This is a genomic window from Ulvibacter litoralis (assembly GCF_900102055.1).
In the GTDB taxonomy this organism is placed as follows: domain Bacteria; phylum Bacteroidota; class Bacteroidia; order Flavobacteriales; family Flavobacteriaceae; genus Ulvibacter; species Ulvibacter litoralis.
In genome coordinates this window covers 1-57,671 of sequence record NZ_FNBA01000006.1, presented here as the reverse complement: position 1 = coordinate 57,671, position 57,671 = coordinate 1, and the positions used below count along the sequence as shown (strand labels likewise).

At 30.7% G+C, this 57,671-nt stretch carries 61 protein-coding genes (1 of these 61 running past the window's edge); 9 read left to right on the top strand and 52 right to left on the bottom strand.

The annotated features are described in order from the left end of the window. The 10 genes from BLQ00_RS15035 to BLQ00_RS14990 form a co-directional block, all read right to left on the bottom strand. Window positions 1-248 carry the 5' portion of a helix-turn-helix domain-containing protein gene (locus BLQ00_RS15035; protein WP_189342880.1) on the bottom strand. Its footprint begins 529 nt before the window's first position, so only the first 248 of its 777 coding nucleotides appear in the window; it begins with the start codon at window positions 246-248; its stop codon lies off the left edge, out of view. A gap of 238 nt (window positions 249-486) precedes the next feature. Next, entirely contained in the window at window positions 487-1,356 is an 870-nt protein-coding gene (locus tag BLQ00_RS15030; RefSeq protein ID WP_093145144.1) for a hypothetical protein, read from the bottom strand. A gap of 11 nt (window positions 1,357-1,367) precedes the next feature. Then, window positions 1,368-2,072, bottom strand: a complete 705-nt coding sequence (locus BLQ00_RS15025) for a hypothetical protein (protein WP_093145143.1) — start codon at window positions 2,070-2,072, stop codon at window positions 1,368-1,370. Window positions 2,073-2,675: 603 nt separating this feature from the next. Beyond that, window positions 2,676-4,100, bottom strand: a complete 1,425-nt coding sequence (locus BLQ00_RS15020; protein WP_093145142.1) for an amidohydrolase family protein — start codon at window positions 4,098-4,100, stop codon at window positions 2,676-2,678. 255 nt (window positions 4,101-4,355) lie between these two features. Continuing rightward, window positions 4,356-5,657 (bottom strand): Fic family protein, encoded by a 1,302-nt coding sequence (locus BLQ00_RS15015; RefSeq protein ID WP_093145141.1) that lies wholly within the window; start codon window positions 5,655-5,657, stop codon window positions 4,356-4,358. A gap of 322 nt (window positions 5,658-5,979) precedes the next feature. Further along, a complete protein-coding gene (locus BLQ00_RS15010) occupies window positions 5,980-6,474 on the bottom strand; it encodes a VOC family protein (protein WP_175445470.1) in 495 nt (164 codons plus the stop codon). 79 nt (window positions 6,475-6,553) lie between these two features. Then, the gene (locus BLQ00_RS15005) at window positions 6,554-7,369 is read right to left on the bottom strand and encodes an AraC family transcriptional regulator (protein WP_093145140.1); all 816 of its coding nucleotides are present in this window, start codon (window positions 7,367-7,369) and stop codon (window positions 6,554-6,556) included. 293 nt (window positions 7,370-7,662) lie between these two features. Next, on the bottom strand, window positions 7,663-8,058 hold the full coding sequence (locus tag BLQ00_RS15000) for a carboxymuconolactone decarboxylase family protein (RefSeq protein ID WP_093145213.1): 396 nt from the start codon (window positions 8,056-8,058) through the stop codon (window positions 7,663-7,665). Between the two features lie 139 nt (window positions 8,059-8,197). After that, the gene (locus BLQ00_RS14995; RefSeq protein ID WP_229792651.1) at window positions 8,198-9,031 is read right to left on the bottom strand and encodes an AraC family transcriptional regulator; all 834 of its coding nucleotides are present in this window, start codon (window positions 9,029-9,031) and stop codon (window positions 8,198-8,200) included. Between the two features lie 253 nt (window positions 9,032-9,284). Beyond that, complete coding sequence (locus BLQ00_RS14990; protein ID WP_093145139.1) at window positions 9,285-10,349, bottom strand: ligand-binding sensor domain-containing protein; 1,065 nt, start codon at window positions 10,347-10,349, stop codon at window positions 9,285-9,287. Between the two features lie 48 nt (window positions 10,350-10,397). Between BLQ00_RS14990 and BLQ00_RS17645 the strand changes: the two genes are divergently transcribed. The 3 genes from BLQ00_RS17645 to BLQ00_RS14980 all read left to right on the top strand — a co-directional run bounded on the left by BLQ00_RS17645 (window position 10,398) and on the right by BLQ00_RS14980 (window position 12,386). Further along, on the top strand, window positions 10,398-10,562 hold the full coding sequence (locus BLQ00_RS17645; protein ID WP_175445469.1) for a hypothetical protein: 165 nt from the start codon (window positions 10,398-10,400) through the stop codon (window positions 10,560-10,562). Window positions 10,563-10,701: 139 nt separating this feature from the next. Further along, the gene (locus BLQ00_RS14985; RefSeq protein ID WP_093145138.1) at window positions 10,702-11,529 is read left to right on the top strand and encodes a HipA family kinase; all 828 of its coding nucleotides are present in this window, start codon (window positions 10,702-10,704) and stop codon (window positions 11,527-11,529) included. Continuing rightward, window positions 11,526-12,386, top strand: coding sequence for a hypothetical protein (locus tag BLQ00_RS14980; RefSeq protein ID WP_093145137.1), 861 nt, complete (start codon window positions 11,526-11,528; stop codon window positions 12,384-12,386). Before BLQ00_RS14985 ends, BLQ00_RS14980 begins: the two co-directional genes overlap by 4 nt. Window positions 12,387-12,645: 259 nt before the next feature. Here BLQ00_RS14980 and BLQ00_RS14975 read toward each other — a convergent pair whose 3' ends face one another. The 3 genes from BLQ00_RS14975 to BLQ00_RS14965 all read right to left on the bottom strand — a co-directional run bounded on the left by BLQ00_RS14975 (window position 12,646) and on the right by BLQ00_RS14965 (window position 14,746). Beyond that, window positions 12,646-13,326, bottom strand: a complete 681-nt coding sequence (locus tag BLQ00_RS14975; RefSeq protein ID WP_093145136.1) for an ABC transporter ATP-binding protein — start codon at window positions 13,324-13,326, stop codon at window positions 12,646-12,648. Next, window positions 13,319-14,239, bottom strand: coding sequence for an ABC transporter permease (locus BLQ00_RS14970; protein ID WP_093145135.1), 921 nt, complete (start codon window positions 14,237-14,239; stop codon window positions 13,319-13,321). The genes BLQ00_RS14975 and BLQ00_RS14970 overlap by 8 nt, the downstream gene beginning before the upstream one ends. 150 nt (window positions 14,240-14,389) lie before the next feature. Next, window positions 14,390-14,746 (bottom strand): winged helix-turn-helix transcriptional regulator, encoded by a 357-nt coding sequence (locus tag BLQ00_RS14965; protein WP_093145134.1) that lies wholly within the window; start codon window positions 14,744-14,746, stop codon window positions 14,390-14,392. A 98-nt stretch (window positions 14,747-14,844) separates the two neighbouring features. Between BLQ00_RS14965 and BLQ00_RS14960 the strand changes: the two genes are divergently transcribed. From BLQ00_RS14960 to BLQ00_RS14950, 3 genes are all read left to right on the top strand, one after another. Then, the gene (locus BLQ00_RS14960; RefSeq protein ID WP_093145133.1) at window positions 14,845-15,375 is read left to right on the top strand and encodes an NAD(P)H-dependent oxidoreductase; all 531 of its coding nucleotides are present in this window, start codon (window positions 14,845-14,847) and stop codon (window positions 15,373-15,375) included. Between the two features lie 320 nt (window positions 15,376-15,695). Then, window positions 15,696-16,208 (top strand): Panacea domain-containing protein, encoded by a 513-nt coding sequence (locus tag BLQ00_RS14955; protein WP_093145132.1) that lies wholly within the window; start codon window positions 15,696-15,698, stop codon window positions 16,206-16,208. Further along, window positions 16,205-16,654 carry a hypothetical protein gene (locus BLQ00_RS14950; protein WP_093145131.1) on the top strand — a complete coding sequence of 150 codons (450 nt, stop codon included), beginning with the start codon at window positions 16,205-16,207 and terminating at the stop codon, window positions 16,652-16,654. The genes BLQ00_RS14955 and BLQ00_RS14950 overlap by 4 nt, the downstream gene beginning before the upstream one ends. Window positions 16,655-16,911: 257 nt before the next feature. Here the strand turns inward: BLQ00_RS14950 and BLQ00_RS14945 are convergent, their stop codons facing one another. From BLQ00_RS14945 to BLQ00_RS14895, 10 genes are all read right to left on the bottom strand, one after another. Continuing rightward, window positions 16,912-18,360 carry an ATP-binding protein gene (locus tag BLQ00_RS14945; protein ID WP_093145130.1) on the bottom strand — a complete coding sequence of 483 codons (1,449 nt, stop codon included), beginning with the start codon at window positions 18,358-18,360 and terminating at the stop codon, window positions 16,912-16,914. Between the two features lie 387 nt (window positions 18,361-18,747). Next, window positions 18,748-19,416, bottom strand: a complete 669-nt coding sequence (locus BLQ00_RS14940; protein ID WP_093145129.1) for a cupin domain-containing protein — start codon at window positions 19,414-19,416, stop codon at window positions 18,748-18,750. 617 nt (window positions 19,417-20,033) lie between these two features. Continuing rightward, window positions 20,034-20,516 (bottom strand): type II toxin-antitoxin system VapC family toxin, encoded by a 483-nt coding sequence (locus tag BLQ00_RS14935; protein ID WP_093145128.1) that lies wholly within the window; start codon window positions 20,514-20,516, stop codon window positions 20,034-20,036. Further along, the gene (locus BLQ00_RS14930) at window positions 20,506-21,285 is read right to left on the bottom strand and encodes a hypothetical protein (RefSeq protein WP_093145127.1); all 780 of its coding nucleotides are present in this window, start codon (window positions 21,283-21,285) and stop codon (window positions 20,506-20,508) included. Before BLQ00_RS14930 ends, BLQ00_RS14935 begins: the two co-directional genes overlap by 11 nt. A 295-nt stretch (window positions 21,286-21,580) precedes the next feature. Next, window positions 21,581-21,868: a type II toxin-antitoxin system RelE/ParE family toxin gene (locus BLQ00_RS14920; protein ID WP_093145125.1), complete on the bottom strand. Its 288-nt coding sequence runs from the start codon at window positions 21,866-21,868 to the stop codon at window positions 21,581-21,583. Continuing rightward, window positions 21,861-22,100 carry a ribbon-helix-helix domain-containing protein gene (locus tag BLQ00_RS14915; RefSeq protein ID WP_093145124.1) on the bottom strand — a complete coding sequence of 80 codons (240 nt, stop codon included), beginning with the start codon at window positions 22,098-22,100 and terminating at the stop codon, window positions 21,861-21,863. The genes BLQ00_RS14920 and BLQ00_RS14915 overlap by 8 nt, the downstream gene beginning before the upstream one ends. 356 nt (window positions 22,101-22,456) lie before the next feature. Continuing rightward, entirely contained in the window at window positions 22,457-26,110 is a 3,654-nt protein-coding gene (locus BLQ00_RS14910) for an RNA-binding domain-containing protein (protein ID WP_093145123.1), read from the bottom strand. A 300-nt stretch (window positions 26,111-26,410) separates the two neighbouring features. Beyond that, complete coding sequence (locus BLQ00_RS14905) at window positions 26,411-27,835, bottom strand: SNIPE associated domain-containing protein (protein ID WP_093145122.1); 1,425 nt, start codon at window positions 27,833-27,835, stop codon at window positions 26,411-26,413. A 286-nt stretch (window positions 27,836-28,121) separates the two neighbouring features. Beyond that, window positions 28,122-30,224 (bottom strand): MarR family transcriptional regulator, encoded by a 2,103-nt coding sequence (locus tag BLQ00_RS14900; RefSeq protein ID WP_093145121.1) that lies wholly within the window; start codon window positions 30,222-30,224, stop codon window positions 28,122-28,124. A gap of 233 nt (window positions 30,225-30,457) precedes the next feature. After that, window positions 30,458-30,667, bottom strand: a complete 210-nt coding sequence (locus BLQ00_RS14895; RefSeq protein WP_093145120.1) for a helix-turn-helix transcriptional regulator — start codon at window positions 30,665-30,667, stop codon at window positions 30,458-30,460. A 188-nt stretch (window positions 30,668-30,855) separates the two neighbouring features. On the opposite strand from BLQ00_RS14895, the gene BLQ00_RS14890 reads away from it, so the two are divergent. Together BLQ00_RS14890 and BLQ00_RS14885 are read left to right on the top strand one after the other, a co-directional pair. Continuing rightward, window positions 30,856-31,062, top strand: a complete 207-nt coding sequence (locus BLQ00_RS14890; RefSeq protein WP_093145119.1) for a hypothetical protein — start codon at window positions 30,856-30,858, stop codon at window positions 31,060-31,062. A gap of 185 nt (window positions 31,063-31,247) precedes the next feature. Then, window positions 31,248-32,417, top strand: a complete 1,170-nt coding sequence (locus BLQ00_RS14885) for a HEPN domain-containing protein (RefSeq protein ID WP_175445468.1) — start codon at window positions 31,248-31,250, stop codon at window positions 32,415-32,417. Window positions 32,418-32,648: 231 nt separating this feature from the next. On the opposite strand, the gene BLQ00_RS14880 is transcribed toward BLQ00_RS14885, so the two are convergent. From BLQ00_RS14880 to BLQ00_RS14750, 28 genes are all read right to left on the bottom strand, one after another. After that, window positions 32,649-33,692, bottom strand: coding sequence for a DUF4932 domain-containing protein (locus BLQ00_RS14880; protein WP_093145117.1), 1,044 nt, complete (start codon window positions 33,690-33,692; stop codon window positions 32,649-32,651). A gap of 171 nt (window positions 33,693-33,863) precedes the next feature. Continuing rightward, window positions 33,864-34,400: a GNAT family N-acetyltransferase gene (locus BLQ00_RS14875; RefSeq protein WP_093145116.1), complete on the bottom strand. Its 537-nt coding sequence runs from the start codon at window positions 34,398-34,400 to the stop codon at window positions 33,864-33,866. A gap of 245 nt (window positions 34,401-34,645) precedes the next feature. Then, entirely contained in the window at window positions 34,646-34,948 is a 303-nt protein-coding gene (locus tag BLQ00_RS14870; protein WP_093145115.1) for a HigA family addiction module antitoxin, read from the bottom strand. Between the two features lie 11 nt (window positions 34,949-34,959). Then, on the bottom strand, window positions 34,960-35,241 hold the full coding sequence (locus tag BLQ00_RS14865; protein ID WP_093145114.1) for a type II toxin-antitoxin system RelE/ParE family toxin: 282 nt from the start codon (window positions 35,239-35,241) through the stop codon (window positions 34,960-34,962). Between the two features lie 332 nt (window positions 35,242-35,573). Continuing rightward, window positions 35,574-36,125, bottom strand: coding sequence for a hypothetical protein (locus BLQ00_RS14860; protein WP_093145113.1), 552 nt, complete (start codon window positions 36,123-36,125; stop codon window positions 35,574-35,576). A 305-nt stretch (window positions 36,126-36,430) separates the two neighbouring features. Further along, window positions 36,431-36,958: a hypothetical protein gene (locus BLQ00_RS14855; protein ID WP_229792650.1), complete on the bottom strand. Its 528-nt coding sequence runs from the start codon at window positions 36,956-36,958 to the stop codon at window positions 36,431-36,433. A gap of 37 nt (window positions 36,959-36,995) precedes the next feature. Further along, on the bottom strand, window positions 36,996-37,790 hold the full coding sequence (locus BLQ00_RS14850) for an alpha/beta hydrolase (protein ID WP_093145111.1): 795 nt from the start codon (window positions 37,788-37,790) through the stop codon (window positions 36,996-36,998). Between the two features lie 57 nt (window positions 37,791-37,847). Continuing rightward, window positions 37,848-38,372, bottom strand: coding sequence for a Crp/Fnr family transcriptional regulator (locus tag BLQ00_RS14845; protein WP_229792649.1), 525 nt, complete (start codon window positions 38,370-38,372; stop codon window positions 37,848-37,850). Between the two features lie 321 nt (window positions 38,373-38,693). Then, the gene (locus tag BLQ00_RS14840) at window positions 38,694-39,164 is read right to left on the bottom strand and encodes an outer membrane beta-barrel protein (RefSeq protein WP_093145109.1); all 471 of its coding nucleotides are present in this window, start codon (window positions 39,162-39,164) and stop codon (window positions 38,694-38,696) included. Between the two features lie 369 nt (window positions 39,165-39,533). After that, window positions 39,534-40,049 (bottom strand): hypothetical protein, encoded by a 516-nt coding sequence (locus BLQ00_RS14835; protein WP_139149429.1) that lies wholly within the window; start codon window positions 40,047-40,049, stop codon window positions 39,534-39,536. Between the two features lie 159 nt (window positions 40,050-40,208). Then, window positions 40,209-41,162 (bottom strand): hypothetical protein, encoded by a 954-nt coding sequence (locus tag BLQ00_RS17475; RefSeq protein ID WP_139149428.1) that lies wholly within the window; start codon window positions 41,160-41,162, stop codon window positions 40,209-40,211. 165 nt (window positions 41,163-41,327) lie between these two features. Then, window positions 41,328-42,215: a T9SS type A sorting domain-containing protein gene (locus BLQ00_RS14825; RefSeq protein WP_175445466.1), complete on the bottom strand. Its 888-nt coding sequence runs from the start codon at window positions 42,213-42,215 to the stop codon at window positions 41,328-41,330. Window positions 42,216-42,485: 270 nt separating this feature from the next. Beyond that, window positions 42,486-43,118 (bottom strand): PIN domain-containing protein, encoded by a 633-nt coding sequence (locus tag BLQ00_RS14820; protein ID WP_093145105.1) that lies wholly within the window; start codon window positions 43,116-43,118, stop codon window positions 42,486-42,488. Between the two features lie 6 nt (window positions 43,119-43,124). After that, window positions 43,125-43,448, bottom strand: a complete 324-nt coding sequence (locus tag BLQ00_RS14815; protein WP_093145104.1) for an STAS-like domain-containing protein — start codon at window positions 43,446-43,448, stop codon at window positions 43,125-43,127. Window positions 43,449-43,496: 48 nt separating this feature from the next. Next, entirely contained in the window at window positions 43,497-44,336 is an 840-nt protein-coding gene (locus tag BLQ00_RS14810; RefSeq protein ID WP_093145103.1) for a hypothetical protein, read from the bottom strand. 108 nt (window positions 44,337-44,444) lie between these two features. Then, window positions 44,445-44,660: an integrase core domain-containing protein gene (locus BLQ00_RS14805; RefSeq protein WP_262891382.1), complete on the bottom strand. Its 216-nt coding sequence runs from the start codon at window positions 44,658-44,660 to the stop codon at window positions 44,445-44,447. Window positions 44,661-44,668: 8 nt separating this feature from the next. Next, complete coding sequence (locus BLQ00_RS14800) at window positions 44,669-45,103, bottom strand: DDE-type integrase/transposase/recombinase (RefSeq protein WP_093145101.1); 435 nt, start codon at window positions 45,101-45,103, stop codon at window positions 44,669-44,671. A 16-nt stretch (window positions 45,104-45,119) separates the two neighbouring features. Next, window positions 45,120-45,275 (bottom strand): hypothetical protein, encoded by a 156-nt coding sequence (locus BLQ00_RS17640; RefSeq protein ID WP_175445465.1) that lies wholly within the window; start codon window positions 45,273-45,275, stop codon window positions 45,120-45,122. 243 nt (window positions 45,276-45,518) lie between these two features. Next, window positions 45,519-45,683, bottom strand: a complete 165-nt coding sequence (locus tag BLQ00_RS17635; protein WP_175445464.1) for a hypothetical protein — start codon at window positions 45,681-45,683, stop codon at window positions 45,519-45,521. A gap of 98 nt (window positions 45,684-45,781) precedes the next feature. Continuing rightward, window positions 45,782-46,237, bottom strand: coding sequence for a cupin domain-containing protein (locus tag BLQ00_RS14790; protein WP_093145099.1), 456 nt, complete (start codon window positions 46,235-46,237; stop codon window positions 45,782-45,784). Window positions 46,238-46,343: 106 nt separating this feature from the next. Further along, window positions 46,344-49,502: a T9SS type A sorting domain-containing protein gene (locus BLQ00_RS14785; protein WP_093145098.1), complete on the bottom strand. Its 3,159-nt coding sequence runs from the start codon at window positions 49,500-49,502 to the stop codon at window positions 46,344-46,346. Between the two features lie 483 nt (window positions 49,503-49,985). Further along, entirely contained in the window at window positions 49,986-51,536 is a 1,551-nt protein-coding gene (locus tag BLQ00_RS14780; protein ID WP_093145097.1) for a tetratricopeptide repeat protein, read from the bottom strand. Between the two features lie 486 nt (window positions 51,537-52,022). Continuing rightward, window positions 52,023-53,285 (bottom strand): retropepsin-like aspartic protease, encoded by a 1,263-nt coding sequence (locus BLQ00_RS14775; RefSeq protein ID WP_093145096.1) that lies wholly within the window; start codon window positions 53,283-53,285, stop codon window positions 52,023-52,025. A 353-nt stretch (window positions 53,286-53,638) separates the two neighbouring features. Further along, the gene (locus BLQ00_RS14770) at window positions 53,639-54,424 is read right to left on the bottom strand and encodes a hypothetical protein (RefSeq protein WP_093145095.1); all 786 of its coding nucleotides are present in this window, start codon (window positions 54,422-54,424) and stop codon (window positions 53,639-53,641) included. A 195-nt stretch (window positions 54,425-54,619) separates the two neighbouring features. Further along, entirely contained in the window at window positions 54,620-55,168 is a 549-nt protein-coding gene (locus BLQ00_RS14765; RefSeq protein ID WP_175445463.1) for an NADPH-dependent FMN reductase, read from the bottom strand. A 10-nt stretch (window positions 55,169-55,178) separates the two neighbouring features. Then, on the bottom strand, window positions 55,179-55,493 hold the full coding sequence (locus tag BLQ00_RS14760) for a hypothetical protein (RefSeq protein WP_093145093.1): 315 nt from the start codon (window positions 55,491-55,493) through the stop codon (window positions 55,179-55,181). Between the two features lie 75 nt (window positions 55,494-55,568). Then, window positions 55,569-56,402 (bottom strand): sigma-70 family RNA polymerase sigma factor, encoded by an 834-nt coding sequence (locus BLQ00_RS14755; protein WP_093145092.1) that lies wholly within the window; start codon window positions 56,400-56,402, stop codon window positions 55,569-55,571. A gap of 198 nt (window positions 56,403-56,600) precedes the next feature. Continuing rightward, window positions 56,601-57,026 (bottom strand): DUF6194 family protein, encoded by a 426-nt coding sequence (locus BLQ00_RS14750; protein WP_093145091.1) that lies wholly within the window; start codon window positions 57,024-57,026, stop codon window positions 56,601-56,603. A 97-nt stretch (window positions 57,027-57,123) separates the two neighbouring features. Here BLQ00_RS14750 and BLQ00_RS14745 point away from each other — a divergent pair, with 97 nt between their 5' ends. Next, entirely contained in the window at window positions 57,124-57,471 is a 348-nt protein-coding gene (locus tag BLQ00_RS14745) for a winged helix-turn-helix transcriptional regulator (RefSeq protein ID WP_093145090.1), read from the top strand. On the opposite strand, the gene BLQ00_RS14740 is transcribed toward BLQ00_RS14745, so the two are convergent. Beyond that, a partial coding sequence (locus BLQ00_RS14740; protein ID WP_175445462.1) for an SRPBCC domain-containing protein occupies window positions 57,460-57,671 on the bottom strand: 212 nt, incomplete at its 5' end. The genes BLQ00_RS14745 and BLQ00_RS14740 overlap by 12 nt on opposite strands.

The window sequence follows — 57,671 nt, the reverse complement described above, 5'->3', positions numbered from 1 at the left end:
TCGAAGTCTAAAATTAAGGAGCGATTTCCAAATTTCCCAACAAGTATGTTTGGGTGAAAATGACATGTAAAACCTTTTACGTTTGCAGCTATTTTTCCGGTTGAAAACACAGCGCCCGCTTGAAGTATTACAATTTTTCCTGGTGTAATAGTATAGTCCTTAAATCCGATTTTCGTTTTATAAGAGCCTTCTGTAACGTAAATAAGCGTATGACTCTCTTCTCTTGAAGGCAGAATTGGCTTAAGCACTTTTTTTATCAAATCTTCGATTCTTAAACAAAAGAAATCCTCTACACTCTTTTCGAAAAGCTTATTTAATTTTGGACTTTCATTGAAAAATTGTTTTCGGAAATCCTCAGAATTGTATGTTTTTATTTCAGCGTGCATCTTTTCGATCTAACGAGCTATCTTTAACCTTGTGGGGCGTTGTTCTACAATTCCTAAAAATACACATATCCTTCAAAACATTTCGAACTATATAAAGCAGTTACCCTATTGTGTCCCGCTTCTTTATCGTATATTCAAATTGTAGTACTCTCAAATTCCATAACGTTAAGGTTTGTGTCGCAGAAATTCGTTCATTTTCACTTCTTACCACTAAGGTGTCTGTAAACGATTTGAGGTACTTAGTCCATAAGTGTCCTTTTGAGTCCTTCAGCAAAAAGTAGAAACCACTATCACCAATTTGATTCCCTTCTGATTCTAAGATAAGTTCCCCATTATTTCCAACCTTAGGACTTAAAATAACCGTTGCACTTCCATTCGGCAGTGGAAAAATTGCTTTAATGCAAGTTCTGCCCGACGGAATAGTACAAGTTTCATATACACCTGAATAAACAACTTGTCCTGTTGTTTGAAAAGTTCTAAGCCAAATAGTTCTTTTAACTTCATTTGTTGTTGGATCTACTAGGTAGATTATTTCACTTGTCAACGCCTCAGAACTCTCTTTACTTTGAATGGGGATATTTAGTTGTTCTATTCTTTTGCTAAAAATAACCCGAAGCAAAACACCAAATACTTTAAAGAATGGATTCCATTTTACGTTTAATTGAAGTTCATAGTTCGCCGTATTTTCATAAAAATCGATTACATCTTGAGACAATGTTTCTACTTCTTTTTCAGATAGATTTAGCTGATCTATGGATTGAAGTAACCCTTTGCGTTTTGTTTGATTGTCTATCGTTAGGTTTTCTTTAGCGGCTAATTGTTGGATAAATTTTAAACCAATCCCATGTAGTTCTCCAAAAGGCCCCAAAAGCCATTTTTGATTTGTTTTATCAATTCTTTTTCCGAAAAGAATGACCCATTGCTGCGTAATCCAATCTTGAACGCTTTGTTTTTTAGATGCTATTCCCATTTTTTACTCATTTACGCTATGTTGGGAATAAAATTGGTTTGCCCTTTCCAACTGCCAAATTCTGCGATAGGTTTAAACCTTAAAGTCGTGAACTCAAAGTGAAAGTTTTTTCGTTCTCTTTCTTTCATTGCTGCCGAATGTCTTTTAGGATTAGGAACAGTACTATGTCCATGAGCCATATCGGTCATTTCTTTTTCCGTTTTCCAAATTGAAAAAGTTGAAACTGTATTCGGAAACTTCACAGATGCCAATGAGAGTGTCGTTCCTGGATGGTCTCTGACTAGTTTTTCTACAGGCCTTCCCCAATGGATAAATCTTGGAACTGCGAAAGGCTTCATTCTTGCTATTGTTACAGCAACTACTGGAGACTTTGGACTTTCTAACTTATCTCTATGGGCTGGTATTTTGAAGCCACTAAACGTTCCCCATTCTCTAATAAAAGACAAACGTACATGCCAACCCTTTGCTAGCGTTTTTCCAAAAGGGTCTTGTTCCAAATAATTTTCAAGTGCAGTTTCATTTTCCCATTGCATAAAAATTGCGACTTGCCCTATTAAAACTCTAGATGCAGATACAACTGGAGCGCCCAGCGTCATCGCTGTCATATATTCTGAGTAAATCAATCCTTTCGTGTTTTTGGAAATTGGATTTGAGAATATTTTTTTTGTCGCAACAAAAAAGGGCAGTTTGACTAAATGATAAGAGAATATACTCACTTTGATTTTAATTGAATTAGCAGTTTTAAATTTTCCTCAAATTACACAAAATGTGCGCTATGAATCCTAAAAATAGGCACTTCCTTTAAAACATTTCGAACTATAGCCTTACTAGGAGCTTTTTTTATTTCTGAAAACACCCCGTTTTAGCACATTCATTGACGGTTTTTTCTGAAGTACTCCGCTGTTTACCAAAGGTTTTTTTTTAGATTCCTTCCCTTTTAAGAATAGCCAAAAGGATCGTTATTGAAATTCCGATTACAGAAGCTATGGTGTTCTTAGGAATTAATTCCGATTTTTTAATTCCATACACGAGATTGCTTATGCTCTTTTTATTCATTAATATGATAAATAGAAGTATGAGGAAGAACGCGATGCTATGTAAACTACTTAAACACGCATCTGTTACTTCCGTCTGAGTGAACGGAAACACCAAATTTGTGATTAAAAAGCAGAAATAGGATTGAATTAAAATCCAACCCACTTTAGTATTCGTACAAATCCCGGTAATTGGAAGTAATAAGATGAAAGCAGCGCTCAAGTAATAATGATGTGTTGCAATGTGAAAGCTATTGTTATTGATGCCATGTTAGGCACAATTTTTTATTTATTCCCTCTTATTTTACTTATCACTTCTTTCCAGTTGTATTTTTCTTTATTGGTATTATTCCACTCCTCAACATCGGACAGCATCTCGTCAATTTTGTTTTTATCTAACCATTTACCATTTACAAAGACACCTGAAATTTCACTAGTATTGTTAATATTATCTAATGGGTTTTTATCTAATAAAATTAAATCTGCAAACTTTCCTGTTTCGATTGTTCCTATTTTGTCGCCAATCTCAAGCCATTCTGCACCTAATCGAGTTGCGGAAGCTAAGGCTTCTTCATTAGTTAAGCCAGATTCAACTAACAACTTCAATTCGTCGTGAAGTGAAAATCCCCATACAATCCCTGAAGTCCCCGCATCGGTTCCTGCAACCATAGGAACGCCTTCTTTTTTAAAAGCTTTGACAATCTTACGATGAAAGTCAACGAGTTTGTCGAAGTAAGCAATCCGCTTAGGATTTGTACCTTGGTTGTATTGATTGGATACAATCCATTTGCTTTGCATCAACGGATGGACAAATTTAAAACTTTTGAGATTTCGAACACTATCAAGAGAACGTGCTTGTTTTGCTATGTACACAAGATTAGATAAATTAGGAATTAACCAAGTACCATTTTCTTTTGCTAAACGCGCAAACTCTTGAGCTTTTTGTAAGCTGAAGTCTTCTGTTTGTTTTGATAATTCTTCTGCATGTGCAATTAACCCAAAGTGGGGAACAAAAAAATCGGTAGCAGGTTTTCCCTCAAATGCATTAGGAATATGTCCAACCACTTTCATTCCGTGTTTGTTTGCTTCATCAATGATAGCTTTATAGGTTTCGATGTTTAATTGAGCATACACTTTTATAAACTCATAGCCTTCCCCTTTTGCTATTCTAACGGCTTGTCTTCCATCAGATGGTGTTGTTGCAGTTAGATTTGCATTGTTTCCATCAATTAATGCTGCTAACGCAATTCTTGGCCCCATCACATCGCCTCTTATTATTTCGTTTCGTTGCCCGATATGTTCCGCTCTTGCACTTAATTCAAATACAGTCGTCACTCCATTTGCTACATAAAGCGTCATGAAATTTTGAGTGTTAAATTGTATTGCTGGACCTTTTGTAGGATACGATTTATAAGGTCCATCTGCTAGATTATGAACGTGCATATCAATTAAGCCTGGGATCAACCATTTTTCTTTCCCGTCAATGATTGTAGAGTTTTCAGGTATTGACTTATTGATAGCGTAAATTTTGTTTTCTTTTATTACTACTGTGGCATTTTCAATGACTTTATTTTCTTTGGTCATTGGAATTACATTAACATTCTTTATGGCATAAGTTATATTATTTTTCTTGCTAGATTTTGAATTGTTTTGTGCGTTTAAATTGAAGCTGATAACTGCAAACAGCATTAGAGTTTTTAAATATTTCATTTTGATTTTTTGATTGATGAATTACTTAAAAAGACGGGAAATTTCTGCTTTTGTTACAGTTTTGGCTTTAAATAGTGCCTAACGGGTTTATAACTACTTATAGCGCTTGGAGCTTTGTGTGCCTATCTTCGGAAGAATGGTCAGAAAGGCAAGCGATGGCTATAATACCAACACCTAGAAAAGTGAATTTTAAGCACTAAACATGCTGTATTTATGGAAAAGCTATGATTGTTGATATATTGTTGGGAGTAGTTTTTATAATTTATATTTCTTAATGATTTTATCAAAGTTTTCAGATTTAATAAAATTTCTTTTTTTCTTATTGACCTGTATCGTGTCTAAAAAACCAAGTTCTACTAAAGATTTTAAATCAGATCTAGCTGTGAAATTTGAAATATTAAATCTTGTTTCTACTTCTTTATTATTTAACACTCTGTCACTATCCTCATTTAATAATTTTAGTATCTGAGCAGTTCTTTCATTAATTTGAGGAATTTTCATGAATTTAGCAGCTTGGACTACTTCTTTTTGTTTTCGATTGATATATACTTTTAAAGCTTCATAAGCTTTTTCCATTGTTTTAATATGATATGTAATAAAGTAACTTAAATCGTTATCGTCTGATTCAGTATATAAATATGCTTTTTCATATTGATTTTTTGTGTCTTGAATTATTCTAGAAATTGATAAGTATTCAGTAAGCCAATACCCTTTCTTTAGCATATACCAATAAAACAATGCTCTTGCTGTTCGTCCATTTCCATCAGTAAAAGGATGAATCCAACCAATCATAAAATGAATTATACAGCCTTTTACAATAGGATGGATAAAGTCTTTTGTGTCATTGTTAAAAAATAAGCAAAGATCATCCATTAATTTTTCAACATCTTTTTTTAAAGGTGGTGTATGAACTATTTCGCCTTTTGTGTAATCTACCACATGTACATCGTCACTTTCTCTAAAACAACCTTCTTCATCATTTGATTCTAAAGTACCATTAGAAATTAATTTATGTATATATAATATATTTTCAATTGTTAATTCTTTTTCTTTGTTTTGAACTATATATTTCATAGTTATGAAATTGTTCATTATCATTAATTCAGACTTGTTTTTTGGTTTTTTCTCAAGTTGAATCATTTCTTTAGCCCTTTTTCTAGTTGTATTTGCTCCTTCAATTTGACTACTAGAAATTGATTCTTCTATTAATGAACTTATTATATATTTTGTCTTATCGGTTTCAGCTATACCAATATTACTGCCTAATGTCCCACCAATATGCATATCAAATAGATGCAAAGCTCTTTGCATAAAGTCAGTAACAACAAACATAAAATTGTAATTACCAAAATTAATTCGTTTCGCTTTTAATATTCTATGAAGCTTAATCGCATTCCAAAGTTCTTTAGGATTATGTTCTTTTGTTTTGTATTTTATCTTATCCCAATAAAGATAATCATCTTGAATATTTTTCAACATTCCATTTGTTTGAAGTTCAACCATTAATGGAATTGTATTTTTATCTTCTTTGTTATATTTTGGTGCTTGTTCGAACATCCTACAAATATATAAAAATAGCGAGATTATTAGATAATCTCGCTATTTTTATTTTTCAGTAAATTACTCCCAACGGGTTTGTATGCTACTTATAGCGCTTGGTGCCCTGTGCGCCTTCCTACGGCAAGCAGGGCTTGAAGCGGCAACATCTTTTTGAGTTCTTTATTTAGTTCCGATTATTCAGAGCCACGTGAGACACAAAAAGGCAAGCTAATTCGGATTATACCGATACCTAAAATAGTACTTTATGAATACTAAACACGAAGTACTTATGGTAAAGCTATGGTTCGTATAGAGTGTTGTGCGTTCGCTTTATCACCGTTTAGTTTGGGGAATTTAGGCCAAGTTTATTTCCTTCTGTGTCCAAAAACAAAGCAAAAAAACCGCTTTCGTCTGCGTGTGCTGTTTTAGGCATAAGAATTTTTCCGCCATTTTTCTCGACCTTATCAAGAATGGGTTGTAAATTATCTCCTCCATTGAGATATATTGTTACTCCGTCTGCAGAAGGTTTGTATCCTTCGCCTTTCATTAAAACTCCTGTAACCATTTGTTCTTCGTATGGGAATATTCCCATCTCCATTCCTGGCATTTCCATTTTCTCAATGTTAATACTTAAAATTGCTTGGTAAAAAGTTACTGCTCGTGAAATATCTGTTGCTGGAATTTCAAAAAGTGAAATATGACTTTTCATTTCGTTTGTTTTTTGATTTAGGTTAGATCTAACCGTTGTAGTTTCGATTTTTGATTTGTTTTGGTTATAACAGGCAGTAATACTAAAGGATAGAATTATGGCTGTATAAAGAATGTTTTTTTTCATATCGTCCTGCTTTCTTCATTTGACAAGACAAATTTAGATTACGTTCAAGCACCAAAATTGTAAAAATGCGACACGCAGTCTATTTGTAGAAAAGGGCAGAAAGTGCCATATTTTCATTACCTAAAAATTCTTTCGGATTTATTCCTGTAAATTCTTTAAAGTCCTTTATAAAATGTGCTTGGTCAAAATATTCACTTTCGTACGCAATTTCAGTCAGGTTTTCAGTCTTTCTGTTGAGTATCCTTTTTATGGCGGTTTGCAATCGGATTACTTTCCCTAACTGTTTTGGGCTAACACCAATTTGTTTTTTGAAATTCCGTTCAAGTTGTCTCCGCTTTGATAAATCTTCTTTAAGAATTTCGCTTATGGAAGCACTTCCATTTGTTGCTAAAAGGCTATCAATAGTAATTTTTACAATATTGTCGATTGTAGTTTTTTTATTTAGCATATCCAAAAGTAAAGCTTCTATAATTTCTATTCGCTCATTACTGTCTGCTGCCTTTATTATTTTTTGTTCTAACTCTTTAGCAGTTACTTCTCCAAACACCAGTTCTATTGGTGTTTCCTTATTTGCTAAGTTCTTTAATGGTACTGCTACGAAATTTGCAAAACCGTATGGAAAAAAACGGATTGCAAATGTATTCACGTAGCCTGTCGGTTCAATATAAAAGGGTTCAATTGTCTGTCCGAGAACCATTGCACGAGGTTGTATTATAAAATCGTTTTCTGAAGTGTATCGTTTAATGTCGTCTCCAAGTATAAAAGCCATTTCAATTGTTCCGTCTGGAATTATCCGTTGTCTTTGTGAATTTGCTTCAGCAGGAACTTCTAAAGTCCAATAACAACTGATTAGAGATTCCAAATCAGGATTTGGTTGAAATGTTTGGTAGTTCATTTATAGTTCGTTTTTTTAGTGACGCACAACATACTATATTACTTCTAAAGGTACTCATATCCTTCAAAATCTCCATGAGAACTGTCTTAGTAGTTCTAAATTATTTCTAAATGTAGGTAGTTTTTAGCACACTGTGTTACAGGGTTCCGTATTTGGTGGGTTGCTCTATTTTTAATGCTATTTATTACCCCCTACCTCTTTCATCTACATATTAAGCTACGATACTACTTTCTAGCTTTATTGCTATTGTAAAAGCAATACTCTAGGATATTATATATCGATGTTGTAGGCAGTTATTTTTCCATTTTTCTTTCCTCTATGACTTCTTTCAATGCTAAAGTTCCATTCAGAGCAGAAGGAAATCCTGCATAAACGGACATTAAAATCATAATTTCGGACAGCTCTTCTTCGGACACTCCGACATTCAAAGCAGCGTTGATATGGACTTTTAATTGTGGTCTTGCATTTCCCATTGCAGCTAAAGCCGAAACAACTGCAATTTCCTTTGTCCGGTTGTCCAAGGTGGTTTCTCGGCTGTAAACATCTCCAAAAGGATATTCGATTGTGTATTTTGCCAAATCTGGTGAAACATCTTTTAAGCTTTCAATTACTTTTTCTCCTGCCTCTCCGTCAATCTCTTTTAGTTTTTTCCAACCTCTTTCAAATCGTTCCGTTTTTATACTATCCATTTTTATTTGATTTTCTGTCTGCCCATATCCACTTATAGCTATAAATAAAGTGAATATTGAAATTGTTAAATGTTTCATTTTGTTTTTAGGCAAAACTAACGGTTGAAAGAACTTCGTATGCAGGACTTTTTCTTGAATTTCAGACACTTTTAAATTCGGTAGGCGAAAGGTTTGTTTTCTGTTTAAATATTCTTGAAAAATAAGAACTATCCTCGAATCCTAATTGAAAAGCGATTTCTTTTACAGATAAATCCGTAAAATAGAGCAATCGTTTGGCTTCCGTTATTTTCTTTTCCAAGATTATTGTTTTAGGGCTTTGTCCGTAATTTTCTTTGCAGATTTGGTTGAGTTTATCCACGGTCAAATTTAATTTTGATGCATATTCGTTTACGGAAAGATTATCGCCAATAGTATCCGATACCAATTTTGAAAATTTTAAAATGGTTTTTGATTTCCTTTCCTTGTTTTTGGGATTTTTATTTGATACTCTTTTTAGTTGAAGTAACAAATATGAAATTCCCTGAACGATAGTTTTTTCGCTTAATTGGTCATTTTTCTTGGATTCTTCGATAAGGTTTTCAAATAGAGGTTTTAGAAGTTGTGTCTTTTTGTTCGATAAATCAAAAAAAGGTTTATCTACAAAATCTGTTATTTCTTTTAAAAGATATTTGTCAAAAACGATAATATAACCCTTCGAGTTTTTTGAATATGACCAATTGTGAACCTGTTTCGGTCGCATCGAAAAAAGCCTATTATGTTTGATTTCATATTCTTCAAAGTCAATTACATTAATTCCTGTACTTTTTGTGAACCATACAAGTGAATAAAAATCGTGTCTATGTGGCCATTCAACATTTGGGTCTTCAGTATCCTCAAAAGTTCCAACGTAGAAAAAATTTTCTTTTGGATTGGATGTAATAATATCTGATATGGAATATTCTTTCAGCAGGATGTTAGTTTTAATTGCACACAACGGGTTTGTATGCTACTTATTGTGCTTTGTGCCCTGTGTGCCTAGCTAGGGAAGGCAGGGTTTGAAATTGCTACATTTTTTTTGTTTAGTTCCATTTATTAAAAACTATGTGAGGCCCTTCCTGCCGGAATGCTGCTTAGAAAGGCAAGCGATACGTATTTTTTCGAAGACTAAAATAATGAAATTTAAGTACTAAACATACTGTGATTATGGAAAAGTTATGAATATTGATCCCGTATTGGCAATAGTTTTTTCAGTCGAATGGTTTAAATTTTTCAAAAGATTTTCCATTGCTTTTATAAACTCCATCATTAGCTGTTCCAAGCCACATTATTCCATTATTATCTTGATATATAGTAATTAGCAAAACATCTTTTACCTCATTATTGATTTCAAATTCTGATAAAGTTTTTCCGTCATATTTCCAAACCCTCCCCCTGTAATTTGTCATCCATAGATCGTCATTTTTATCTGATACTCCAGAATTGAAATACTTAGGTTCACCTTTTTCAATTCCCTTTATTTTTTCATATTCTAATGTGTTTGGTTCGATTTTGTATTTACTTATGAAATTACTCAACCAAAAAAATCCATCTTTATCTTGAATGATTGAACGAACTCCAGGAGCTACACCATTTGGAAGCATAGACAGTTCATTTTCTCCAAACCATATAAATGATTGTCCGTCATATCGAAAAGCTCCTGCAACAAATGTCCCAAACCAAATATTCCCATCTTTGTCTTTATTTACTTTATAGACCGAATAAGGGTTATTGTTATTGAATGGACTTACGAGCGTGTCAATTCCAAACGTCTTTTTTAAATTTTGTCGGGGTAACTTTAATTCATACAGAGATTCTCCATCATAGCGATATACATCGTTTGCATTGTACCCAAACCATAAATCGTTCCGTTCTAATTTCCAATTGTTTTTTGCTGAAACGATTGGATGTAACGTTGTTACTGATTTCCCATCATATTTACTAATTCCATTGGCTGTTTCAATAAATATATTTCCCTGTTTGTCTTCTTGAACACCTCTAATTGTATTGTCTGCTAATCCGTTCTTTGTTGTAATTTGTTTTAAATCTTTTCCCTTTAGGTAAAAAATGCCCTCTCCATTACTTCCAAACCAATAATTTTTTTTTGAATCTTGGAATATGACCCAAATTTTATTATCCAGTTGCACTACTGATTCGCCAAGTTCAGTTCCTTTATTTTCAGTACTTATCTGTTCGTTTTTTACTTGTCCGTTACAGGATAAAAAAGTACTCGAAACGAACACCAGTAAGATTGCTTTTATTGAAGTAATGTTCATTTTATTTGAGTATTTCTGGTTTTGTTAGATTACTGGCAACAGGTTTGTATGTTACCTATAGCGCTTGATGCCCTTGGTGCCTACCTTCGGGAGGCAGGGTTTGAAATGGCTACATTTTTTATATTTAGGCCCGGTTATTTGGAGTTACGTGCGACCCTTTCTGCCGGAATGCCGGTTAGAAAGGCAAGCGATACGTATTGTTTCGAAGACTAAAATAATGAAATTTAAATACTAAGTAAGCTGTTGTTATGGAAAAGCTATGATTATTTTGCGTTGTTAGGTATTGGTGGTTTTACACTTTCATAAATTTAAAGTACAATTTAGTATATCTTTACATATCAGTATTATGTAAATGATAGAACGAAAAGTTAGTTTATTTAAATCAGATTATATGTTTACTACCGGTGACATACCGATACTGATAACTTGTACCGATTTATCTGACTGGATATGTAAGCATGGTCGAGATTCTGTTTCTCCTTTGGTCAATGAAATAATGGGATCTTCGTTTGCACAAAATTGGAATTTGCGAACGCCTCCAATTTGTTTGATTGATGTTAAAGCTGACCACATACCAACACAATATGCACCACGACTACAACCATTTTTTTTTAATAAACCATGCTTTGGTTCTTCCCTACTCAAAGGGGGGCAAGTTATTGATAAAACTATGCTACCATCATTTATTAAATCATCATTTAAACGAAAGATTCTCAATAAGAATGATTTACTCAAAATAGCACTTTTTGATATTTGGATAGGAAATGAAGATCGACATCATGGTAATAGTAATTTGATTTTAGATCAAACTCAGAAAGGGGAGTATTATTTTAATGTATTTGATCATGGTGCAATCTTCAATACTAGTGGTTTACGGCATGGAATCGATTTAATTACTGACAATGAGTCGCTTATATCTTCTGAGTTAGTGAAAATATTATTTGGTAGTGTCAATAATTTAACGGAAATTGTTGATAACATAGTACAAGATTTTTACCTTTGCACGCAGTCTTGTGAACAAGACTTAAACACTATTTTGCTCAAAATTCCGTTAGAATGGGACTTTAATTTAATTCAATTTGAAGATTTATTGAGAGATAATATATTCAATGATGATTGGTACAGCCAATGTGAACAACATTTTAGAGAACTTATTCAAACAAATCTATATAATAAATGAAGACTTTTTTTAGTATAATCTATTTGCCTTTAGGTTCTGATTTTCAAGAGAAAATTAGTATAGGAATGGTTATGTCTAATGGAGCCGATTCGCTAATTAGATTTTCTAACCCAAAATTGTCTGCTGTAAAAAATATAATTTCTTCTGATAAATATTCAATTCTTAAAAATTACTTAAAGAATTTAGCAGATGAAACTATAGAAAACAATAAACTAGGACAGTTTAATTTAAATTTAAATTCATCTAATAACTGGATTAATGAAGAATATTTTTCTTATTTAAATAGATATTCTAATAATTTAGTTATGTTTTCAGAGCCTCGAAATGTTGATATGAATATTGATATTAATAATTTCAAATCTCTTTTTGAAAAATTTGTATTTTACTTCGAAGATGAGACTGCTCAAAAGAACTTAGATTCCATTTATTCTCAAGTTAAAAGACGTTTATATTCAAAAATTGAAGATAATGTAAACTTGAATGTCACAGTTAGATCATCAGATTTTAGAGAGTTAATAACACCTGTTGATGTCAATTTTATAGGAAAGAATGGGATTGTAGTTGCAGGACAGACAATAGACTTTGTTAAACGTCATTATAATCTTGAACATGATTTAACAAGTTTTGTTTCTTTCTCTAAAGCTGTTGACTATTCTAGAAATGATAAAGGAAAATATTTCTTGGTTGGTGAAGAACCTAGTAAAAAAGAACATCCTAAGAATCATAGAACTTGGAAACAAGTTATTGAAAGTCACTTAGTAGAATATGTTGATTTAAGTGAAACTGAGATTATTCAAGATTATATTAGATCAAAAAGTGTTACCCCTTTCTTTGATAAGATTTCTGATTCCGAATAATTTTATTGACCACTTACACCGGGTTTGTATAATAGTTGTAGCGCTTAGCGTCCTGTGCGTCTACCTACGACAGGCAGACCTTGAAGCGGGGACATCTTTTTAATTCTTTATTTAGCTCCAATTTTTCGGACTTGTTTGAGACACAGAAAGGCAAGCGTAGCGTTATTTTTCAGAAACCAATATCGTTAACTATTTGCAATCAATTCGCTTCTAGTTTCGTAAGAGCTATGATTATTGATACGTTGTTGCCAACCGTTATTTATTTCAATTCAAGTTTGTCTATTCGATTTTCAATTGAAAATTCTTTCATTTCAGATTCAAGTTTATTAAAATCTATTTGTTCTACTTTTTTTACAATTTCTCCATTTTTCATTAAAAAAATTTCATCACAAGTGTCCGCTAAAGTTGAAAATATGTGAGAAGAAATAATTACAGTTTTCTGTAACTCCTTAAGCTTTTTTATAATATCAGTTATTATTAAATTACTTTGTATGTCAACGCCATTAAAAGGTTCATCTAGAATGAAAACATCATTTTTCTGTAAAAGTATGGCTGTTAAAGCCAATTTCTTTTTCATTCCCGTAGAATATGTCGAAGCATATTGCTTTAGTGGTAAATCAAATATGTTCTTGTCCTCAATATTTGATAGTTTTATTTGTCTTGAGTTGGCGAGTAATTGTATGTATTCTTTTCCAGTAATTTTAGAAAAAAAGAATGGTTCTGTTAGTAAAAGACCTAAATGGTCTTTTAGATTGTTAGAGTCATATGATATATTTCCTTTATAATTTTCAAGTCCAGAAATGCATCTAAATAGTGTTGTTTTTCCTGCTCCATTTTCTCCAACAATTCCATATACTTTTCCTTTCTTAAATTTTAGATCTATTGTATTAAGAACTTGTTTATCCCCATAAGATTTTGATAAATTTTCAATTTTAATCATTTAAAACAGTATTTAATTTTTTAATAGATTGGGAATAAAAAAGAGGAATAACTATTAAAAGTATTGGTGGAAACATAAAACTTGTTGCAATTAAAATTCCTTGTGACATATTCATTTCGTTTGGAAAAGATGAATATTTAGCAAAAATTATAGTTGTGAGATAAGCATAACATAAAAGAATACAGATAATTATAATATCTATTTGATTGAAAAATACAATGCTTATCGTAATTATAATTGGTAAAATTAAAAGTGAAAAGTTGATTAAGCACATTTTTGTTTTTTCTAACAAAAATTCTTTTGAAGATAAATTGTAATTCCAAACAAAATATTCGTTTTCAATTTTTGAATAATAAGAAAAACAAGTTATTCCAATTAATAGGATAGAGAATACACCAATGTTAAAGTTTCCGATTGATACTGAAATATAAGTTAAGAAATAAGCGATTGGAAAAATATAATATGTCTTTCTGAAGCCCATAGTAAATTCAAATGGCTTTTTGCTAAAAGGTGTTGGAATAGGTATATTAATATTTGTGCTAAAATTTAAAAGAGTGCTAAAAATTATAAATACATTTAAAACTGTAGAAACTACAAATTGATTTTTAAACACTAAAAAAAAAGTAAAAGGAAGACAGTAAATAACATTTTCAATTGCTCTTATTTTTTTGTAATTGTCTTTATTAAATATTGATTTTAAAAAATCATTTCTTTTGGGTTCACTTAACTTTAAAACAAAACTTATTGCAATTAGACCATAAACATACATAGCAAATTCTGTATTTTCGAATAGATGGTTAGACAGTAAAATAAATAGAAACGGCACAAGTGTATATCCAACCAAAAGAGGAAGTCCAAAATCAATCATTTTTCTGTTTAACATTCTAAATTGAAGTTGGAAATATTCTTTCATTCGCATTTTTTTTCTAATGGTTGGTAACGGGTTTGTATATGACAAGTAGCGTGAAATTATGAGTTAATTTTCAATCTCGCCACAAGCCAAAATTTTCGGTTTAGAAAAGGCCCAGCTATTTTATTAATGTGGTGTTGTGCGTTCGTACTTTTACACTATTTTTTTATGTTTTATAGCCCAATTTTCAAGTTCTTTAATTATTGGCTTTAACTCATAACCAATGGTCGTTAATTCATATTCAACACGGGGTGGAACTTCTGCATAAATTTTTCGGGTTAAAACATTATTTTTTTCTAATTTTTTCAGTTGTAACGTAAGCATTCTTTCCGTTATGTTTGGTAAAACCTTTTTTATCTCTCCAAAACGTAATTTACCACTTAGCAACGCATAGCAAATCGGCAGTGACCATTGCCCTCCAATAATATTTGTAGAATAAACTTCTAGGCATTCATTAGCTAAAGCTTGTTTATTGGCAAAGTTTGTGGATGTTTCTTTGATTTTAGACATTACTTACATTTTTGTTAGTACCGTACAATTGGTTGTTATCTCAAACAATTAAATATAGGAGTTTATTTTTGTATCCGAAAATTTAAAGATTATAAGATATGAAGACCTTGGTAATTCTGATTCATCCAGATATAGAAAATTCAATAACAAATAAAAGATGGATTGAGGAATTAGAAAAATATCCAAATAAATTTGATATACATCAATTATACAAAGTTTATCCAGATGAAAAAATTAATGTATTAGCAGAGCAAAAATTAATGGAAAAATATAATAAAGTTATTTTTCAGTTTCCTTTATATTGGTTTAGCTCACCACCACTTTTAAAAAAATGGTTTGATGAAGTTTTAATTTATGGGTGGGCTTTTGGCAGTAAAAGTGGTTATAAATTAGAACATAAAAAAATAGGTTTGGCTATTAGTGCAGGAGCAACTGAGGATAATTATTCGGTAAAAGGTCATTACAAGCATACTTTAAAAGAAATATTAGCTCCGTTTGAACTTACGTTTAAATATGTAAAAGCTAATTATCAGCCATATTTTGTGAATTACGGATCTGATTTAGATACTCCGAGTGAAGTTATTGAAGAAAGTGCTCATAAATATTTCTTTTTTATTACTGCTTTCTAAGTCTCATTTTCAGTATGACGCACAACAGGTTTGTATGCTACTTATAGCGCTTGGCGCCTTGTTCGTCTTTCTTCGGCAGGCAAGGCTCGAAGCGGCGACACCTTTTTAATTCTTTATTTAGTTCCAATTGTTCGGACTTGTTTGAGACACAGAAAGGCAAGCGTACCATTATTTTTCAGAAACCAATATCGTTAACTATTTGCAATCAATTTGCTTTTAGTTACCTCAAGAGCTATGATTATTGATACATTGTTGGCAGTAGTTATTTTTTTGTAACTTTGCCACGTTCATTTGGCTTAAAATGAATACCACTAAATATTATGAGAGACTTTAATTTACATAAAGAAAAAGCTGTCAACAGTCTTTTGTTTGTAATAAATAATCTTGAAAAGGCTGACACGCACAAGACCTACAAAATTTTATATTTTGCAGACCAAAAACATCTTTTAAAGTATGGTAGACCAATTTTTGGTGATACATACGTTAAAATGAAGTATGGTCCAGTACCTTCTTTTGTCAAAAATGTAGTAGACGAAAATATTGAGGGTTTAGAAGAGGTTGTTGCTAAATATCATAGATATTTTGTTAAATCTTTAGTAGAACCAGATTTAGATTTTTTATCAGAAAGTGATTTGGAATGTCTTAATGAATCGTTGATAGAAAATAAAGATTTAGAGTTTCTTGTTTTAACTGATAAATCACACGATTACGCATACAATAAAGCTAGTTGGAATATTGATTATTTGGATATGGCTAAAGCAGTTGGTGCTGATGAAAATTTATTAAACTTTATAAGTCAACAAAAAGTCAATGACAATTTAGAGTTGATATGAGTTTAGGGGATTTCTTTCCAGATAATTTAAAAGATGATTTTGCTAAAAGAAATATAGATTTAGGAAATGCTATTTTAATTAAGATTCCTGATTTCACAATAGTTTATGATAAATATATAATTGTAGTAGCAAAAGACGACAAAGAGGTTTCTCTTGCGTACGTTGTAATTAATTCTGAAGCGAATCCTAATAAAGCTTATAATTCATACTTAAAATCACTCCATTTAAAGATTGACAAAAAGAATAATCCATTTTTAGAAAAGGATAGTTTTGTTGATTGTTCAAAATTAAGAGAATTTCCAATTCAATCTGTTGTTGATTTTTTAATTAAAAACCCAGAAAGGGCTGTCGGAAATGTCAGTTCAAGTGTTCTTAAATCAATCCATATTACAATATCTACAGCTTCAACAATAGAACGTTTTATGAAGAAGAAGTTCGGTTTTTAATTACTGCCAACGGGTTTGTATGCTACTTATAGCGCTTGGCGCCTTGTTCGTCTTTCTTCGGCAGGCAAGGCTCGAAGCGGGGACATCTTTTTAATTCTTTATTTAGTTCCAATTGTTCGGAGTTGTTTGAGACACAGAAAGGCAAGCATACCGTTATTTTTCAGAAACCAATATCGTTAACTATTTGCAATCAATTTGCTTTTAGTTACCTCAAGAGCTATGATTATTGATACATTGTTGTGTTTTCGTTTTTTTCTTTAATTATTAGTTTTCATTCTAAGTGTGATTTCTCCAATATTATATGCATAAATAGAAGCTGGTAGAAAAGTAAATCTCAAGTCATGTGTTTCTTTCATTCCTATTTGATCAATTGAAGTGACAACCGCAGCTTTAAGTTTATTTGTTTCACAAAATTTAATTAAACTTTTCAATTCTTGTGGTTTGTCAAAATATCGATTACTCCACTTAATTTCTACTCCCCAAACAGGTTTGTAATTTTTATCATCTACTAAAACAAGGTCTACTTCTCCTTCATTTCTGCCCTCTTTCCATCTAGCATAGGTTAAATCTAGTTGTTCACGATGCATCCATTGTGAAAGAATTGCAGTTTCAACCATGTTTCCCATTTCTTGATCTGTTTCACTTATCGGTGAAAATAAAGCAGTACGAAGCGATGGATTAGTTAGATATACTTTGAAGCTTGTAATCCTTTTTAATCTTTTTGCATTGACTCCGACCTTGTTTAATACTTTAATTAAGAATGCTGCTTCTAAATATTCTAGATATTTTTTTAATGTATCCTTTTGAATTCCACTCTCCCTAGACATTGTCTCATACGAAAATTCATTTCCCGTATTATAAGCTATATATGTAAAAAATCTGTTTAATTCTTGGACGTCTTTGATGCCATACAAACTTGGTAAATCTCTAAGAAGAACTTTGTCAACAATGTCATTTTTCACATATCTACCCATATCGCCTTGTATTTTTTCAGATAACACAACCTCTGGATAGCCACCAAAATTTAAATAATGAATGAATTCTTTATTTAATGCTTTTGAATCATGAGCTAAGCAATACTCTATATCCTTGTCTCCATATTGAATATCGCCTTCAAAAATTAAATGGTCTAAATTTTTTAAATGAATATACTCCTGAAATGTCAACGGAGGTAATAAGAAATCAGTAAATCTACCCGCTCCACTTTCTGTGCTATGCCATTTCAATGCTGCAGCTGCTGAACCTGAAACAATGAATTTAGTTTCTGGATATGAGTCAACCAAAACTTTTAAGTGTCTTTCCCAATCTTTCAAGTATTGTATTTCGTCAAAAAAGACATAGCATCCATTAAGATTGTCAAGGTTTAAAGATTCTTTACAAAGGGTTAAAACGTCTTCTAAGCTTAAGTTGACATAAATTGGGTTGTCAATTCCAATAAAGAATAGTTTATGAGGATTTGTTCCTTCTTTTAGTAAGTTTCCAATGCAATGAAATAGCATTACTGTTTTACCTACTCTTCTTGGTCCCATTAGGACTAATGCCCTTTTTATAGTTCTTTCAAGTACGAATGGATAAAAGAGATCAAAATATAATCTTTTGGACATTGAACTGTAAGCATTTGGAATCTCTTTGGTAATCCACCACGGATTTTCGTATCGAAGACGTTCGATAATCTTTTCTGTCGGAATAGGGTTTAGCATTGCCATACATATGTATCTTAATACTACAAATATATGGAAATAAGAAGTTTTAAAACCATCTATTATTACATTATTGAACTAATAGGTAGGTTTTCGGAAATAAAATCAGTTAATCTGACAATCGAATGTTCTATTAAATGAAGCCCAACGGGTTTGTATGCTACTTATAGCGCTTGGCGCCTTGTTCGTCTTTCTTCGGCAAGCAAGGCTCGAAGCGGCGACACCTATTCAATTCTTTATTTAGTTCCAATTGTTCGGAGTTGTTTGAGACACAGAAAGGCAAGCGTACCATTATTTTTCAGTAACCAATATCGTTAACTATTTGTAGAAATTATTGTGAAATTACCTCAAGAGCTATGATTAGTATACGGTGTTACAAGCTGGTTTTATTTATTATTCCACTTTTACAGGTTTAAGAATTAAGTCGTGTTCAGACGCTATTTTTCCAAATTCTTCAGGACTAAAAGTTGTAGCTTTTTTTCCAGGTTCAGCTCCAACCTTTTTGAAGAAAGAGATCAAACCATCTTTATCATTCGGTATAACTGTGAAAATTAATTTCAAGGGTTCGTTCCCTGTATTTTTAAATGAGTGATATTCACCTGGTGCAGTATACCATACATATCCTTCTCTCACTTGAGTTTCAATACGTTTCCCGTTCTTATAAGTTATAACAACACCTTCTCCTGATAAAAAGTATGCAATTTCTTCGGTTTTATTGTGTTTATGTTCAGGTAATGCTCCACCAACTCCTAATTCATATTTCGCAAAACTTGCAGATGCGTGAGGATGACTTTCTGCATCCATAAATACTTGAAGCTTTCCACCTGAACCAAGTGTATCTTTATTTTTAGGAAAAACCCACACGTGTTCTCCTGAATGTGGTTCCATAATTGAACCAACAGATTTTTGAGTTGTTGAAATTGTTTTTTCTGTTTGTAGTTCTGCAACATTTTCAGTTTTGGCTTTATTGTTTTCACAACTTTGCAATACAATTGATAAGCCTAAACAAGCTACTAGTAATATTCTTTTACTTGATTTTAAATACTTTTTTTTGTAAATCATAATTTTGGTGTTAATTGGTTAGTACTATTTTTACTTGTTTCTACAATGTGTTGTAGCACATTTTTCTTAAAGATTCGCTTCCAAAAAAAACGTTGTTTCTGACGCTTTTTCGAGTCTGCTAAATTCTACAGTTGCAAATATTTTTCAGTCGGTTTTTTAAATGCATTTAAACAGTTGATTAATAGCTGTTTGTAAGGTACAACTATTAATCTTGGGAAATGGAATTTCAATAAAATGTCTGATTATTTTATCATTTTATGAATAATACATAGAATTATGTAGTCTATATTCGAGCGAGTCAAACTTGCTTGTAACGTATTATATCACAACTAAAAGTACTCCTATTCCTCAAAAATCTCCAGGAGAGCTGTCTTAGTCGTTCTATTTATTTCTAAATGTAGGAAGTTTTTAGCACACTGTGTAACGGGGTTCCGTATTTGAGAGGGTGTTCTATTTTTTATGCTTTTCATTACCCCTACCCCTTTCATCTATATTTTATCCTACGCTACTACTTTCTGGGTTTATTGTTATTGCTAAAGCAGTACTCTAGGATTTATCTTATCGATGTTGTAACCAGTGTTTTTCGGAACGTTTATTTGTTGTTGTAAAACGTATTTTTATAAATCTAAAATTCCGAAAGTTTCTGTAAAAGGAACATCAATACTAATTATATCGAATTTTGGGTTAGTTCCTTTCTTTAATAAAGCCAAAGTGTTTTTTGAACGAACGTCAGAAGTTACGAAATGGCTGACAGTTTTATTTAAATCAGCTTGAGCAAAAAGTTTTGAATCATTAGGTATTATTGCTCGAGGTGATAGTTTTGCCACATTGATTTTATTTTGTTTAAAAATAATTTCGGCAAATTCTCCGGTTTTTTCAGCGTCTTTTAAGTTGAACGGAACAATTTGGACATTTTTTAGAGGTAAATCTTCAAGTTTTCCGAGAACACAATATTCAGCAATACTGATTGTAGAAATTTTTAGAGCTATTTCATTTTCCAAGAAATATTTAAAATAACCAACAGCATTTGAGTGAAGAGGGTCTTCGTCATTAAGAAGTCGAATAAAAAAACTTGTATCTAATAAAACACTATGCTTCATATCCACCTCTTAAATTTAACAACCATTCATCAGGATTAATGTTTTTCCAGCTTTTTTTGGCTTTTTTAATTAGTAAATTCAGATAGTCGCTGTCAAATTTTGGTTGGTAATCAATTAGTTCTATTAACGAAAGTGATTTTGTGTCAATTTCACCAGTCTCAATATTTTGTTTTCCACTCGCTCTAACACCAAATTTTTTATAAAGTAAATTTTCTTCTCTCTCCTTTAAAAATTCCTCTCCAGTTTCAATTGATAAGTATCCATAATCTTGAGTATCTAAATGGATATTTGCTTTACTTTTTCCACCAGCATCTTTTAGGATACCATAAAAATAGAATTCTGCTTCTACCCAAATATTTTCTGTTCTAAAATATTTAGTTGAAGGATTTATAGTTAATTCATAGTCTTCTTTTAGAGAGGTTTTTATTTGAAATTCATAATTTTTCTGACGTGATAAATTTTGAATATTTTCAATTGCTCTCGCAGTTTTTAATTCCAAAAAATCTATGGATTCATTGGCTTGAACTTGTCCTAATACAGCACTAAAACCTATTACTGTTTGAATTGTTGTTTTAAACAAATGTCTGACAGAACCTTCTTGAATATCATAAGTAATGATTGGTCTATCCTTCTTGTTATTAGGATATAACAAGTCCTCAACATTCTGCAAAATCGTTGCAATATGCTTAATGTCGTAGTTGTCGGGACTTAAACTTTGATTGCCTGATTTACCTACAACTCGGATTTCTATGTCTCCAATTTTTTCCACAATTCAAAGATACAATTATTTTAATATGGTTTATCAGTTTGTTGGGGTGGATTCAATATGTTTTACAACGGTTTTGTATAACGCTTGTTTCGCCTGGCGCAGCGCGCAGTTGGCATCAGCTTCTACTTCAGCTTTCGCTTTGGCCCCGAATTATTCGGAGCCACTTGAGATACAAAAAGGGAAGCTAATTCGTATTATACCGATACCTAAAGTAGTACTTTTTGAGTACTAATCATCCAGAAATTATGGAAAAGCTTTGATTATTTTGCGTTGTTACCAACCGTAATTTTACCCACTAAAGTATATTGTTCAGATCTTGTCTACCAATTATCGACATTATTTCCACAATGTCATTATTTACTTTATAATAGATACTATCAGAACCACAGACGCATCGTCTATAACCCGTTTTAATATAATCAACTGATTCAAATGAATAGGGTTGCTGAGCAATTATGTCAAAATATTCAAAAAATGTCTCAAAGTATATGTCAGCTTGAATCATTACAAATTTTTTGACTCCAAAATGATGAATTCTAATTAAGTCATCTTTTGCGTCATTACTTAATTTGAATTTAACCATTTAAAAGAGACTTTGATTGCGCTAGTATATTCGCTTTTCCATCATTAGTAAAACCAGAATTCTCAGCTTTATCTAATTTCGTTTGTATCCAATCAATTTGTCTTTGTTGTTTTCGAGCTTGTCTGACTAAATCATTGACAAGTTCACTTTTGCTGGAATATTCTTTGTTGTCAACTTGAGCTCTTAACCATTCATCATTTGGTTGTGTAAATGAAATACTTTGCCTTGCCATAATCTAAATTTTGGTGTAAAAGTACACCGAATATGTGTTTTTTTACAAGTGTATTGAATCTTTCTTATCAGATTTAGACGTGTTTCATCTAATTACTAGAAACGGTTAAGTATAACAATCGTGGCGCTTGGCGCCTTGTACGCCTACCTACGGTAGGCAGGGTTTGAAGCGGCGACACCCTTTCAGTTTCTTATTTAGTTCCAATTATTCGGAGCTGCGTGAGACCCTACCTGCCGGAATGCCGGTTAGAAAGGCAAGCGATACGTATTGTTTAGAAGACTAAAATAATGAAATTTAAATACTAAGTAAGCTGTTGTTATGGAAAAGCTATGATTATTTTGCGTTGTTGTGCCTCGTTATTTTATTTCAGTGTTATTCATTATTTGTTCTCTGTACTTACTTTTAATAAATTTGGAAAGTTCTACACCTTTTAATTTGTTTGAAGAACTTAAATTTCTAACATATATACTTTCTTCTGTAATACCTTTTTCATTTTTTAATAAAAAGACTTCTTCAGTACTTTTTTTAACTTTCACAATAAGGATATCTCCTTTTGGGAATTTTAAAAATTCGTATTCTAGCAAAGTAGAAGAGAAGCTATCACCGAAATAATCTTTAATCATTGAATCGAAAAATTTACCAAAACCATCTCGATCTTTGTCTTTTTTAAATGATTTATAGTCTTGTTCAAGACCAAATATTTTTTTATCATCACTCACCCCTAACAATAAAACACCTCCCTTTGTATTTGCAAAAGCACATATTGTTTTTAAAGCACTATGAATAATGATTTTATCAATTCCTCTTACATTTTTACTTAAGTCTTTAACTTCTTCTATTTTGGATTTTATTTTACTGATATTTTCTTCTGATTGAGCTTTTTTCAATTGTTTCTCTAAACCTTCAATAATTCTGTTTTGGTCATTTGTTGGAATAGGTGTTATAAAAGTTGCCTTGAATTCTAATTTCTCCCCTTCATCTTCATTAATTCTTTTTTGCCAATAAACTTTCTTCTCTTTAAGTTCTTTCTCAAGTTTATCTTCAATTGATTCTTCAACAGACAATACGCCTTGGTTAATATATTCTCGAATTCTTTTTAGGTTCTTGAGAGTAAATTCATTTAAGCTATCGTCATTATCTTTATCAATTTCAGTTAAAATTAAATTATTAGATAGAACTGTTTTTGCAACCGCTTTTAATAAAATATCATTTTCTTGAATTGATTTTTGAACTAAATTAAAAACTATTTCAAGGTCATTTTCATCTTTACTATTAAATATATGTAGGATGTCAATAAAAAATAAGAGGTTTTTTGATTCAGGAAAGTTTTCTAAAGTTTTAGTCTGAACTTTGTCTTTTATCTTAATTATAAAATTTCTAAAATCGTTATATTTTTCAATTGTATAATCTTGAGTTAAACTATCTAAATTTTTAATACTATTAAAATATTCTATGTAAATATTTAGAAGATATGACCTAGCATTTTTTGTGTTTGAAAAAAATGCCTTGGCAAATTTTATATATTTTATTTTTTCATCAATTGAGTCTTTAAAGAAAGCGAACTGTTCGAAGATGAAGCCTTTTTCAAGTTCAATTCTAAAGTCAGAATTAATTTCTTCATCTGTTAAGTTTTCAGTTATATCGATATCGTAATTATTTAGGATATCATAATATTCATTTTCAAATCTAGTGCCTATTAATTGTTTAAAGCCTAAAACTAGATTTTCATTATTATAACCTAATACATATAATGGTATTTTATCTCCTTTCGTGAAAATATTATTTAAATCGTAATAACCATATTTGTTGTAAGTTATTTCATTTTGATGTATTAAACCATCTCCAAATTCGGTAGAGATGAAAACACCAATATTATCTGAATCAAATGTTGTAACATTTTTTACTATACCATAGATTATTTTACCTCGATTTAGTTTTTTATCCCTTTTAAGGTTTTTTGAATAATAATTTTGAGATTCTTTATCTAATTGTTTGCAAATAAAATATTGAAATTTTGAACAATATAATGTTATATCAATGTTGGTTTCCCATTCTAAACTTTCTTGTTTATTTTGTTTTAAGTTTATATCTGTTATGTTCTGAAAAGGTAAAAACCCTTCTGTTTCTCCAATCGTAGCTTTGAAACCATTGTAGTGTTTTTGAACTATTATGGTTTTAAAATATTCTTCATCTAAATTTAGAGCAATAAATTTATTGGGATTGTCTTCTAATTGAGAAAGTGTTATTTCAATATTGTTATTTTTTAATACTACAGGTATGTTGTGTTTTTTAGTTGAATTAGAAATTATATAAAAAGCATTTAAAAGTAATTTCTCGCTATCAGCTTTATTAATCAGTAATAAGGTATTAAATCGATAAAATTTTGATATTAGAATATTTGATTCAACAACTAAATCGGCAAGACCGGAAAGATAGATTTGAATGTAAATCCAATTTACATATTTTATTATCTCCCCTTTTTGTTCTGATTTCAAATTTTGAGATAAAATAAAATATTCTTGTTTTAAAGAGTTCTTATATATTTCTAATGACCTATTTATATAATAGATAAGTCTCTTTATTATATATCTATTCTCGTTTTTAGTTGATTTTATAGAAGATAAAAACTTTAAAAATTCTATTTCATTTATGTTTTCAAAATCTGAATATTTAATTAAATAATATATTTCTTTGAAATTTGTATCATTTACTTGTCTTTGATATAAGTCTGGGATTTTGAAGTCAAGAATTGCCTTTATAGCTTTTTTTTCTAAACTGTTATTTTCTATTATTTGAAGAACTTTTAATTTAGTTAATTTTCTTTCATCATCATCTTGTATAGCTCTTAAAATACCACTTGTAAGTATCCAATTTTCGAAAAACGTATGTAAGTCTATAATTTTTAAAACCTCCGACAAGTTTCTTCTAATAGATTCTTCATATTTTATCTTTGTTAAAATATAATTACAATATGTAAAAACCCAAAAGCCACTTTCTTGCTCATATTGTGATTTTAATTTTAAATTATATTCATCATCTTTTTCGAGGTGTTTTAAGAAATATTTCTTTTTAAGAGATTCGTCTTCTACTATTTCATCAAATTCATAAAAAAATGGGTCTTTACTATTTACTTGTTTTAGGTGAATTCTAGTATTTATATTATCAATTTTACATTCAATTGTTTCGTCTATTTTGATTTTGTTTTCTTGATTAGGAATTGCTAAAACCTCGAACGAATTATTAAATTTATCAATTAGGTTAATCACTTTATAATTAAACCCTTTGTAAGATGTTTTATCTGTGAAACCAGTTACGATAAAATCATAAGTTTTACCAACAACAAAATGAGGATGTCTAGTATCATAAGTAATTAATTTAGGCAAGCCATTACCCAAAACACCTATAACTTTACAATTAATATTTTTAAAAGACCAATCTTTTTGATTTTGCCAATTTTGGGTTCTTATATCAATTGTTTCATTTGAATTAGGTATTTCTAAAACAACACAATCAATAATATTATCACTTTTGTCTGTAAATTGGCTAAATTCTTTAATTGTAAAAGGAATTATGTCTCCAATGTTCCATTCGCTATTACCAGTTTCTATATTTTTTAATCTAGGTCTACCTCTTTTGTATCCAACAACTTTACATTTTACCTTTTGAAGATTATCCTGCCAATTTAATGCTCTAACTGTAAGTGGTTTTTCGTAGTCGCTTTCTAACTCAAAATATGTTTTCTCATCAATTTCAAATGAGCCAATTATATTTAATTCTCTTTCGTGTCCGATTTTAAAATCGGGATGAATAATTGAGAGATAAGTTTTATTCTGATTTGGATTATATTCTTTTAAAAAATTATACTTTTTAAACGGTTTTATATTTTTAAAAGTATGTATTTGATTTATAGGAATTAAATGTTCTTTTTTAGACTCACTTTCCTGAATGATGTAAAAACTCTTATCATCTACGGTTGTTTCATTTTTTATTAAACAACATATTTCATTCATAAATTATTCGTTTTTTTAATGAGGCACAACGTATTATATCACAACTAAAAGTACTCCTATACCTCAAAAGCTCCATGAGAAATGTCTTAGTCGTTTTATTTATTTCTAAATGTAGGTAGTTTTTAGCACACTCTGTTACGGGTAACCGTATTTGAGGGGGTGTTCTATTATTTATGCTATTTATTACCCCCTACCTCTTTCATCTATATTTTAACCTACGCTACTACTTTCTAAGTTTATTGTTATTGCCAAAGCAATACTCTAGGATTTATCTTATCGATGTTGTTTCAAGTACTTTTTTCAGAACAAACTTTCCGGATATTTTTCAATCTCATTTTCGCCTTGTTCTTCTTTAGCCTGCTGTAATTGTTTAATTATTGATTTTGTTTCTCTAAATTGTTGCGCTTCGATGTCTTTTATAAAATCAACTTCCTTCTCATATTTGTTTATGATCACTTGCTCAATTTCATCTAATGTAACCCTAAAATACTCTTTTCTGTAATTTACTTTATTTATTCGCCTATCATCAAATTCTCTATGTAATAGGTTTTCAAGCTCGGGCGCGTTCTCTGAGAAAATCATTGCGTGTAAATCGAACGTAAAAGGTACAGAAGCATCTCCTAATTCCTTAACTCTGTCCATTGGTTCAAGTCTTCTTGTCATTCCAATTTTATAAACGTTCTCTCCAAATGAACCAAGGTTAGATATTATATAAACGTGTCCAGATTTAGTTTCTTGAGCTCTTGAAATAGCCCTTTCTTTTGCTTCGTGAGCTTCTTTTAAATTCTGTTCTAATTGAGCGATTTGAGAGTTTAGTTCTTCTAATTTTTCTCCGCTGACTAATCCTAAATCCTTTCTCGCACGTTCTAAAGCTTTTTGGAAACGTTTTTCTTCCATTTCCGCATCTTTTCTTGCTTTTTCAAATTCTCGCTGTGCTCTTTCTTCTTCTCGTTGTTCTTCTCTTATTGCTCTTGCTTCTTCTTTTTCTTGATATTTTTTATGTGCTAATTCATAAACTAAATGAAGTTCGTCTAATTTTAACTTTAAATACTTATCTGTTATAGAAGTATTATTAGATTGACCTAGTTTATTAATTGCATTAAAAGCTTTTGTTATTCGTTCTTCAAAACGCCTAATATTATTCCAACGGACTTTTGAAATTAATGCATCACATTCTCCATTAAATGCTCTCAAAGTCAAATTAATATATCTCCTTGTCATTATTTCGCCTTGTTTTCGGCTATTTCCGACAACCCATTCTGTATTGCAAACACAAGCATTTCCTCCCTTTATTAGTTGTTTTTGCCTTGCAACTATTTGTGTAATTCGTTCTTTGTATTTTTCTGAGGTATCTAAATCAAAAATCGGTTCGTAAATTCCAAGTTCTACAAACTCCAAATCATTTTGGTAGAGTTTAATGTCCTTTTCTAATTCTTTAAAGATTGATTTTGCATTAATATATCTGTCATTCAATTCTGTGGCATTTGCTTGAATTTCGGAAAATTCCTTATTCTTCGATTCAATTTCATTTTCGATTGATATGATTCCACTAAACCTTACTAAATCAGAATTAAGTTTGCTGTTTTGTTCGGTTTTAGTTGATAGTTCTGAATCTTTATTTTGAATTTCAACATTAAGCTTTGTTTTTGTTTTCTTACTTTGGTTTAGCACTATAAATAATGCGATTCCTAAAGCTAAAATTATAATTATTAGTCCTAATGTCATTTTTAGTTCGGTTTTTTCTGGTACTGGTTACAACGTATTATATCACAACTAAAGGTACTCCTATTCCTCAAAATCTCTATGAGAACTGTTTTAGTAGTTCTAAATGTAGGTAGTTTTTAGCACACTCTGTTACGGGTTTCCGTATTTAGAGGGGGTGTTCTATTTTTTATGCTATTTATTCCCCCCTAGCTCTTTCATCTATATTTTAACCTACGCTATTACTTTCTGGGTTTATTGTTATTGTAAAAGCAATACTCTAGGATATATCTTATCGATGTTAGCCACTTTAATTTTCTTTTCTCTCTTTTGTCTTAATATCCTCTATCAGTTTTAGAATGGTCTTGATTAATTTACTTCCTTTTTCAGAAAGGTTAAACATTTCTTTTTTCAATGTTCTACTAGCTTCATTATCTTGTAAAATTAATCCCTTTTCAATTAGTTTGTTTATAATTGAGTGAGTTGTAGATATGCTATTGTCAAGTGTACTCGATATTTTATGAATACTTACTATTTTTTGATAACCATTTAAGTAGTCTAGAACTTGAAACTCTGAAAAAGTTAACTTTTGAATTCTCTTATTTTCAATTGTTTGTAATCTTTCTCGAACTTCTTGACTAGATAGTGTGACTTCACATAAAACAGAGTTTCCATCATCTAAACAAGTCGGACAACGCATCTTAAATGCTTTTAAAGTTTTAAGCATTTCATATGGAAATTCGTGATTATTTGGACATTTGATTAATTGAGTTTTATTAAAATAATCTGAAATCAAAATATTCATATTAAACCTAGCTTGAGTAAAATAGGTAATCAATTTTGAATTATATGCTCTTGAAAAATTAAGGTTATGTGTTTTACAGAGTCCATAGTCAAGAGAATAAATAATAGATAAATTATCATTATTGTCATTAACATTATTATAAGTAGTTAAAAACCCATTCAGTTCTAAATTATCTAAAAGATTTGAAATCTCTTTATTCACGATAAAATGATTAGTAGGCTTTCCTTTTATTCTTGTTCTATTAGAAGATGATGAATTTATTTTTTGACGATTAATTATAAAATTTAATAGTTGATATTGATGTTCGTTTGATATTTTATCTTGAAAAGGTTTCGTTACAAATTGATTTGCTATAAAATATTTATGTATAATATCAGAATAGTATCTTTTAGAAGCATTTTCAATTGCTTCTTTGGATATTTTTACATCGTGAATCAAACAAGATTCATAACAATAGGAAAGTAAAAAACCTATTTTCCTTGGTATATTAAATGATGTACTAAATAGTATATCATAAATTTCAGATTCATCTATCGAAAAGAATTTTTCCCAATTATTATTTGGAAAAAAGAGATGCAATCTTTTTTGAATCAGTCTTTTTGTATAATCAAGAGCTAATGTCTCCATTTTGGATATATCAGCCTCTTTTTCAAATGTATAAAAAGCATCAAAAAAGTCTAATGAAATTTCGTCAATCTTTGAATTGTCTAATTTTCCATAATAAAATCTATGTGGATAAATTGCAATCTTAAATTTAACGAAATCATCTGAAAGATTATTTAAAGGTGTAATAAACCAATCCATAAATACCTTTTGAGATTCTTCGTCTATTTCTGAATAATCATCTAAGAAAATATATAAATGGTCAATCTCTAGAATGTTTTTAATAGAGGTTAATTTGGTTATTAAGCTTTTTTTAATATCTAAATATGTAACAAGACTTGTCTCAAATTCAGATTTTATAGTACTTCCTTTAGTTGCTGAGGCTCCAATATCTAATTTTGGTGTTTTTGAGATACTTATATCTCCCTTAACTGATTTTTCATTTTCTTCTTGACTTGATAATTTGTAATTTGTAATTAATGAAGCGTCAACTTGTTTGATTACATTTGATATTGATTTTTCTATTTCATCTAATTCCAAATTTATTTTATCAATTTGCTCTTTATCAAAGCCCAGTAACCTTTTTATTATTGAAACTTGAACAAATTCGTCTAATCTATTCTTTGTTTCAAGAACGATTTCTTTTATTAAATTACTAAAAAGAAGATACTTTTGTAGTTCTTTACTAACGCTTTCAACTTCTAAGGGAATTGTAGGTGTAGAATTGTCATATAAAGATTTGACATCTATATAAATAGAAATACACTTATTATTTGAAACTAAATCTTTTTGTGATTTTTGAAAAATTGTTGACTTACCTGTTCCTTTTCGACCAACTAAAATTGTAGTTCTTGGAAGGTTTAATTTGTTAATAATTCCATTATTGGGAAGTAAATCAGTATAAATGTCATCAATATTTTTATCCTCAATAAAATCTTCAATTCTTGTTTTCCTTACAAGTTTTAAAGATTCTGAAAACTCAAGGAATTTTAATTTATTCTCCATAGTCTGTATTTATTGTGGCTAACGTATTATATCACAACTAAAAGTACTCCTATTCCTCAAAATCTTCATGAGAGCTGTCTTAGTAATTCTAAATTATTTCTAAATGTAGGTAGTTTTTAGCACACTCTGTTACGGGTTTCCGTATTTAGAGGGTGTGCCCTATTTTGTAGTCTTTTTAGGGCAATGCTATGTTGTTATCCCTATTTAAGTAGGTTTATACTTTTTCTACCCTACTATTGTTTTGTTGAGATTAATAATTCTCTTACATCAACATTTAAAGCGTTTGCTATTTCCACAAGTGTATCTAATGAAGGTTGCATTTCATTAGTACACCATCTTGAAACCGTAGCTGTATTTTTCTTTAGTTTTTCAGCTAACCATTTATTTGTTCTACCTTCTTCTGCTAGAACAACTTTCAATCTATTAATTGCCTTTTTACTCATTATTAAAATGTGAATATATTATTATCTATTTGCATACTATTCAAATATAGTATAATGAAATTTAACACATAAACAACTTATCACTTAAACTAATACGCATATTAAATCATTTTATTTGCATAATATAATTTTATATTATACATTTACATCATCATTAAAATGATGTTATTCGCAAATATATTTACCCTATGAGCAAAAGATACACCAAAGCCGATTTAGAAGCCATTGTTTACGAACAACTAACCAACTTAGATGCCATGCATGATTTGTTGCGTATTATGAAGACTCAAAATGAGCTTATTGAGCAGCTTAGCAAACGGCTGCAGGAACAGGTTGGGATGCAAACCGCTCCTAAACCTCCCTATAAGAGGCGGATATCGGCTAAAAGGTTGTGATTTTGGGAGGTGATTTCTTTGGATTTTTACCGAATATTTTGCCCTTTTTGTCTCTCTTTTCCTTTTTAATTTGACATACTTTATCAAACTCCCCTCCTTAATACCTCTTTTTTTAACACCCATTTATTATGGAACCTTCATTACTCTCTCTCCCCGCTTTGAACGAAAATGATACCGTTGCTGCTTTGGTATCTCAACTTGTACAACAGGTGAATGTAAACCGCATCTACCTATTTCCTCCTGAAGAGCAGGGGGCTGATTCGTATTATTTTATCCTTATTATAGAGGATGCTGCCAAACGTTTTAAGTCGCGAATTAAAGCGGTTTTGGCACGCTTACGGGAAACCTATCCTCATTGTAGTATTTCGTTTTATAGTTTGCACACCCTACAGCAACTTACGAAAGAGGGGAATCCTTTTTTTCTGAATTATTGTAGGAAGGAAAATTTGGTGTATTATCACCATCGGTATGAGGAAGGGTGGTTGTTTAAGCCCTTAGATCTTTCTCAGTTTATGGCAAAGGCACGGGAAAATTTTGACATACAATATTCTAGAATCACTGCTTTTCGGCAAGGGGCAGCTTTTTATTTGGAGCATGAAAATTATGCACAGGCTGCATTTATGTTGCATCAGACTTTAGAGCAATGTTTTTTGGCGGCTGAATATTTTCTTGTAGGGGACACATTTTCGGGGCATTTAATTAGTGACCATCAATCCTATCTTGGAAAGCTGTACAGTGCATTTAAACACTTTTTTCCGAGGGAACACAAAGAGGATACGCACCTTATGAATACGCTTAACAAGGCGTATATTCACTCTAGGTATTCACTACATTATCACATTAAGAAAACGCAGGTGTTGACCCTTATTAAAAAAGCGGATGAACTGATGGCTTTGGTTGCAGCAGCTGTTGAAACGGAGTTGTTGAAGTGCGAAAAATTGCTGGGAGGGGATTTCTCTTCTGTACCTACTGCCCCCAAGGGTTTGGACACTGCGGTAGCAGCTGAGGAGCCTGTTGCGAATGTTGCTAACGAAACGTTGCAAGCTGCGGTTCGATTGTTACGACCACGTGTTCGCCATGAATACCCTGGCGACTCTCCCATCCACCTTCAGGAGGTTACTTTTGAGGTCGCGAATCATGGGGAGTTGCGGTATCTTATCTCTTGTTTGTTACGGGTGTGTATGTTGGCATTGGAAAATACGCAAGGGTTTGGTTCGCCTCGATTGTCTCATTGTTCTGATCGACTTACGATTGCAACGGTATTAGAGCTTGCGGACAGTTTGCAACCGGATCAACAATTGGATAGCTATGATGCATTGGAATCTCTTTTATTGGGTAGGGAGGCAACGAAATGAGGGGGAAAGATCTATATTGTTGTTCTTTAGGTAATGATTTGGCATTTAAAATCGCTTTATTGTGGTTTGATTAGAGATTAGAAAATACGATATTGTAACGTGTTTGTATAAGAGTAGTGGCGTGTTTAAGCGCCTAATTTAGCAAATAAAAAACGAATAGAAAATCTGCGAGGATTTTCGTAAGTAAGCCAGAACTAGCCATTCATTACACACGGTGTTGCCAGTAATTTTTTATTTCATTCGTTCAATTAAAATTGGATAAAACTCATTAAATTTCGAATATTTTTCTCTGTTATTTTCATATTCTTTTAAAATTTCTACAATATTATCTACTAATGAAAATCCAATAGATTTTTCGTAGTCTAAAAGTTCTTTCGCTTTTTCTGTTCCAAAATTATTATTTGCTATTCTTATTGTTACTGCTCTTATTATAAGCTCGTTAAAAACATATTTCCATTCGCTATAAGCTTGACTTTCTCCATCTTTTTTTAAACTTTCAGTGTAATATTTTTCTTTAATAGTTTCTATTTCATTTTGAAATTTTTCTGTTAAAGGATTTACGAAGGAATGACCAAATTCGTGTAAAATCATATCCATTTCAAGGTATTCTTTTTCAAAATATGGGATATGTTCAATTTCTCCATTTGGTCCAATTATAGCATAAACTTCTTTTTCCCCATCTGCTATGAATTTTGAATTAAAACCTCCTGAATGAACTAATGGTGAGAGAATTAAATTATAGGAGCCCAATTCACTTCCGTAGTATTTTTCTAGATAAGCTGGAAGATGTTGAATAGATTTAGATTGTTTCACTTGATTAATTACTTTCTCATTCAATTCTTTTACTTCGAATAAATAGGCTTGAAATAAAGAATCTTGATTAAAGGAAATAAATTCTTTTTTAAATTTTTTAATTAGATAATCCCCTTTGCTTTCATCAAAAGCTTCAGGATTTATGACTTCTCTTACTTTATTCAATTCAGGAAATTCCCCGAACTGTAGAACCCAATCTGTCACGTTATTAAAATTAAAACCGTGTTTTTTAGATAATGTATCAAACAAAGCAACTGCCTTATGGTTTTTCAGAGCTTTAAAATTATTTTTTAACTTTGACTTGTAAAGATTGTCGTGATTATTGACTAGAAAGTAATTATCTAAAAATGCTATAGAATAGATGGTCTCTATCCTTTCGTCAATTGTAATGTTTAATTCCGATTTTTGTCCGATACTTTTTAATGAAGCTAAAAGTAGAATAAGGAAAATAGTTTTTTTCATTTACTTTGTTTTCATTTAAAGATTACTTTTTTTTAAAATTGTTACAGTTTAAATTACTGGTAACTTCCGTATAATAACGCCTCTAAATTGTTGTGGTTTGATTAAGGATTAGAAAACACAATATTTTACCTTCATTGAATCCTATTTTCACACTATTGGCAGTAGTACTTTTTAGTAATCTTTTTTCAATTTACTATAAACTTCTAAATCTCTAAACACATTTTCAGAAACTAATTCTGCCTCTCGTTCAATTCCCTCAAACTTGAATCCGAGATTTTTAGGAATACTTTTGCTCGGTTCGTTATTAACCGCGCATTTAATTGACACCCTATTTAAATCCAGTTCATTAAAGGCAAAATCGCATAATCTTTGAACAGACTTTATTACGATTCCTTGTTTTTGATGCTTTTCAGATAACCAGTATCCAATTTCTGTTTTTTTGTTTAACCTATCGGTAGGTCTAAGTCCGATTAAGCCCACAAATTCATTTTGTTTTCTTATAGTGAATGTAAACTCTTTGTTTTGGCTTGGTGTGTCTATTACAGATTTCACAAACGCCTCCGTATCACTACTGCTTTTCGTTTTTTCCACAAACGGCAGCCATTCTCCTAGATATTTTCTTTGACTGTCAATCGTTCTGTAAATTTCAGTTGAGTCTGATACTTTCAGTTCTCGTAATTCTATAAACACGTCTACTTTCAAGTTCATTTTTCGAATATGACCTCTAATGGGTTATTAAATTAAACGTTTTTGTAGCGCAACGTGCGCCTCCCTACGGCAGGCAGGGCTTAAAGCAGTTACCCTTTTGAGCTGTTTGTTTAGTTCCAAATATTCAGAACTATGTGCAGCTCAGAAGGGTAAGCTAGTTTGTAGTATACCGACACCTAAAGTAATACTTTTTGAGTACTAAATAAGCTGTAATTATAGGAAAGGTTAAGATTATTGATGTGTTGTTAGGCGACGTTTTTGTCTTTGTACATTATTATTTCGTTCAATACAGCTTCTTTATTTTCCTTTTCTTCCTCAATATCATAGTCATCTTGAATTCCAAGCCAGAATTTAGCAGAGTTTCCAAAATATTTACTTAATCGTAAAGCAGTGTCAGCCGTTATTCGGCGATTTCCTTTTATGATTTCAGAAATCCGAGTTTGAGGGATTTTCAAATCTTTAGAAAGTCGGTAGGCCGTTATTTCCAATGGCTCAAGAAATTCATAAAATAAAATTTCTCCTGGGTGTACATTTGCTAACTTTTCCATTTTATTGTTGTTTAATGATAATCAATTATTTGCACTTCACTTGCATTTCCTTTTTCCCAAACAAAGATAACCCGCCACTGTTTGTTAATTCGAATGCTGTAATACTCGTTCAATTTTCCAGTCAGTTTTTCAAGTCGGTTTGAAGGAGGAATTCGCAAATCAGAAATGTCCTGTGAATTATTCAACATTCTCAATTTTCGACGTCCGACATTCTGAATTTCAATCGGCATTTTCTTAACTCGGATTCCGTTCCAAATCTGTTCAGTCTCTTTTGAGGCAAAGGTTAATATCATATCTTTGACGTTACTAACGCCAAAGGTAGGTATATTTTTCTTCTTTTGAAAATTTTTCTGAAAATGTAGCTTAACGGGTTTGTATGCTACTTATAGCGCTTGGCGCCTTCCTACGGCAAGCAGGGTTTGAAGCAGCGACACCTTTTGAGTTCTTTGTTTAGTTCCAATTATTCGGAGCTGTGTGAGACCCTTCCTGCCGGAAGGCCGGTCAGACAGGCAAGCTAGTTCATACTGTTTGGAAGACTAAAATAGTACTTTTTGAGTACTAAATAAGCTGTAATTATGGAAAAGCTATGAGTATTGATAGGTTGTTGTAAGTAGTTTTATTACTTTTAATTAGTCTGAATATCAGAAAAGTAAATTAATTCTGACCACTCAACAATATCGTAAATTTCGAATTTATTTTTCCATTCTACTTCTTCACCCACAGGAACTTTAAAATGAATAATACCACTATTCAAATCAACATTGTGATTGTCGTGCAATTCTAATTCGATCATAGATGATAGCCAATCTTGCTGATAATCTATATTATTTATATCAAAAAGCCTTGGAAATATCCATATTTGGTTCGTTTGATACTGCAAATAACCTGTAACGAACCAACTTACGCCATCGTTGGTATAATTTTTTTCGTTCAAATTATCCAAAACAAATTGTAGGTTATCAGAAGGTAAATCAGATGTAAAAGTTAATGAGTTTACATTATCAACTTCGAGGTCGAATTGATTAATAAAATCGAATAGATTGTTAATATCAGTTCCACTTTTAATTCCAACAGATACTTCTCCAGGAACAAATTCTTGAGGATCAGTTTCAGGATCATCATTTGAGCAAGAAGTTAAGAATCCAATCAGCGCGAAAAAAATTAATAGTTTTTTCATAATTCTTATTTTTTAATTAGATGTGTTTTATGCCGTTTGGTTGCGTCTAAATTACTCACAGTTAAGCAAATCGCTTGTTTTACTGTCACCTTACATAGCTGGCACTTTGGTGAAAGGCGCTGGCGAAATGTGCGCCTCCCTACGGCAGGCAGGGCTTGAAGCAGCGACACCTTTTTAGTTCTTTGTTTAGTTCCAATTATTCAGAGCTGTGTGAGACGCAAGAAGGTAAACTTTAGCGTTTTATCAAAAACTAATATAGTTAATTATTTACTATGATACACTTCTAGCTAACCCAAGAAGCCTAACTAGTGTGCGTTGTTGACAAAAGTTTTTGTCCACCCTATTCCAATTTGATACCCCGATTGCGCCTTGTCATTAATTAATGGTAAAAAGCTGTACAATCCAATACTGTTTGAATTGTTAAATTTATATTTTGGTGAAAAAGAAAAACCATAATTAAAAAATGTTTCATTATTAGAAAAGTCTCTTTCAAAGCCAATCTTTTCATTAACTAAGGTTCCTTTTGTAACAGCAAAACTGAGACCTAAAGGAACTTCAAAATTTAACTGTATCTTTTTAAAGTTAAGTGAATATCCAATATTTATTGTTGGCAGTATTCGCATATCAATATCATTTTTTAAATAGGCTTCTGGTTCTGACTCTCCTTTAAAGTCAAAGTATGAACTAATAGCTAATCCAAGTGTAAAATAATGCTTGTTTTGGGATAGTGGAATATTATACTTTCCGTAGCCTCCATAATATAATGCTTCATCGCCCGCTCCTAATACCCCTAACTCCAATGAATTGTTATTTACCTTTTGAGACCATAGCATTGAACTAGCGGACAAAAAACATATAACTATAATACTTCTAATTGTTAAACACATAATCTAACCCTTTTTTAAATATTTTGTTTGCAGAACCACTATGTCCTCTTTTTTCTATTAATTCACCTTTATGTTTGAAATTTGGATAATCTCGATTATCCATTCGTTGATTCATTTCTTCAAAGGAAGCCAACATAACCCCACCTTCTAACGTTCCCATTCCGTTGTAAAAGGTCACATCTAAATCTGGGTGTGTGTCTGCATACATTTGCTCATAATTAAATATAACTCCTGAGTCATACCAATATGATGTGCCACTTGCTACAAACTTGTTAAATGGATTTAAAGCTCTTTCTTGAGCCATCACGTATTGAGTAAACAATCCTCCAAAAGAATGACCAATTAATGTTTTATTATTGGATGGGTCAATATTATATTTTGTTTCTAATAGAGGAATTAATTGATCTTTTATGAAGTGGTAAAAATTTTCAGCTCCACCAGAACCGTGTTCATATGCAGTAGGTGTATAATCTCTATTTCTTTGCTTATTATTACCAATAGCAATAAAAATAGAAGGAGGGATACGACCATTTTGGACTTTATCTGATACGATTTTCGCGATAGAATTAAACCGAGTATCGCCATCTAAAGCAATGATTAATTGATTTGACGAATTACTATTATAATTTTCTGGTATAAAAACGTAAATCGGGTAACTATCATTTATAATTAAAGATTGGACAATAAATTCTTCTGTGGTTCCTAGGACTTCAAGAGTATCATCATCAGAGCAGCTAAATAATACAATCGAGAATAAAAGAAGTTGTACATATTTCATAATTTCAGATTTTACATCAAAAATCCAAAATTTTTAAAATTTAAAACTTATTCTAAATCAAGAAATCACTTTATCCTTTTTTTTTAAGTATTTCTTTTTTACGCGACTATAGGTTTCGGGTGTCATCCCCAAATAGTTGGCTATTAATTTTTGAGGCACCTGCTCTAAAAACACTTTGGACTTAGAAATTGTATTCAAAAAAAGTTCATACCTCTTATTCGCATTTTTATGCTGTAATATCAAAGACCTTTTTTCGCGCTCCAAATGAACTTGTTCAAATAATCTTGTGTAGATATATGAAAACGGATGACTTTCTAATAGAAATTTATCAATATCTTTTTTCTCAAAATAAAGAATTTCAGAATCTGTTATCGCCTCTTGAATTTGATTTGAAGGTGAATTTTCCATATAACTCGTAAAATTATTAAAACTCATCCCAGCAAGTGAAAAATCAATTGTATATAAGTTCCCATCAATAATTAAATATTGGTGTATAAACCCTTTTAAAACCAAACTTGTTTTAGTTTCTATTTGTCCAATATTCAACAAAATTTCACCTTGTTTAATTTTTTTCTTTTTCATAGCCTTTGCTAGAGGCCTAAAATCTGTTTCTGTAAGTGGATATACTTGATTGAAAAAATCAAATAATATATTTTCTTCATCAGAAAAGTTCTCTTTCATAGAATTTTATAATTTTTGATAACAGGTTTTGTTCATATTAAAGTTACGCACTTCTCTCAAAACATTTCGAACTATAGCCTTAGTAGGTGATTTTTTATTTCTGAAAACACCCCGTTTTAGCACACTCATTGACGGTTTTTTTTGAAGTACTACAGTGTTTACCAAACGTTTTCAGATACCTGTTAAATACTGTGTACTAGTGCTTTTTTACTGCACCCCTATTTACAATGCAATTACGCCACCAATATTTAAACTCGCTCCCAAATTCCTGCGTTTAATTTCTATTTCATCTTCTAAATTATTGGTGATACCTACCAATCCTTGCAAATCAATTAAGATTCCAAATCCCTCCGAGACTTCAATTTTATACCCCATGCCGTAAGAAAAAGCCAATTGGAAGTTTTTATAAAATGCCATTACATCTCTATCATCGTCGGTCGCTTTCAATAAAAACTGAGGGGTTACACCAAAATTCAAATTCCAGTGTTTCTCACTTCCAAAATGCCAATTGGCATTCGCAGGAATGTTTAGATAATTTAATTTTAATGTAGTGTAAGGGGTTGAAGACCCTAATGTGAAATGCGATACCCCCGAGCGAATACTCCATCTATCGTTTAAATAAAAATCTCCAAGAAGTCCATATTGTACTCCAAAAACGGGTTCCCGACCTGGATCTTCCTCTCCAAATACCATCGCGAAGGAGTAGCCAACATTAGGAGTTAATTCAATTGCTCCCTTTTCTCTCTATTGTGAATGTGCTACGTTAGAAACCATAAGAAGCCCTATGAATGCGATAAAAAGTGTTTTCATATTTTTTATATTTGTTTGGATTAACTGAAGCATCTAATTTCGCATAATTTATTTACACCCCTGACACTTTAGGGCAACAAATTACAAACTGAATAGTATCGCTCGTTACTTGGGTGAAAGGAACTGGTTCAGCATGCAGTTTATAAGCGTAAACGAGTTCGTATTTTTTCGATGTTAAAACCTTAATTATCCTACGTAATTATGGAGAAACTATGATTAGTAAACATTGTTACGACACGTTTTTTAGACTTCTTACCTTTTAAGAATAGCCAATAGTATCGTTATTGAAATTCCGATTACAGAAGCTATGGTATTCTTAGGAATCAATTCCGATTTTTTAATTCCATAGACGAGATTGTTTATGCTTTTTTTATTCATTAGTATGATACTAAGAAGTATGAGAAAGAACGCGATGCTATGTAAACTACTTAAAGACACATCTGTTACTTCCGTCTGAGTGAACGGAAACACCAAATTTGTAATTAAAAAGTAGAAATAGGATTGAATTAAAATCCAACCCACTTTAGTATTCGTACAAATCCCGACCATTGGAAGTAGCAAGATGAAGGCAGCGCTCAAGTAATAATAGTGTGTTGCAATGTAAAAGTATTCCTCTAGTGGATTTGCAGTAGAATCGATACCCATATTAAAATGGTCTATTACATTGGAAATTCCAGAAATCAAGGCATAGCTAAACAAGCAAACTATCGATAGTTTAATGAATACGATCAGATAATGTTCTTGTAGGTATGCTGCGGTTATTCTCAAATGTTTGTTAGTTGTTGTGTTTGATGTAGTGTGCGGCTTAAAACGCTAGGGAATTCGTTGTAAACCGATACCTAAAATAGTACTTTTTAAGTAGTAAACATTCTGCAATTATGGAAAAGCTGTAATTATTTTACGGTGTTGGCTGTAGTTTTTTTCTTTTTAGTTGTTTTCATCAATTTCTTGTTTGGTTTTTTTAAAGGTGCTTGAAAATCGTCGAAGAATTTCTACAGAAAGCATAGCCTCAAGAAAAATCGATACACCAACACCTATTAGTGTAGAAAATATTATTGTATACATTGTTTTTTTTCTTTCTTTTTCAATGTCAGTTATTTCAAAACCGAAGTAATATCCTTCTAAATTATTCTTATCGCCTGGGTCTATATCTTGGAATGTACGTTCCTTAAATTTTGCAGAATTTATTTTATAATAATTATTACCTCCCCCATATGAAAGTTCTTTCTGAATATTAGGACTGAAATCATTAACTTTATATTTGGAATCCCAATTAAAGGTCACAGTGGGTGGATATTGCGTGTGAGGTATATCTATAAATAATCTAGCGTGAAATTTATATTCTGCAAATCCAATTCTTTCAATTCCACTAGATCCGTAACTATCAATTTCACTATTAACATTGAACCTAAGACCTGTATATACCCATCTGCTATTGTCATACATTTCTAAATTTTTTAATTGTCTTTCTAATGATTTTAGGTCAGAATTACTATAATCATTTAAACTCCCCACGCCATCAATAACATTCATTTTTAAGCTTTTACAATTAGTTGAATCAAACTTAATATTAAAAACACTTTCTTCTAGGTTGTAACGTGATGATTCATATAGAATATTTAATCTATCAACAGAATCACATTTTGTAGACAGATTAAATGTCAAGACATTATTAGCAATAATACCAGAGGGTGAATAATATCCATGTATATAATAGAGTCCAATAACGTTTATAAGTATTAGAAATATTCCAAATACTCCAATGACTTTTATTCTCAATTCTGATTTCAAAATGTCTAAAATTTGTATACTAACTGTAGCGCTTGACGCAGTGTGTTGACGGTAGCAACGACATCTATCAAATTCTCTTCTTACTTCCAATTATTCGGAGCTGCGTGAGACCCTGCCTGCCGGAAGGCCGGTTAGAAGGGCAAGCGTACCATTATTTTTCAGAAACTAAGATAGTTAAATATTTGCAGAGAATATTAAATAATTCCCGCAAGAGCCATAATTGTTATACGTTGTTACCCAATGTACTTGCTCGATTTACACTTTAATTATTCTTTTGGTGATTGTTCCGTGTTCTGTTTCAATTTTTACAAATAAAATTCCGTTTTTTAATTCAGATAAATCTAATTGATTAAAATTATTTTTCTCTATTAAAACTATTTTAGCCAAAATGTCGTAAACTATAATTTTTTCGATTTTTATATGCTTATTGTTTTCTATAAACAATAGACTTTTCACATGACTTGGGTAAATGTTTATATCTGCAAAAATAGTATCGAAAATATTCAAACTACAATCTTCAGAATAAAAATAATCTGCTTGTATGTACCAATTGGAATAAGGTGGTTCGTTATTTGTGGCAGCAACTTCATCATCTACTCTTACACAATTTAAATCCGTCAGTTCGCAAGGTACTCCTTCTTCTTCACAAGGTAAAGTTACTGTCAATATAGAGTTGTTCTCATTTTTTAAGTTTAGGCTTTCTAAAAAAAATAAATTTTCACCATAGAGTAATTCTAAATTTACATTATTGCTTAAATCCAAAGAGGAAATCATTAGATTTTCAGTACCTGTATTGCTGGCGTATAACTGTTTTAATTGTATATTATTACTGACATCAAGAGAGGTAAGTTCATTACTAGACACATCTAAAAGATTCAATGCAGCAAAATCTTCAATACCAGTTAAATCTTCAATTCCATTGAGTGAAATATCAAGTGTTATTACGGTATCAATATCGCTAGTAAGCACTTGCCCATTTATAATACCATCACTATCAAACCCTAAATCAATAAGTGCTTGCTCAAAATTTGTGTCGGGGATTGCAGTAGTTTGAGCAAAAAGATTGTGTTGTCGTTTACCTTGGTAAAGGAGTAAAAGAACAGTAAAAGCAACTATTTTTGATATGTTCTTTTGTGAATTCATTTTATTTGTTCTAATCGCTTTTTTCACTTAGTATATTGGGTAACGGGTTTGTATGTTAATTGGTGCGTTTGGCGAAGTGTACGGCGTAAAACGCTAGGGAATTCGTTATATACCGATACCTAAAATAGTGATTTTTGGGTACTAAATATGTTGTTAGTATGGAAAAGCTGTAATTATTGATACGGTGTTGTGAGTTGGCTCTTTAGAAATCGTCGTATTCTCGTTAAATGAGGTTCTATTAAAAAATAATTTTCAAATTTATATATAGCTCTATTTTATAGCTTTTTTTTTCCCTGAGGGGTTTGGAATTAGCGTAGCAATATGTTTATTAAGAAGAGTATCACTCATTGTGACTACTTCAACATCCTCTACCCAAAAATCTTTATCATCAGTAACGAAGAAATATCCTTTAGATTTACACAATTTATAGTAATAATTATCATTGAAATCGAGACTAGTTGGCGGATTAGACATTACATGCTTGAACTTGAAGGTAGAGCCAAATTCATCATTAATCAAATCAATAGAGGTATTGTAACTCTTAATATCATCACATATAAGATTATAAGCTTTTTTATAATCTTCTGTATTTCTAAATACATTTTTATAGTAATCGCTCGACGGAACAAATCCTGATGTAACTTTCTGAACGTTTCTAATGTGTTTTTGATAATGTACTTCTCTAATAATCCTATTAATTACCTCAGAAACTACTAATGCAGGCAAAATGATACGCACCTTTGTATTATTGACTAATTTTTCAAAAAAACCTAAGTATGCTTTATCTTTGTATAGTAATTTATTTTTAGGTGCTAATACTTTTAACCAAATATTAGCATCTAGAAAATATTTTTCTTGATCTTTTACAGAATGGGATGATGCCTTAGAATATGAATAAGACATATGTTTCTACATTGAATGAAGAGCATTATCTACAAAGTGGTCATATTCATCACCTAACAAGGCATTTTCAATTACGTCTTTTACTTTGTATGCAAACATTTCTTTATCCTCTGGATATTCAAATTTTAATTCTTGAATATTCAAAGAGTTAAGCAATGCATATTGGCCAATACTTTCATTGAGAAATAAGGATGAAATACGTCTTATACCCAAAAATGATATTACAATTTCTGAAGGACTATATGCTTTGATAACTTCAAAAAGAGCCGTACCATCAGTAAGATTTGTCGCTAAATCTGATTTAATAATATCTAAAACACTGATATTCATAGGGTATGGATTTATTTTGCACACGAAATACGTGCGTGCAAAGATACATTATTGGTAATTGAAAAACAAATTTAATATAGATCCTACATATGGATTTGGAAAATGAAACTTTTTCATGACTGTAGTCTCTAACTCTAAACTCCAAAATGTATCTCCAGATATAATTTGAAAATTACCATTTGTTCTGTTAAAGTAAGAATTTAAATTATATAAACCTAATCCGCCAGGTTTTCCCTTTGTTGTATTCTTCTTTTCAAGAGCCCATTTTATTGCGTCATAACTGTTATCAATTTTTCCTTTTGTTTTATTTTCTATTGCAGGAAGAAATCCCACTCCTAAATCAACCATTGAAAACGTTAAGAAACCTTGCTTTGGATAATACTGACCACAAACATAAAAGGGTTCTTCAGATTTAGAGTGAATTTGAATATTGCAAAAAACTTCGATTAACGATTCTATGATATCGTCTTTTTCTTTCTCTGTAAAATTGGGCATTCCTCTATGAGATAATAAATCATTTTCTATGTAACCAATAAACCCATCTTTATCGTCAGGTTTAAAACTTCTAAATGAAACAGTAGATTTTTGTTCATCATCTAGTGCACTTTTTGAACGGAGAAAACCATTTCTAAATAAAACGTCAAAATGTTCTTGCAAAAAGTTTAAATCTGTTGAGAACGAAAGGTTGTTCTCGTTATTTAATTTAGCTAAAATGCTGCCAAATAAAGCGCTTAAATTTGCATCAAACCAAATCAAATGGTAGAAATCAATATATATGGTGTCGTTGTAATATTCGGATGCTAACTTATAAAATTCAAACAATCTTTTTATTCCTGAAAAATTAGTGTGGAAACTATCGGAAAGGTGTAAAACTATTTTGTCTTCCATTACTATCTTTTGATTGCAAATTTAGTTAATTTTCTTACACCCTATTTCATAACGATTCGGCTGTTAAGCTGTCTAGTCCTGAAATATAGCTTCAGGTTAAAATTGAATTTACGCTGTTAATTTATATACCATACCTGGTGTTTTGTAATCCAAAGATAAATGTAATCTTACTTCATTGTATAATTTAATTGCATTTTTGGCAGCTATCTTGGCGTGGTTAGTGTCCATAAAGATGTGATCGAGATAAAATTCGTCCTTTAGGATTTCATTTACACGTTCAGCCAGCGCATTTTCATAGCAATGGTTCTCTTGTGTCATGCTGATTTTTATTTTTAAAATACATAGGTGTATACATTACTAAAATATTGTATTCCTCTATCGGAAAGATGAATAAGTCCTTTCACATCTTTAGCTTGATAGATGGCCTTTTTAAGAGCTCTTACGCATCCTTTTAGCTCTAAGCTGTCACTGAGGCCGTATCCAACGCTTTTCCTTGAATACATGTTAGTAATAAGCGTGAGATAACAAAAACCATTTAAGGTTCTGATATAGGTTATATCTGATGCCCAAACTTGATTTGGTCTATTGATTTCCATGTCCTTTATAATATTGTCATACTTATAAAACCTATGGTGTGAATTGTTGGTTTTTACACTGTATTTTTTCCGAAGGGTCAGCATTTTATGTCCTCTAAGGACTTTAAATAGTGTATCCCGGCCTACTTTGATCTTTTGTTGTTTAAACTCCTTGTCTAGGGAAACCATCATTTCCCGAACACCTTCTCTAGGTAAGGCTTGCGTCGATTTTTTTTACGATATGTGTAATTTGATCTTCAAATAGTTTTCGTTTTGTTTCTCTTCGTTGATACTTATAATAAGCATCACGTTTTAAGTCAAAACAACCACATACCTTGGCGATCGATGCAAGACCTATAGACATAGAGGTCATTATGATTAAGGCTTGATATTTAGTTTTTTTTTGTTCGTTAATGTTCTTGCTCCTTAGTTTTTGGGCTGCTACTTCTAGATAGGAATCGTTGGCCAATTGTTGAGCAATTGCGAAGCCTATTCCTTGGATTAAGTCACTAATTAATGCTTTTATTTGTTTAATTTTAAATCCATTCCTTAATTTAGTTTTCTATTTTAGTATTGATTTTTTTTACATAAAAACACTATATCTTATTTAAATTAAATTTTGATGTAAATCGTTCATGGCATCAGTAATTGTATTGCCATACCCCTTTAGAATTTCAAAACCTTCATTATCCACTAAAATAACTACATTTTGATTATTGATGTACTCAACCTTTAAATACTTTAAATTTAATACATTAATTAAACTTTCCAATTGTTTTTTATTTTAGGACAAGTTTTACTGGAAACCTGACTCATGATTTTATTAGAATAATAGATAGTTAATAAATTTCTGCCTACAGTTTTATTCTGTTATTCATTAATTTGATATTGATCATATTTATTATAAAATTGGTTTATCTCTGCTTTATTTAAAATTAACTCTCCATTTACTATTTGAGAAAGGCCTATAAAAAAATCATCTCTATTTGGACTATCGGTAAAGCCTATTAGTAATTTACTATTTGGAACTTTGGCTCTGAATCCATGAATTATTAAAGGAGGAATTACGATTGAGTCGTTTTTTTTTAATATAAGTTTCTCCTTATCTAAATTGAAATAAAACTCTCCTTCTAAAACAGTAAAAGTTTCGGTTAGAACTTTATGGTAATGCAAATTTTTATTTTTGCCTATTTTATTAAAAATAGCTTCATATAAACTAATCTCCCCCCCCGTATCGGATGAAGAAATATGAAAAACATACTCACTATTTTTAGTTTTTACACTTTTTTTATTGGTGCCTAAAATTATGCTCGCTTTATTATGCATTATAAAATTAAATTAAAAAACAATATTGAAAGATAATTTCACTATTAGGTTTTGATATTGAATTGAAAAACTCAAGAATCTTAAAGAACTATTTATTCTATACTGTTTATTCGATAATCATTTTTTTTGAATTTGAATAGTTTCCACATTTTAACTTATAAATATAAAACCCTTTTAAGTTAGAAGTATCTACTGTGATATGATTGAGACCAGAAGAAACTTCTGTATCCAAAAGAGTATATATTTCTCTTCCCATAATGTCATACAGGACAATTTTTGTGTGTCCCCCGTATTTTAAAAAGAAGGGAAGTGTCGTTGTATTATTTTTAACCGGATTGGGATAATTTTGTCCTAACCAATTTTGAGAAGGATTTATAGCCTCATTATCCTCAACCCCTAAAACAATATGTGATGATTCAAAAAAGTAAAGTCCCTCATAAAATGATAATTCGTGATTGAGAGTTCCACCTACTAAAAGTGTACCATTTTGAAGAGGTGTTAAAGTAGTGGGATAAAATTTTGACAATTCTGGGCCGGTAAAATATTGATTTTCTATAACAATGCCTAAGGCATCTATTTTATATAACTTACCTAATATTAAAGGAGCGGTACTATAATTAAGCCTATAAGGAAGTGTAGTAGAGGCAACTTGATTTAAAAGATACACGGTATCTTCATCATCTATATAGAAATCAACATAGAAATTATTAATTTCTGTATTATAAATCCAAATTTCGTTTCCTTCACTATCATAATTACCTAAGACAACTTTATTGTTTTCTAAATTTACACTAAATCCAGATACAATAATATTACCCAAAGAATTTTGATACATTTTATAAGAGCGTACTCTCCGATTTGCTTCGGAATGTGTTACAGTCCATTCATGTTGTAAATCTGAATTAAACTTTACCAGCAATAATTGTTCACTATATGTACTTTGATCTTGTTGTGCCCCATTAATATATACATTCTCATTTTCATCTAGTAATATACCATATCCCGCTGTATTATTTTGATTTATATTGAACGTTTTAAAATCAATTAAAGTACCGTCTTCAGAATAGCTCAATAAAACTAAATCTGTGGTCTGAGAAAAAAAGCTAGAAACACCTAAAGCTCCAATTAATAGTATATCACCTTGAGCGTTAATAGTCCCATCATTAATGGTAAATAAATTATCATTTGCATTAGAAGAGTTTAAATATTTTGTCCACAATTCATTCCCTTCATCCCTTGAAAATTTAGATGTTGTAAATTTAGGGTTTGTATCTGATATATTTTCAAATGAACTTCCAGATATATATATATTATCAAAATCATCTAAAAAAAAAGCAAACATATTTGGAGCATTATATAGTTTATCCACTTGCCAGATTAGATTACCCTCTGCATCATACTTTATAAGACGAGAAGGAGTTTGTTGAAAATTATAAATACTGGGGATTAAATATACAATGACATTTCCTGAAGAATCAATTTTAATATCAATACCAAAATCAGTTCCTAAATCATCTATATTTCCATTAAATTCTTTTGTCCATACTACATCACCTTCATCATTATATTTTATTAAAGATTTAGTAGAGTAATAGACGTCGTCTATTACAGTACCAAAAACCTCTGAGGTGGTATAAATATTATTTCCCTCTTCAATTGTATTTAACATAATTGAAGAACTCCCTCCTTCATTAGAAAAAACCTCAGACCACTCCAGAGTATTAGGTATTGAAAAAGGTAGTTTGGCAAATTGAAAAATTCCTCCTAAAAATGTATCGAAAGAATAAAAAGTAAAATATAAGTTGTCAGCTACATCTAAACCTAATCCCATAAAATTGACAATACCCCCATATTCTGAATATTGTTCTGTAAAGCTATTTTCCTGAAGAATAGAGCCATCAGAATTAAATTTATAGAACTTTACTTGTTTTTCTTCATAAAAATTATCAAATCCCAAACTGCCAATAACAGGAAGGTTATTAGAATCTAGGGTTAAGAAAGAACCGTTATTATTTAAATAATCATCTGTATACTTTGTCCAATTTTCAGTTCCATTTGCTTGATAAGAAATTAACACAATTCCATCATCCATATAATCCCCATAATGATTCCCCCCTACATATATAGTTGTATCATTTACAACTTCAATATTATAACCATTTGTAAAGTCGGTATTATATTTATAGTCTTTTAACCACTCTTGTGACCCATTGGCATTGTATTTAATAGTGCCCATATTTTCCCAAAAAGTATCGAAAGTACCCGTTATATAAATATTTCCAAAAGTATCTACTGCTACATCTCTAGCCAAAGAATCTGTATTTTCATTACTATTATTCACATAATTATATAGTTGACCCCATTGTTTTTCTCCTGAACTACTATATTTTAAAGTATAATAACCAACGTGATAATTAGCATCATTACCATAACCAGTAACAATTACACTACCGGTTTCATCTACAGCTATAGCAGTTGGTTCATTCCAAGATTGAGTAACTGTATTATCATCCTTAACTGCCCACAATAAATTCCCATTTGCATCATATTTAATGGTAAGATACGTTACTAAATTTTCATCATAAGTAATTCCTGCCACATATGTATTACCGTTCACATCTGTTGTTATTGTTGTTGGTACATCTAAACTTAGTGTCCCACCATCATATGTGTTCTCCCATAAAATATCGCCAGTACTAGCATCGTACTTAATTGTTTGAATATCCATATCATTACCATTCCAAAAAACACCTGTTGAAATAGGATTTCCCTCATGATCTTGAACTATATCTAATCCAAATTCAACCGCATAGGTTGTGCCTGGCTGTCTAGTTTCCCATACAATATCACCTTGACTATTCACCTTAATAGTGATAAAATTTCCTTCGGCTATAGTCTCATTAGAACTTCCCCCCGTAATGTAAGTATTTCCATTTGCATCTGTAATACTAGCATTTGGTATGTTCATTCCGCCATGATTATTTGTATGAAAATCATACCCTACAGCCCATATACTTTCATTGGCGACATCACCTTGCATCCCAGTTTTTTCAAACAACAAAGGTTTAGTAATAATACCATCATACTCTTTATTTGTAAAATTATTGTTCTGTATGACATTGGATAAAGTAGTATATGTTTTTGAATATTCAAACCCCTTAAATTCAGAAAATTTATTTAAGTCAATTTGAGCAAAACTGTTTACAGTTACCAACAAAAAAAGTAAGAAAAAGAACAGGTATTTGTTGAAGAAATTAGAAATCATAATTTTAGATGTTTAATAGTTATTAGTTTGATGATCTAAACCAAAAGTATTAAGCAAGACTAAAATTAAATCAACAGTTGCGTTGACAATTTTGTTGACATTGATAACAAATTCATAAAACAAACATTATAAATATCTAAAAATAAATTATTTACCTTTTTAAAGGTGAGATAAATTATTCCTTAAAATACATACTAATAATCAACAATATCTATCAATTTCGATATCATTGGAATGATTTTTTTAAAAAAATAGTTAAGTATATGTTATAATAACATGAGGTAATTAAACGTCAATATTATATTTCTACTATTTGCACTTGATTACTATTATTTTTAGGGAGATTTTCATGAGGGGATAATGACTAAATGGAATAGAAGTACTATTATGACCTTATTAAATTCTAAAGTTCTAAATATTTGACAAGTATATTATAAAGCATACCAAATATATGTAACATCTTACATTTTACAAATTAGACGTTTAAGGGTTTATGATTCTTTTTAAAAAGGATTCAACATTCTCATAACCATTATTTCTAAGTTTTTTTTTCAATCTCATTTTGCTTACTCTAACACTTTGGGGGGAAACACCAAGAGTTTTGGCCATTTCTTTACTTTTGAGTTGTAAATGAAGTAGCACTAAAAACCTTATCTCACCTTCAGTTAAGGCAATAGTATGTTGTTGAATTCTAGAAAAGAACCACGGATAAATATTTTTAAATTTAATTTTAAATTTATTCCAGTCTTCGTCTGTCAATATTTTTTGTTCTAATAAATGTGACACCTCTTTTTCAGTATCTTTTTCAGGAATTAATGCATACATTTCCCTTTGAAGCAAATCTATTATCTCATTTTTTTTAGAAAGATCTAGAATATAAGTTTTCAATTCTTGCTCTTTAATATTCAATATTTTTTTAGAGTTGTTTAATTGAGTTAGTAATGTTTTTTTATTATCGCGCAACTTTTTAAAGTGTTGATACACAAAAAAACTAAAAAACAACAATGTAAATAAAGAAGTAAATGCAATAAACCAATATTTATTATTGGCTAGTTTTTGTTCTTTTTTAAGATTTTCAATTTGAAGGTTTTTTACTTTTGAACCCATTTTTGCCTGATATTCTGCTAAAACTTTAGATTGTTGTGTAAGTAGAATATTACTGTGTTCTTTTTCATAAAGTTTGTAATATTTTAAAGCAGAATCTTTTAAAGTAAAGGTATCATATATTTCAGAAAGCTTTTTGTAGGAATCGCGAATTAAAAGTTTTCTATCAATCATACGACTAATGCTTAAACTTTGTTCAATAGCTTTAAGAGCTAGTTTTCTTTTTCCTTCTCTATGGTAAATATCTGAAAGATTATAATAAGTTGCCGCTTCCCCATCTTTATAATCAACTTTAGAATAATTTTTTAATGCTTCTAAGTAATAAGATTTTGCAGAATCGTTTATTTTTTGATTTTTAAAAATTTGGCCTTGATTATTTAGTGCAATTGCTAGATCTCTGTATTCATGGTGTAATTTAAATATTTTTATTGCTAAATTATTATGGGAAAATGCAGATTCATACTCTTTTTGTTCCTTTAAAATTAAACTTTGATTTGTATGTGTAAGACCTAGAAGTCTATAGAAATTTGTTTTTTTTGCAATTTTTCTGGCTTGGATATAGCTGTTCATCGCATCCTCATTATTTCCCAATCTCCATTGAATTAAACCATGAGTGTTCAAAATTTTCGCTAAAACCTTACTATCATTTTCATTTTCAACTTTTGAATAAGCTACATTTATAAATTTTAAAGATTTTTGATAGTCACCATTTATCCAATGTTTTACCGCTATTTTATTCAATGAATCGGCTTCACTTAATTTATTAGTTGAAGGAAGTCTTACCGTATTATTGCTAGAACCCACATTTTCTAAAGAACTTTTATTTGTAATATTATTATGAGAGTAATTGCAACTTGATAGTAAAAGACTTAAAAGTAAAATATAAAAAGTACTATAAATCTTATATAATTGTTTTGTAAAAACCCACATAATGTTTTTAAATTATAATAAAAAATCAAATTCAGATCCTGACTGATGTTTACATATTTTTTTAATTAGATTTTGATGTAAATAATTAATGGCTTTTAAAAGTGTTAGCTATATCTTTTAAGCTCTTCTAATCCTTGTTCATTAGCTAATATAATAATATATTCATTTTTGTTATAATCAACTTTTATATACTTTAATCCTGTTAAGCGTAATAAATTAGTATTCAATTTATTATTTATTTAAATAAATCATTTTTGTATTCTTATTGAAAAATAATGTCCACTAATATTAGATATCATCATTTATACTCCCTCCTACATATAGAACTAAGATAAAAGGATTCTTAAATCAGTTCATCTGTTTGTCATGTTTGTATAGGGTTATTCCTATACTTTGATTTTTTTTTCACCTTCCCTCTCAAAGAGCTTGTTAGTCTTTTTTAATATCTCGATTTTATTACTTAGAAATAGCAACTGAGCTTAATTTTTATTGCAAGGAGATATGCATCGATCTAAAGTTAAGAATCATTGTTCCAAATTGACCAAGATAATCTTGCCCCAAATTACCCATTATGCGATGATGCTTTTGTTTCATATCAATTAAAAGAATTGTTTCTAGAGTAATCTTTTTATCAAAGGCATCTATTGTGTGAGGAAAATGAAAACCCTGGTAATTTATTACTCCCCCAGCACCACCTAACTGTATGGATTCTTTTATATATTTTTTTTCAATAGAAGCTTTATTAAGCTGATAATATACAGGATAAAGCATTGTAGAAGCAGCTCCTGTATCAAAGGTGTATAGTAAATCATCTACTTTGGTTATAGGGGTTAATATATCCAATGCCAGATTTCTATCTTTACTATTGGTAGGAGTAACTTTTGGCACTTTAAAAACCCCCTCTTTCCCTATCTGGATTTCACCCAAAGCTGCAATAACAGGATAACCTAAAATCCCATTAATTTGATAATTGATAGAGGGAAATGCTAAATCAGCATTTTTAAACACTAAAAAAACCACATTATTCAATGTAATATTTTCAATGTTTATTTCACGTGCCCAACCTAACCTTGCTTTAACAGAACCACCTGTTAATGCATTAACGTTAATGGTAGAATTAAGTAGTATTTCAATGCCTAATTTTTGAGATGTAGTTTCTGAAACCACCGATAGGTTAGCTCCAGTATCAAAAATAAATTGGGAAGAATCTTTTTTGGTGTGTACAGGAAGGTTATTGAGCCCTGCAATATCTTTTGTCATTTGAATATGAAGCTCCTTCGTCTTGTTTATTTTTTGAAAAGGAATGGTTTCCAAAGCCGAATACATATTTAAATCATTCTTGAGATCCTCTAACTCCTCTTTATTAAAGTGTCTTTTATAGTTTTCTAGAAGTTTTTTCAAAGATTCTTTTGCTGAATTATATTCATAAAGTTTAAATTCATTATCTATTTTTGTTTTGTACAAATCAATAATTGTACTATCGGGTAAATTGGAGCTTTGTTCTAATATATACTTAATATTACTTTGAGATCTTTCGTTTTGATTGAATGCATTGTCAATTTTGGCTTGAAGAACTTTTTGATTGATTTTACCTAAATCTTTTTTGTTTAAGTTAAATAAGGAATCAGCTTGAAAAAAATCTTTTTCTAAAATATGTTGGTATATCTCATTATACTCTTCTGAAGTGTTACTACAGGAAGAAACTGTAAATACGATTAATGTGAATTGGAATATTAGTTTTATTTTCATTAGGTATTTATATTTACTATGAGCGTTTTAATTGTATCATTTTCAATTATTGTTTCAAAATTTCCTCTACAATTTTAGTTAGAATTTAGCTCCCTATCAATTAAGTCTAGAGTACTATTGAGTGCTTCGGTTTTAATCAAAATTATGCTGCAGGATTCTGTCCGCTAATTTAAGAATGTTTTTCACATTTATGTTTAGTGATTCAATACCTTTTGTGTTTGTATTAATTTTTCTTAAGAATATTTTCTCACCAAACTAAATGGTTTAAACCTTCCGATCATTCAACCCACTTCCGTTTAGTATTTTAGGAATCGACTTTTCAATTCTTGAAATCCGTGTTTTGGTTTTTTTGCCTATTTTTTCAACTTTTCGATTGATTTAAAATATTCCATTACTTTTTCTTCAGTTTCGCTTTGTAACTTTATATTTTCATCAAAAAGTGATTTTCTTAAATCTCGATAAAGGTCAACTGAATTATGCAAACTATCTAATAGCGATTGTTTTTCGTATTTTGGAATTGTTCCTTTCAACTCCGCTAAGTCGTTTTTATCTATTTCCAATTCTACCTTTCTGACTGCCCGCGGAAGATTACCATTTTTAATATGCAATAATGGTCCAAGTACGACCATTCTTAAAAAACCAAAAAAGTCAAATGCCTCGAAATATTCGCCCCTACCGATTTTAAGTAAAGAATAATGTACCCATATCCAAAATCGATCTTCAATCCATTGGTAATCTGGTAATGGAAAATGTTCTTCTGATTGCTTTAAGATGTTTTTTACTTGATTCTCTCTGTCAAACAGTATGTGAGGTGTTTCAACCCGATGGCTTAACTCTGAAAGTGTTAAAAATTTAATATCCACATGAAGGAGCGGATTGTCATAAAGGCAAATTAAAACCCTTGGTTCACCTACATGCTCACCTGTAAACCCTGATAGTAGGTTTCCTATTCGATTTGCAATATCTAGCATTTTAACTTTATCATCTGAGATTTTTTCTTTAGTTACAAGAATTAAATCTAAATCGGAATATTCATCAATTTCATTAGATAACCAGGATCCTCCGACTGCCAATCCAATTATTTCATTATCTTTTTCTAAAATTCGCGATGCTTGATTTGCAAAGATTTCTTGTATCATCTTGTGATAATTTATATATGTACTTATATTTTATAAAATTAAGATATTCTTATATACATTTTAAGTATAATTGTTATGCTAAAATTAATTTTTTATTGTTAATGAATTGTAAAGCTACAATAGCTTGATCAAGTTTAATAAGAACTCTCATGTGGTTTATCCATAAGAGTTCTTATAATAACTAGTCCCATTATTTTAAGGCACGGTTTTCAAATTTAAAGCGTTTTCAATCTTTAATATTTGTTCCTTTAAAATATTAAGAATCCCTTCATCATGTATAAAAATCTTACCCTTCATTAAAAATGAACTGAATTCCGGAAGTTTAAAAGTTCCAATAATGTTTCCGTTGAAAAAAGGAAAAGATTTTTCAGCTATACTTAATACAGACTGACCACCGTTCGGACCCGGAGCTGCATTGAACAATAAAATAGGCTTCCCTCTAAAAAAAGAACGTTCAACTCTTGTAAGCCAATCTAAAACATTTTTAAAAAACGCTGGATAATTTCCATTGTGTTCAGGTATGGCAATGATATAAGCGTCATAACCAATTACGGTATTATAAAGCGACATTAATACATTTGAATGTCCGTTTTGTTGTTCTTCTTCGATGCTAAACATTGGAAGCTCGTAATCACGTAAATCAATAATATCAACAGGCACATTAAGAAATTGTGTAATATATTTAATGAGTTCCTGATTGATGGAAGTCCTACTATTGCTTCCGGAGAATGCTAAAATTTTCATATTCCAAGTTTTAACCATTAAAAATATCTCCTGAAGAAGCGACTACTTGCATTATTTCAATTTGTGGTAAATTTTCCAAACCACTATCGTCCCTTTGTTTTTGGAAAGATAGAAATGAGGGTACCTGAAGCAATCTGTTTTGAATGTCCTTATTTTTGTAATGAGAAAGATGAACAAAAGTTTTGCCGTCTCCGCATATATAGGAAACGTAGCTAAATTCATTGGTGTTCATTTTTTTAAAATCAACCATAAACAAGTTTATGTTTTTTTGGTTCTTCTGAACGAAATCAGGTTTTACGGTGTACGTTACTTTTACGCTTATCATTTTGTTTGTTTTTAAATTACTATTACTTATAAAACAAACGAGTGATGTAAAACGTGACAAAAGCTACTAATTGATTTATTTTTTTAACTTTTCAGGGTCAACAATTGAATAAATCGTCATTATTTTTTCATTATCTTTTTCCAATTCAAATACCTGACAATTAACAAGTTTGCCATCGTTATAAAACATTAATGCAGGTTGATGGTTTACTGTGCTCTCTACTATAGAAAAAGATTTTTGGTACGTATTATATACGTATATCATAAGTTTAATAACTTCTTTAATTCCGACCATCAACTCACTTACAATTGAAACATTGCCGCCATCCGTTTTAACCATGATATCATCTGATAATAATTTTTCTAATGCACTGACATTACCAGTCTTGATACTGGTTATGTATTCTTTCAAAAAAGTTGGAGAAGCCATTGGTGAAGGTTCAAAATCCTTTTTCATTTTTTCTAGTGCTTTTTTTGCTCTACTTAATATTTTTCGTGAATTTTCGATAGAAAATGACATAGCTGTAGCAATTTCTTCGTGAGAATAATCAAAAGCTTCTTTTAATATAAAAACAGCCCTTTCTTTGGGATTCAATTTTTCTAAAAGTACCAACATAGAATAGGAAATAATTTCCTCACGGTTTATGTTTGTGTCCGCTTTTTCCGTTGAAATAGGTTCTGGAAGCCATATTTTATCACCAGTAGTTTTTTGATTTCGTTTTTTGATATTGATTGACTGATTGATTACACCTTTGATAAGATAGCTAATCTCATTTTCGATGTTTGGTTTGGAGGATGAAATATATTTAGTTATCACGTCTTGAATGGCATCCATAGCATCATCAACAGAACCTAGAATATTATAGGCATAAGGAAATAATATATTTTGATAATTAGTATTTAAGTTCATTTACTTTAGATTTCTTTGGTTAAATAATTGTAAGGTTCGTAAAGCTGACGAATAACGTTTGGTATATGAAAAGCAGGCAATTTCAAAGCACTAAACTTTCGGCTAAGTATAAGTTTTGATACGATAACAAAAGTTTTATTTTAGTACTAAATCGCCTATTTATTATATATGATGTTAGCGGTTTTTTTTCTTTTTCGTTTAATTTTTATTTCTTTTTAAAGTCTCAAATGATGATTCTAAATATTCCTTTATAGAATCAAACAACTCTTTTGAAGGTTTAACAACACAAACCCAATTCATAGAACCATAGGTTGGATGTGGTAATAGTGTGTCCTCTTTTGTGAAATCAATTCCCACATCCATATAGGATTCAAGTCCTTTTTTATGAGTTAGATGTCCAAATTTTGATTTAAAAATTTCTTTGTCTATACAAAAATTTAAACGATAAAAACCATCTCTATCAAGGTTTGACACAGCGTCATACTCATCATCTTTGGTAAGTATTGTAGCAAAGGGAAGTTTGTCATTACTAGGATGCATGAAGAACAAATTGCCATCAGCAGACGAGAGTTTTATATTTTCAAAATTGTCGAGTATGTAGGCTTGAATTTCTTCTATAGTCATAATTTATATTTTGTTACAAATTTCAAAATTAAAGTTTACTTTTGCAAGTAGTTATCGATATGTAAAGTAGTGACCAAAAGTAAAGTAATGAAGTGATATGAAGGCTAATCAACAAAAAAATAATGAAAAATTATCTGAATGCCCTTTTCAAGAAGCGATGGATTTGATTTCAGGTAAATGGACGATGACTGTTATAAATACTTTAATGGCCGGTAAATTGAGATTCAAAGAACTAGAACGGGCAATAGAAGGGATTAATACCAGAATGTTGGTTAAAACCCTTAAAGAACTTGAATCAAGAAAAATTGTTAACAGAAAGGCTTATGCAACTGTTCCTCCAACTGTGGAATATACTCTAACAAAAAAAGGCATGACTTTACAGCCGGTCATCAAAGAAATTCAGAATTGGGCCATAAATAATTTGCAAATGACACTATCTCAATAGTTCAGTGCCAATTTTCTTCATTATTTCGTTCCAATGTTCTTTCATTTCCGCTCTCTGTTCAGCATTCAATAATTTCTCGTGGTGAATTGCAACTGTTGTCTTTTTTTGATTTCCAATTACTCTAATTTGAATTGTTGACATATTTTCCCAATTTTTCGGTTTCCAATTCAGTCGAATATGGGAATTTGCTTTAAAAACAC

Bases quoted from the DNA above. Each gene is read 5' to 3' on its own strand.
- BLQ00_RS14965 (WP_093145134.1), bottom strand. From the start codon at position 14,746: ATGTCTAAAATCAAAGAAACATCCACAAACTTTGCCAATAAACAAGCT.
- BLQ00_RS14990 (WP_093145139.1), bottom strand. From the start codon at position 10,349: ATGAACATTACTTCAATAAAAGCAATCTTACTGGTGTTCGTTTCGAGT.
- BLQ00_RS14815 (WP_093145104.1), bottom strand. From the start codon at position 43,448: ATGAATATCAGTGTTTTAGATATTATTAAATCAGATTTAGCGACAAAT.
- BLQ00_RS14940 (WP_093145129.1), bottom strand. From the start codon at position 19,416: ATGATTTACAAAAAAAAGTATTTAAAATCAAGTAAAAGAATATTACTA.
- BLQ00_RS14810 (WP_093145103.1), bottom strand. From the start codon at position 44,336: ATGGAAGACAAAATAGTTTTACACCTTTCCGATAGTTTCCACACTAAT.
- BLQ00_RS14955 (WP_093145132.1), top strand. From the start codon at position 15,696: ATGAGAGACTTTAATTTACATAAAGAAAAAGCTGTCAACAGTCTTTTG.
- BLQ00_RS14945 (WP_093145130.1), bottom strand. From the start codon at position 18,360: ATGGCAATGCTAAACCCTATTCCGACAGAAAAGATTATCGAACGTCTT.
- BLQ00_RS15020 (WP_093145142.1), bottom strand. From the start codon at position 4,100: ATGAAATATTTAAAAACTCTAATGCTGTTTGCAGTTATCAGCTTCAAT.
- BLQ00_RS14770 (WP_093145095.1), bottom strand. From the start codon at position 54,424: ATGATACAAGAAATCTTTGCAAATCAAGCATCGCGAATTTTAGAAAAA.
- BLQ00_RS14910 (WP_093145123.1), bottom strand. From the start codon at position 26,110: ATGAATGAAATATGTTGTTTAATAAAAAATGAAACAACCGTAGATGAT.
- BLQ00_RS14895 (WP_093145120.1), bottom strand. From the start codon at position 30,667: ATGAGTAAAAAGGCAATTAATAGATTGAAAGTTGTTCTAGCAGAAGAA.
- BLQ00_RS14850 (WP_093145111.1), bottom strand. From the start codon at position 37,790: ATGAAATATGTACAACTTCTTTTATTCTCGATTGTATTATTTAGCTGC.
- BLQ00_RS14755 (WP_093145092.1), bottom strand. From the start codon at position 56,402: ATGAACTTAAATACTAATTATCAAAATATATTATTTCCTTATGCCTAT.
- BLQ00_RS14785 (WP_093145098.1), bottom strand. From the start codon at position 49,502: ATGATTTCTAATTTCTTCAACAAATACCTGTTCTTTTTCTTACTTTTT.
- BLQ00_RS15010 (WP_175445470.1), bottom strand. From the start codon at position 6,474: ATGAAAAAAAACATTCTTTATACAGCCATAATTCTATCCTTTAGTATT.
- BLQ00_RS14900 (WP_093145121.1), bottom strand. From the start codon at position 30,224: ATGGAGAATAAATTAAAATTCCTTGAGTTTTCAGAATCTTTAAAACTT.
- BLQ00_RS14975 (WP_093145136.1), bottom strand. From the start codon at position 13,326: ATGATTAAAATTGAAAATTTATCAAAATCTTATGGGGATAAACAAGTT.
- BLQ00_RS15015 (WP_093145141.1), bottom strand. From the start codon at position 5,657: ATGTTCGAACAAGCACCAAAATATAACAAAGAAGATAAAAATACAATT.
- BLQ00_RS14820 (WP_093145105.1), bottom strand. From the start codon at position 43,118: ATGTCTTATTCATATTCTAAGGCATCATCCCATTCTGTAAAAGATCAA.
- BLQ00_RS14840 (WP_093145109.1), bottom strand. From the start codon at position 39,164: ATGGTATTTGGAGAGGAAGATCCAGGTCGGGAACCCGTTTTTGGAGTA.
- BLQ00_RS14875 (WP_093145116.1), bottom strand. From the start codon at position 34,400: ATGAACTTGAAAGTAGACGTGTTTATAGAATTACGAGAACTGAAAGTA.
- BLQ00_RS14890 (WP_093145119.1), top strand. From the start codon at position 30,856: ATGAGCAAAAGATACACCAAAGCCGATTTAGAAGCCATTGTTTACGAA.
- BLQ00_RS15005 (WP_093145140.1), bottom strand. From the start codon at position 7,369: ATGAACTACCAAACATTTCAACCAAATCCTGATTTGGAATCTCTAATC.
- BLQ00_RS17640 (WP_175445465.1), bottom strand. From the start codon at position 45,275: ATGTCTATAGGTCTTGCATCGATCGCCAAGGTATGTGGTTGTTTTGAC.
- BLQ00_RS14865 (WP_093145114.1), bottom strand. From the start codon at position 35,241: ATGATATTAACCTTTGCCTCAAAAGAGACTGAACAGATTTGGAACGGA.
- BLQ00_RS14800 (WP_093145101.1), bottom strand. From the start codon at position 45,103: ATGATGGTTTCCCTAGACAAGGAGTTTAAACAACAAAAGATCAAAGTA.
- BLQ00_RS14985 (WP_093145138.1), top strand. From the start codon at position 10,702: ATGATAGAACGAAAAGTTAGTTTATTTAAATCAGATTATATGTTTACT.
- BLQ00_RS14745 (WP_093145090.1), top strand. From the start codon at position 57,124: ATGAAGGCTAATCAACAAAAAAATAATGAAAAATTATCTGAATGCCCT.
- BLQ00_RS14775 (WP_093145096.1), bottom strand. From the start codon at position 53,285: ATGAAAATAAAACTAATATTCCAATTCACATTAATCGTATTTACAGTT.
- BLQ00_RS14905 (WP_093145122.1), bottom strand. From the start codon at position 27,835: ATGACATTAGGACTAATAATTATAATTTTAGCTTTAGGAATCGCATTA.
- BLQ00_RS14920 (WP_093145125.1), bottom strand. From the start codon at position 21,868: ATGGTTAAATTCAAATTAAGTAATGACGCAAAAGATGACTTAATTAGA.
- BLQ00_RS14870 (WP_093145115.1), bottom strand. From the start codon at position 34,948: ATGGAAAAGTTAGCAAATGTACACCCAGGAGAAATTTTATTTTATGAA.
- BLQ00_RS14980 (WP_093145137.1), top strand. From the start codon at position 11,526: ATGAAGACTTTTTTTAGTATAATCTATTTGCCTTTAGGTTCTGATTTT.
- BLQ00_RS14880 (WP_093145117.1), bottom strand. From the start codon at position 33,692: ATGAAAAAAACTATTTTCCTTATTCTACTTTTAGCTTCATTAAAAAGT.
- BLQ00_RS14970 (WP_093145135.1), bottom strand. From the start codon at position 14,239: ATGAAAGAATATTTCCAACTTCAATTTAGAATGTTAAACAGAAAAATG.
- BLQ00_RS14825 (WP_175445466.1), bottom strand. From the start codon at position 42,215: ATGAATTCACAAAAGAACATATCAAAAATAGTTGCTTTTACTGTTCTT.
- BLQ00_RS14760 (WP_093145093.1), bottom strand. From the start codon at position 55,493: ATGATAAGCGTAAAAGTAACGTACACCGTAAAACCTGATTTCGTTCAG.
- BLQ00_RS15030 (WP_093145144.1), bottom strand. From the start codon at position 1,356: ATGGGAATAGCATCTAAAAAACAAAGCGTTCAAGATTGGATTACGCAG.
- BLQ00_RS14860 (WP_093145113.1), bottom strand. From the start codon at position 36,125: ATGAAAAAACTATTAATTTTTTTCGCGCTGATTGGATTCTTAACTTCT.
- BLQ00_RS14765 (WP_175445463.1), bottom strand. From the start codon at position 55,168: ATGAAAATTTTAGCATTCTCCGGAAGCAATAGTAGGACTTCCATCAAT.
- BLQ00_RS14790 (WP_093145099.1), bottom strand. From the start codon at position 46,237: ATGCATAATAAAGCGAGCATAATTTTAGGCACCAATAAAAAAAGTGTA.
- BLQ00_RS14950 (WP_093145131.1), top strand. From the start codon at position 16,205: ATGAGTTTAGGGGATTTCTTTCCAGATAATTTAAAAGATGATTTTGCT.
- BLQ00_RS14915 (WP_093145124.1), bottom strand. From the start codon at position 22,100: ATGGCAAGGCAAAGTATTTCATTTACACAACCAAATGATGAATGGTTA.
- BLQ00_RS14855 (WP_229792650.1), bottom strand. From the start codon at position 36,958: ATGCTATGGTCTCAAAAGGTAAATAACAATTCATTGGAGTTAGGGGTA.
- BLQ00_RS17645 (WP_175445469.1), top strand. From the start codon at position 10,398: ATGTTACCTATAGCGCTTGATGCCCTTGGTGCCTACCTTCGGGAGGCA.
- BLQ00_RS14845 (WP_229792649.1), bottom strand. From the start codon at position 38,372: ATGAAAAAGAAAAAAATTAAACAAGGTGAAATTTTGTTGAATATTGGA.
- BLQ00_RS14750 (WP_093145091.1), bottom strand. From the start codon at position 57,026: ATGACTATAGAAGAAATTCAAGCCTACATACTCGACAATTTTGAAAAT.
- BLQ00_RS14780 (WP_093145097.1), bottom strand. From the start codon at position 51,536: ATGTGGGTTTTTACAAAACAATTATATAAGATTTATAGTACTTTTTAT.
- BLQ00_RS14960 (WP_093145133.1), top strand. From the start codon at position 14,845: ATGAAGACCTTGGTAATTCTGATTCATCCAGATATAGAAAATTCAATA.
- BLQ00_RS14935 (WP_093145128.1), bottom strand. From the start codon at position 20,516: ATGAAGCATAGTGTTTTATTAGATACAAGTTTTTTTATTCGACTTCTT.
- BLQ00_RS15000 (WP_093145213.1), bottom strand. From the start codon at position 8,058: ATGGATAGTATAAAAACGGAACGATTTGAAAGAGGTTGGAAAAAACTA.